This window comes from Mesorhizobium ciceri WSM4083 (assembly GCF_000519305.1).
Classification (GTDB): domain Bacteria; phylum Pseudomonadota; class Alphaproteobacteria; order Rhizobiales; family Rhizobiaceae; genus Mesorhizobium; species Mesorhizobium ciceri_B.
In genome coordinates this window covers 679783-735171 of record NZ_JAFG01000004.1, presented here as the reverse complement: position 1 = coordinate 735171, position 55389 = coordinate 679783, and the positions used below count along the sequence as shown (strand labels likewise).

Below are 55389 nucleotides of genomic sequence, written 5' to 3'. Positions count from 1 at the left end.
CGCCAGAAAGGCGCGCAGTCTCACCTCTTCGAGGCCGGTGTCACGGATGCCTTTCAGACCCTCCTGGGTATGCTCGGCCGGCTTTCCCGCAATGCCGCTCATTCGAGGCTTCCGAGATAGGTGACGACCGCGTTGAGATCGTCGGCGCTAAGGGCAATGCGCGGCATCTTGGCGCCGGGCTTTATCGACTGTGGATCGGCAATCCAGGCGGCGAGCGCGCCAGGGGTCATGGCCAGCGTATCCGCGGCCAGTGCATGTCGGCTGGCGAGATGCGTAAGATCAGGACCGACCGTTCCGCTGGCAGGCGTGCCTCTTATCGTGTGGCAGAGCGCACAGCCGGTGGAAAGAAATGCCTGTTGGCCGCGGCGTTCTTCCTCGCCGCTAGGCGCTGATGCGACGGCGTTTTGCCTGGATCGCCATGCGTCGAACGCTTCGCGGCTTTCCGCGATGACGGTGATGGCCATATGGGCGTGCTGATAGCCGCAGAATTCCGCACACTGGCCACGATAGATGCCGGGCTTATCGGCGATGAGGGTAAGCTGGCTTGGCCGGCCCGGAATGAGATCGCGCTTACCGGCAAGGTTCGGCACCCAGAAGCTATGAATGACATCGAGCGAATCGAGTTCGACCTTGACCGGTTCGCCAACCGGGACATGGATTTCATTTGCCGTGACGATCGATTGCGAGGGATCATTACCGGCATACCGGACCTCCCACCACCACTGGTGCCCTGTGACCCGCACGGCAAGCGTTTCCGTTCCGCTCAGCGAAGCAATGGATTTGCCTGCGAAAAAACTCGCTATCGTCAGCATGACGAGCACCAGAACGGTCAACCCAATGGCGCTGCCGACGGCGCGGGTAAATCGGCGTTCCTGATGTGAATCGATCTCGAGCGGCGAGCGCGTTGTCTCGGACAGGCGGCGACGCAAAAGCGCTGCCGCCAAGACCAGCATGACAAGCAGCCACGTGGCCACCGCGACTGCGCTGAAAGACCAGATCAGATCAAGGATTCTCCGGGCGTTCGCACCGTGTGCATGGAGGGCCGACTGCCGCTCGCCGCATCCTGCCAATACCAACATCGGCGCTGCGCTGACCCACCTCAAACGCTGTTGCGCGGCCTTTCCCGGAACAATGCCAGTCAGGATTTGCGTCGGACATGTAGAGGCAAGCGACATTCGCGGTCGTGTCCGCCTGCGAGGGCTGGCCAACGGACTCATGCACCTCGCCATGAAGGATACACCATCGTTGCCAAGGCCATAACGCAGCTGGCTGAAAAAGGATGCTTGGCAACACCGCCCGGCGAAAACCGACGTGAAGCGGTGCGGGTTAGACGATGCGCAATTCCTGGGGAGCCTGTTGCCGCCGACTGCTGGTTTGAATCCAGAAAGCGACCAGGAGCAGTGCGGCTCCGCCATAGATCAGGCCGGCGGGAATCCACATGATCAAGCCTGCAAGCTGCTGGTCCTCGAGCGGGTTGAGCCCCCACAGATCCGAGCCGACGGCGTTAGCCGGATACCACAGCTTTGGCGAGACGACGAGCAACACCCCGAGCAGCCCGGTGTGGAGCGAGGTGAAGAAGAGATGCATCACCGCATTGCCGCAAGCGTGCTCGCGGCCAGGGCGAGGCAGCAGCACCCACCAGAACAAAAGCCCGGTACCGAGGAAGCTCGCATGCTGGGCATAGTGCAGGAAACCCTGCTGGAGGGCAGCCTCAAACAGCGCCGGGACATGCCAGATCCATATCGCGGCTCCGTGCAGGACGGTCGCGACCACAGGACGGCTGATGAACGCCCAGATCGCCCGAAGCGCATTTGCATGTCCGGCCGCTCCGAATATCTGGCGCAGCTGTACCGGCAGTGCCCACATCATCGCCGCCGTCGGGCGGGAGGCAACCAGCAGAGGCGCTGCGACCGCCATCAGCAATTCATGCTCGATCATGTGCGCCGCAAACACGTGTTCGCCTAACGCATGGATCGGGCTTACAAGGGCGAACGCCAGGACGGCCCAGCCGGCAGCAAACAGCAAGGCCTGCCGTGATCGCAAGCGACGTCCGCGTCCGCTCCGCCGCCACAGCCGGCTGGCGCCGGCTGTATAGAGCGATACGACTGCGAGCAGCGGCAACGTGATGGGGAGCGCCAGTGTCCAACCGGCTTGCGGGGCGCCGTTGCCATAGCAGATCGAGGTCGAAAAGAGCGCGTCGAAGCTCATGATCCGCATCCGTCAGCCGGAAGAGCACCGGAACTCCGGTTCATCTGGAAAGATCCAGATTGAAGCCCACTGAGGCGCTGTTCTCACCTCCGTGCCTCTAGGCGTCCATCATCGATTTCGCCGGCTCCCGGGCGATATTTTCTTCTATGCGTTCGTGTCCCGGCGTCCGCGGCAGGGCCTGGCGGAAGTTCTTGGCGTAGTCTGCCGGCATTTTGGGCGGCATCAGCGGCTCATAGGCATCTACCAGCGCTTCGATCACGACTGGGCCTTGCGTGGCGAAAGCCTGGTCGAGAACCATCTCGATCTGATCGGCCCGCTCGATGCGAAAACCCTTTGCGCCCATTGCTTCCGCCGCCATGGCAAAATCGATCGGCTGCAATTCGCAACCGAATTGCGGGTTGCCCAGAAACATCATCTGCTCCCAGGCGATCTGATTGAGCATGTTGTTCTTGATCACCAGAACCTTCAGCGGGATCTTGTAGCGCACCGCCGTCGAGAATTCGCCGAGCTGCATGGCAAAGCCGCCATCGCCGACGATGGCGGCAATCGATCGACCGGGAAACGCTATGCCGGCAGCGATGGCGTAGGCCAGACCGCAAGCCATCGACGCCAGCGATCCGGACACCCCAAATGCTTGGCCGCTGCGAAGATCGACATGGCGGGCGGCCAGCTCCGTGTTCTGACCGGAATCCGTGGCCAGTACCGTGTCGTCGGCCAATCTTTGTCCGAACGCCCGGGCAATCGCTTGTGGCTTCAAGGGTTGCGCCTGCATGTCTTCCGACTGCCGCATCATCTCGCGCCATTTTCTCATGGTCTCTTGCGAACGGTGCAGGAACTCATCGGAGGGCTTCTGCGTCAGACGTTGGTTCAGCGCGCGCAATGTCTCGGCCGCGTCGCCGACAAGGCCGGCCTCGACCGGAAAGCGCAAGCCGATCCGCTGCGCATCGCAGTCGATCTGGACGCCACGGGCCTGCCCGGGCTGCGGGTAGTATTCGATATAGGGAAAGGTCGAACCGACAATCAGCACCGCGTCACAGCTCTCCATCGCCTCTTGCGAAGCCAGGGTTCCAAGAATGCCGATCCCGCCGGTGGTGTAGGGATGGTCGTCCGGCAGCACCGCCTTGCCCAGCAAGGCCTTCGCGACAGGAGCCTGCAGCAGGCGCGCCGTGTGTTCGAGTTCGGCGGCCGCGCCAATAGCGCCGCGCCCGGCCAGGATCGCAACCCGTGAAGCGTCATTGAGAATGGCGGCGGCTTTGTCGAGCTCAACGTCCAGCGGTACGCTGTGACCGGCGAACATATCCTTCGGCGTGTGCGCCGGGCGATTGCGCTTGGAGCGCTTCGACGGATCGCTCTCCTGCTCCTGGATGTCGCTGGCAATCGAAAGATGAGCGACGCCCTTGCGCGCCAGCGCGGTTCGGCAGGCAAGGCTGGCGACATTTTCCATATGCGCGGCATCGGCAACATGGGCGTTGTAAACGGAGACATCGTTGAACACGCGCGTCAGTTCGACATCCTGTTGCGTGAACGTCTCGATCAGATCGTGGAACTGCATGCCTGTAATCGCCAGCACTGGAGCCTGGTCGAGCTTGGCGTCATAGAGGCCGGTCAGAAGATGTGTTCCGCCGGGACCGGACGTCGCAAGGCACACGCCCAGCTTTCCTGTCCACTTGGCATACGCACATGCCATGAAGGCAGCCGACTCTTCATGCCGAACTTGAACGAAGGCAATCTTGTCGCGCCGCGTCCGCAATGCTTCCATGACGCCGTTTATGCCGTCTCCCGGCAAGCCGAACACCACCTCCACGTCCCAGGCGACGAGCGTATCGATGAGAATTTCTGCTGCATTTGGCATGTCAGGGTAGCTCCGGTGGATGGTGTTCGAACCGGTGAATCCCGAGTTGGTTCCTTCGTCACAATAAATCGTGACAGGTTTCTGGAAGCGATCTTCCTGGAGCGGTCTATTCGATCTGCTCGAACGTGCATTGCCGTGGCGCCTTGTCGGGGCGCCAGCGCAGCAGTTTGGTGCCGTGGCGAAACCGATTGCCGGTGACGTGGTCGAAGCGGACCTCCACCACCAGTTCAGGTTTCAAAGGCTCCCATTGTCCGCTGCGCTCCGTGCTCCAGCGGCTCGGGCCGCCGGGCGCCTTGCCAGTGAATCCGGGCTCTGACCGCAGCCCTTCCAGCCGGCGCGTGAGCGCTGCTCTGTCGGTCCTGGCGATGGTCGACGTGAAACCGACGTGATCGAGCTTGCCGTCGTCATTGTAGAGGCCGAGGAGCAGCGAGCCGACCTCACGACTGTCCGCGAGATAGCGGAAACCGCCGACAACGCAATCGGCGGTGCGCCTCGGCTTTACCTTCACCATCGCACGTTGCCCGCACAGATAATGCTCATCGAGCACTTTGGCCACGATGCCGTCGGTCGATGCATGGCCGGCGCCGTGCAGCCATCGAGCCGCCGTGGCTGCATCATAAGTGCACTTCGACAGGCGAAGGTCTGGACTGTTCGAGGAGGTCACGAAGTCCTCGATCGCTCGCCGCCGTTCCACAAGTGGCTTGCCCGTGATGACCTCGCCGCCCGGCTTGGCAAGCATGTCGAAGAGGATCAGACTGGCAGGCGTCTGCGAACTCAGTTTGCGGATTCTGCTTTGTGCCGGGTGAAGGCGCATCTGCAGCGCCTCGAAGGAAAGCTCACCGTCCACCTCGATGACAATCTCGCCGTCGATGACGAAATGCCCGCGCTTGAGGTCACGCAAGATCCCAGTGATTTCTGGAAAATAGCGGCCGAGCGGCTTGCCGGATTTGGCGCGCAGGTCAACGGTGTCGTCGCTCTTGAAAGCAAGACAGCGAAAGCCGTCCCATTTGGGCTCGTACTGCCAGCCGGTTCCATCCCTGGGGATTTCATCGGCGAGCCTGGCCTCCATCGGAGACGTATCCAGCGGAAGCGGGAAGGCGGTTATCGGTTCGTGCACTGGTCAGGCCTCCAAAACCGGTTCAGGAACGGCTCCGGCTTTCAACTTACGGGACCGGCACCGCGTTCCATCTGACGGTTCATGCCTGGCTCTCCGCGGTGGGGCATTTTCATTTGCCGCGGAACCCGGATGACGGCTGGCCGCTTTGATGTCATCGGCAACGCGAACGGAGATGTCCCATCGATCCCTCATTGTGGACAGCTTTTGTCGGAACCGTCATTCTCATGCAGGTGCCGCCAGGTCCCGACAGCATGCTGGTGATGGCCCGCGGCATCGGACAGGGGGCGCGGCGTGGCGTTGTTCACGGTACTCGGCATGACGCTGGGCGCCGGACTGGTGCAGCTTCCGCTGATTGCATTTGGCCTGTCCTCGCTTGTCCACGCCTCACCGCTGGCGTTCGATCTGCTTCGATGGGCCGGGGCGGCCTATATTGTGTGGCTGTGTGTCCGGCTGCTGCTTTCAGCCTCGGCAACCATTCCCACGGGTGACCTCAAGGCCCTGCGGCCGCTCGCCGCCGCCCGGGAAGGAATGATCGCCAATCTGAGCAATCCCTGGCCTTTGATGTTCATGGTTGCGTTCCTGCCGCAGTTTGTCGATCCGCACAGGGGCTCCGTCACGTTGCAGCTGGTGCTGCTTGGCGCAACACAGAAGATAACCGGTGTGCTGGTGCTGGGAGCCTACGCCTTGGCATCGGGCGCGGCCGGCGCATGGGTCGTGCGGCACCCTCGCGCAAGGCTTTGGCAGCAGCGGCTCGCCGGCTGTCTCATCATCGGTCTCGGCGTACGGATGGTGATCGGCGGCGGTACGAGCCGCTGACTTTGAAGGAATAGCTTTTGTGCCACGTCGCCTGAAGGACAGGCTTCGACACAGGCATTCTCTTCTTGAGCATTGGCCTGGATGTTCGACTCCGCCGCAAGAACCCGCATCGGATGAAACGCCGTCGCGGGCCGGGACTGTGTCCAGGAACAAAAAGACTGACCAGAGGTTCGAATTCGATCTCAATGCAGCTTGAAACGGCTGCTTCATCGGCATCCGATTGGAAGTTCGTCATGATTTGTTGCGTGGCCCCGGTAAAGACGCGCCTTCAATGAACAAGCCACCTGATGCGGGCCCAAGGGCAAGCGAGCAAAAAAAAGGCGGCGTCGTTCGGGCTCTCGGGCTTGGTCTGATCACCGGTGCGGCCGATGACGACTGCTCGGCCATCGGTACCTACGCGAGCGCCGGAGCGCGGTTCGGGCCCGACCTGCTGTGGACGGCACCTGTCACGCTGCCGATGATGTATGTCGTCGTCTATCTTTCATCCAAACTTGGCCAAGTTTCGGGGCGCGGGCTTTTCAAGGTCATATCGGACTTCTATCCGCGTTGGCTGCTATGGTCCGTGCTGGTGGGCGTGCTGATTGGCAACACGATCGAGGCAGCCGCCGATCTTGGCGCCATGTCGGCGGCCATCGTGCTGTTCGTTCCTCTGCCTGCTCCCTTGGTCGTCATTGCCGTTGCGGCCGTCATTTTTGCCCTGCAGGTGTTCGGATCGTATAAATTGATCCGAAATGTGTTCCGGTGGCTGGCTCTGGCTCTGCTCGCCTATGTGGTCTCCGCGGTGCTTGCCAAACCGGATGCAGCCTCCGTTCTGCGTGGCACGCTGTTGCCAAAAATCGAGTTCAGCCGAGAATACCTGTCCATCCTCGTCGCCATCGTCGGCACCACGCTGTCCGCATACCTTTACACATGGCAGTCCAATCAGGAGGTGGAGGAGGAGATCGCCAAGGGTCGAACGAGCCTCGAAGAGCGCAAAGGCGCCACCGAGGGCGAGCTTCGCCGATCCCGCCGCGATATCCTGATCGGCATGACGTTTTCCAATCTGATCATGTATTTCATCATCCTTTCGACAGGGTCGACGCTCTACAGGGCCGGGCAGACGCAGATCGAGACAGCGGCACAGGCGGCCGAAGCGCTGCGGCCGCTTGCTGGCGACGCTGCCGGCATTCTCTTTGCGGCCGGTGTAATTGGCGTCGGCTTTCTGGCCGTGCCGATCATGACCGCTGGCGCTGCTTTCGATTTCGCCCAGGCGATGGGATGGAAGAATAGCTTGCATGCCAAACCCCGGCAGGCTCCCAAATTCTACATCGTGATCGGGGTCATAACGCTGGTGGCGGTGGGCCTCAATTTCTTCGGCTTCAACCCGATGAAAGCCCTTGTCTGGTCTGGCATCGTGCAAGGATTTTCAACCCCGCCGCTGCTGCTTCTCATCCTCATCATGACCAACAATCGCAAGATCATGGGCGACAAGGTCAACAGCACAAGCACGAACATTCTGGGCGGCGTGACGACCCTGGCGATCTTTGCGGCGTCGGCGGGACTGGTGGCAAGCTGGTTCCTGTAGCTCGCCGGGCGGGAAGGATGTTCAGGCGCGGTGGAACATCGGCGGTCAATTGTCGTTGAGACGCTTGTGGGAGAAAGGAGGTTGTCCATGTCAAAGTTGCAGGCCGCCACTCCGGATCGTCTAAGACAACTCAGGCTAGAGGCGTCGGCCCATTTCGCTCCGTTGATGCTGCACGAGGCTTTGCTGCGCCTTTCCCATGCCTGCGGAGGCGACAGCCTCGACCGCTTCGAGAAAGCCATGGTCGATCAAATCGAGGCGGCAAAGGACGATCGGGCCGATTTCGAAACGATCAAGGAATTTGCGATCGAGCAGCTTTACGCCCTGGTCCGCAACGCCAACGATTCACCAAAAAAGAAACAAACGCTTGAGAAGATAGACACGCGCAGAACGCCCGGCCGTTCCGAAGAACCACGCACGCTCGAAGACCAACTGCAGGCGGGGTTGGAGGATTCCTTTCCGGCGAGCGATCCGCCCTCGGTGGTGTCCACGACCATTTCAGGCGGAGCAAAAAAGCTGGTCGGGACCGACGAGGTCCTGGAAAAGCAGCGGCAACAAGCGTCCAGCAAGGAAAGTCGCTCGTAGATCGCGGCGCCGGCTGAGGCCCGGTGGCAACCCAAGCCTGCGGACACGCCAACGGAACAGCGCATCAAAGCTTGACAGCCGCCTCCCGCGCCCAGAGCCGCAGTTTGCGGCATGACTGCACAAACGCAGTTACCGAAGCTGCTGAATCCAGCCGCGTCAGCCCCTCGTCGGCATCGGGAGCGACGCCTGCTTTGATCAGGAGCGGCTCGGCCCCCGGGGTGAAGCCGATGAACTTGCAATGCGCAAACGCATCAGACACGAAATCCTTCGCAGCGGCCTCCTTGACCAACAGCTCGGCGCCCGCCTCGGAGAGGAGGAGCACCACCGCGTCGAACAATACGGATGGGCCGCCATCTATCATGTGCCTTGCCTCGATGTGAGTGCCGTCGGCGGCTTCGACGCCGCCCACCTTGGGGGCAATCACTTCCATCACCGCGCCTTCTGCTTCGATGGCGGAACGAAGTTCCTCGAACAGCGCGACATCGGCTCCATCGCTGAGCATGACACCGACTTTGCGGCCTTCGAAACTGTCGGGCCCGTTTTGGATGATGCTGAGCGCCGGCGACGGCGGCAAGTCATCGCGGGGTGGAACGGCGGCCTCGGCAGGTTCGGGCATGTCACGGATACCGAGCTTGTCGGCGACCGTGGTTGCCAGCGTTTCATCGATGTTCAACAAATGCGAAACCATCCGCTCGCGGATCGCCGGTGCCTGGACCTTGCTCAGTTCAAACGTCAGCGCCATCGCGATGTGACGCTGCTCCGGTGGTGTCTGGCTGTTGAAGAATTGACGGGCCTGGCTGTAATGATCGGCGAAGCTCTCCGCGCGCAGACGTACTTTCTGCCCTTCTTCGGCATCGGCGAAAGAACGGAAGCCACGCTGCGGATCCTCGCGCGGTCCCAGTCCCCATGAGTTCGGCTCATAATTGGCGCGACCGGCCGGATTGCGCATGGCCATGTGTCCGTCCTGTTGAAAATGGGCGAACGGGCACTTCGGCGCATTGATCGGCAGATGGGTAAAGTTCGGGCTACCCAGTCGTTTCAATTGGGTATCGAGATAGGAAAAGTTGCGCCCCTGCAGAAGCGGATCGTTGGAGAAATCGATTCCGGGCGGCACATTCTGCGTCATGAACGCAACCTGCTCGGTCTCGGCGAAGAAATTGTCCGGCATCCGGTCGAGCACCAGCCTACCGACCGGAATGGGTTCGAGGATCTCTTCGGGAATTATCTTCGTTGCGTCCAGGATATCGAAGTCGAAACTGTCGGCGAACGCCTGATCGAACAGTTGCACCGTCAACTCCCATTCCGGGAAATTGCCGGCCTGTATGGCGTCCCACAGATCGCGGCGATGGAAGTCGGGATCGGCGCCATTGATCTTGACCGCCTCGTTCCAGACCACCGATTGCATGCCGAGCTTGGGTTTCCAGATGAACTTGACGAAGGTGGATTCGTCCTTTGCGTTGACGAGGCGGAACGTGTGCACACCAAAGCCTTGCATGAAGCGGAAGGAACGCGGGATCGCGCGATCCGACATGATCCACATCACCATGTGCATCGATTCCGGCATCAGGCTGATGAAGTCCCAGAAATTGTCGTGCGCCGTCTGTGCCTGCGGAAAGGCACGGTCGGGCTCCTGTTTGGCGGCGTGGATCAGATCGGGAAACTTGATGGCGTCCTGGATGAAGAAGACCGGGATGTTGTTGCCGATCAGGTCCCAATTGCCTTCCTTGGTATAGAGCTTGACCGCGAAGCCGCGCACGTCGCGGGCGAGATCGAACGAGCCCTTGTTGCCGGCAACCGTGGAGAAACGAACGAATGCCGGCGTCTTTTCACCAGCTCGCTGGAAAATGTCGGCACGTGTGTATTTGGCAAGTGACTCGTAGGTCTCGAAATACCCATGCGCGCCGTAGCCACGGGCATGAACGACCCTTTCCGGGATGCGTTCGTGGTCGAAGTGGAAAATCTTCTCGCGAAAGTGGAAGTCTTCGATCAGCGATGGTCCGCGCTCACCGATCCGCAATGTGTTTTGGTCGTCGGAGACAGGCGTTCCGAGCGCCGTCGTAAGGGCAGGCGTGTCGTCCCCCGCGATCTGGTGCAACTCGCCGCCATTTCCGCGCGCGCTATTCTGATCCAGTCCACTTGCCGATTGGCGAGCGGAGGGGCGAGCGGATTTGGCCATGACAGATCCTCGATCGATACCGGAAGGTTGAAGTGGTCAAGCCATCAAACTGCCGGTGAGCGGCTTTGTTCCCGTAAAAAATGGGCGCTTGAGAAACCGCTGTCGGAGGAGCGGTGACTGTTGCGGAGATGGTGAGCGGCGATCGGATGACAGATATCTCCGCCTGCGCACAATTTATGAAGAGTTGTCTCCAGCACGAGGAACGAACCAAACGTCCATGCATTTAGCTGGGGCTGCGTTCACACACTCTTTCTTCTGGGAGCTGGACCATTGTCATCCGGAGGCTGCCTTTTGGCCGACCAGGAAACCAATGAAGTTTCCATCGTTGACCTGATACCTGCCCTGCGGGCATTCGCGCGCACCTTCTGCCGCGTCCCCGACGACGCCGACGATCTCGTGCAGGAGACACTGACCAAGGGTCTCGCCAACATCGACAAGTTCGAACCCGGTACACGCATGAAGTCGTGGCTCTTCACCATCATGCGCAACACTTATTACACCCGGGTCAAGATCGCTGCCCGGGAGGCGCCCGGCCTGCTCGACTGCGCCTCTTCGAGGCCAATTTCGGAAGCCACCCAGGAATGGACTGTTCAGAGCAAGGAAGTTCACGGCGCCATTCAAAGGCTGCCTGAACACCAACGCGAGGTGCTCATGCTGATCGGCGTTTTGGGAGTGAGCTACGAGGAAACCGCCGACATATGCGGCTGCGCGGTAGGGACGGTCAAAAGCCGCCTGAATCGTGCGCGCGCCAATATCCTTGAATTCCTTGGAGAGAGTTCGCTCGAGACGTTAATGGAGAGAAGAAACCAGCTGTCGGATGGTCAGCTCGATGTCGAGGTCGACAGCCGCAGATAGTCAGTTCTTCACGTCGCGCCGACGTTTCTGGACGAGTGCGTCCTGCAGTTCCATCGCCAGCTTGGTCAGGCGGTCTGGAATCTTTTCCTGCTCTATGGCGGCCAGCAGGGAAGCAATCTCCTGATCCACTGTCATCTCGACATGCGGATCCGTGGTATCGTCGCTCGAACGAGACATCACATTCTCTTGATAGCGGTCCCTTGATGCTAGTGTGGTGATAAGCGCCTGGCTTTACAAGGCGGTGTCCACCGCCGAGAAGCTCACCAGCGGACCCTTGCACAGGTTTATTTCCTTGCTCCTCCTTTGTCGCCGCGGGCTATGGACGCGGCGCGGTGGCGTTCAGTCCTTCGGCAATCGATTAGTGGCGTGATCCTGATATTGATCGGATTTGATCCGCTTGCCGTCCAGCCCGCGCTCCTGGCCATGCTGCTTCTTGTCGCGATTCGACAAAACCGCGTTTTCTTCGATCTTGTCCTTCTCCAGGGAGGTCATTGCGCCGACGCCGGCACCCTTGCCATGACTGCCGCGGCCGAAATGTTTTTTACCGCCAGATGCCATGATAGCCTCCTTCGAAGCGAGGACACCCGTCGGTGCCCCTTGTTCGCAGTCCGAACTGGCATCGCGCTGTAATGTTCCGTCTCACCGAGCGAGCAAAAAGGCGCTGCCATCCCATGACCGAAACGGCTTCTCACCGTCAATGAGAACCCGCAATTGATGAGCTTGCGCCAGACGGCCGATATCATCTCGGTCTGAGAAAAGTGATCCGCGATAGGAATAGTTCAGCAAGGCGAGCCAGCCCGGCCGTTTCAGAACGCGTGCAATTTCTTCGAAATGCCGCTCTGCCATGCCGGCCAGAACCAGATAGGGAAAGCTGTCGACCGCCAGCACGCAATCGAAACTGGCATCGTCGAATTCGACCAGGTCGAGACCGGAGGTTTGTCGCAACTCGACATTGCCGAGCGGGGCGCATTGCTTGGACGCGATGGAGATCATCCGCGACGATATGTCGATGCCGACCATCCGTTTGAAGGATTTGCACAGCGCACGCTCGAAGCGGCCGATGCCGCAACCGATGTCGAGAATGCTCCGTTCCCTTCCGGTGAATTCTCGCGCTTCCAGCCATGCAACGATTTCGTTGGTCGTGGCTGTGAGCCTTTCCTCATCGCCGAGGGATGCCAGTTGGACACTCGCGGCTCCCGAAATCGCTGCCGCGGCATCGAAGCTGGAGGCCAGCCGCATGACGACAGCGACATTGGTCTCGTCCTCATCGCGCTCATGCCGAACGGCGCCGCCCGTCGCTCGCAACACGGCAAAGACGTCTGGTCTGCAGCGCAGCAGTCCGGCGACCTTTCGCAGCCTTGCTGCGTCGCCGGCATCCGCCGGCTGGACCTTCAGCACGACCTCCGCCAATTCCGCCGCTCCAATTGTGGGCGGCAGGTGGAGCGCCAGCCTGACGAGAACACTTTCGGCGCAAATGCCATCGGCCATGCAGTCTTCAACCGCCAGCCTGACCGATGTCGTGCGCCGGGCGGCTTTCGGTGCGGTTACACTCATGCATCAACTCCGCGTCCAGACCCTGCGCATCGTCCACCTGTCGACGGCGCCCCAGCCATATTTGTAGGCCTCCTGGCCGCGCAGGAAATCGAACTCGCGCGCATCTTCGCGGATCGCTTCCGCGATTGCGTGGCCAATCAGGATCGCGCCTGGGCTCTCCTCGGCATAGGCAGGGTCGAAGCCGCCGAGATAGGCATAGGCACGGCCGCGGTGGTGAAATCCGTAATAGGCGCCGACGGTTCCGCCATCGATCGCGAACAGCCAGCATCGCACCAGACCGTGAGCGTCGAGCAAGGGAAGTGAGAGCCGATGGAATTGCTCGACGGCGGCGTTGGCCAACACACCGCCTCCGTGTTCGGCCCAGCGCACATTGTGCAGGCGGATCAATTGATCGAGGAAGGTTTGCGGACTGCCGCTTGCCGACAACGCGATGCGGCCGCATCTTGATGCGGCCTGGCGCGCCCGACGCAACTGGCGTCTGCGTCTTGCGGGGACGCAGCTTGCAAGCGTTTCGTCGCCGACGAGGGCGAGCACGGGGCAGGCGGCATGGGCGGCCGGCCGATCCATCTCGGGATGTGTCATCGCTAGGGCGACGCTGTCCTGCGGCAAGTCCGACAAGATCCATTGCGCCCACCCGATCGAGAGGATCGACTCGACGACGATGGCGACAACCTCGGCTTCGATCCCAGGGACAGCCAGAATGTCCAGATAGTCGCTGAGCGAAATGCCGACCGGAAGCAGCTTCGAACCGGCCGTCCCATGCTCGAGGTAAAGCGGCGCCAGACCGACCAGATCGCCGCCGCGCCAGACCGCGACCGTCGCCAGTTCACCGGGTGCGAATGCGTGCCACCATGGCACCAGCCAGGCGGGAGATTGAAACGGCGTCGCCGAGGGACTCTGCTGCCACAGTTTCCACCAGTGCGGCGTCAAGGCGTCGAATTGTGCGAGGTCACCGATGATTTTGCTGCGCAGCACAGCTTGGCTCACAGCGTCGCTGCGAAGCGCCAGCGGCCAGTGCCAAGCTGTGCCAGCGCCTGATAGGAATCCATGTAAGACGAGATCATCCGTTCCAGCGAAAACCGCCGTCGCGCTTCGGCCCTGCATGCCTCGGCATCCAAGCTGGACGCCGCAAGAATGGCTTGGGCCATCTCGTCGACCGTATCGACGAGAAAGCCCGTTCTGCCGTGCTCTATGACATCGGGAAGCGCACCATTTGGAAAGGCGACCACCGGGGTGCCGCAGGCGAGGGCCTCCATGGCCACAAGCGAGCTGGTTTCGGCTGCGAGGCTCGGAATGACCAGGCAGCGCGCTGCGTTGAGAAAGCGTCGCTTGGCGGTGAAGCCGAGCGGGCCAAGGAAGCGGCGGCGGCCATCGAGGCGAGGTTGGACCTCGTCGCGAAAGTACCGCGTATGCGTTTCGTAGGGATAGACCTTGCCGCCGATGACCAGCGGAACGCCTGCCTGTTTGGCCGCATCGAGCGCCAGGTGAATGCCCTTTTCCGGGCAAACCCGGCTTAGAACAAGGGCAAAGTCGCGCTTCGGCTGCGGCAGGTTTAGTGCTTCGATGTCGACGCCGTTCGGAATCGGCGCCGCCAGCCTGGCGCCTGGTGGCGCGGTTTTCTGCTGGCTGGGCGAGACCGCATGAAGCCAGAGGTCACCGCGCGTCGGGCACAATGCCGCGGCCGGATACCAATCCAATGGCAGGTGGAGGCTCACCAGGGTCGGACCATCGTCGGGAAGATAAGCGTCGAAATCGATGCCGTGCAGATGAACCACGTCGATGGGCCATCGGGCGCGGGCAGCGGCGATTGCTTTGCGATGGGCCTGTTGCGCGCGGCGCTTCGCCGCCTCGTCGAGCATGCCGTTTTCGGCCGGTATTTCCACAAGCGTGCCGCTCGCGCTGGAGCCACGGCAACCAATGACGATAGATCGATGACCGGCGTGAACCAGTGCCCGATCGAGCATCGACAGAACCTGTTCGGCACCGCCGACAGCGTCAGGTCCGACGGGCGCGAGAGGGTAGGCGACATTGAGAACGGTGAGTGTCTCGCCCGGTCGCGTCCCGGTGCCTTGCGTCGCATCTCCATCTGTCAACGGCGTCGCGAAGTCCGGCATCTGATGCATGGGCAGCATGGCAATTCACGCGGCCGAGGCCCGCTGCGTGGGGAGCGAGGCGGATGTCATCCCGGACGCATAGCGGCGGATCATGGTTGAGCAGAATTCCGCGAACTCCTCCGGCACCAGCGGCGGGCTGGTGTGGTGGGGCATCATTCCGCGGTGCTGAGGTGTGAAGCAGAAGGTGACCGTCACGTCGAAATCGGCGAGTGCATCCATCTGCCGGTCGAACCAGTCCAGCGCATTCGGCCGAAAGCTGTCCGCCCAGGAAAGCCCGGTACGCATATTGGTGACACCCAGCCGCTTCATCCAGGCGACGGCATCGTCCAGCCGAGGATCTTCGAAATGAAACCACTGCACCAGTCCCATTGCGGGTGTATAGCGCAGGAATTCCTCCAGCGCGGGCTTTGGCGTGCCGTCCTGGCGCAGCAGCCCCATATGGAAATGCCGGTAATAAGAGGAGCCCTCGGCTTCGCGGTGACGCGTCGTTGCTTCCCATTCACGCGGAAGATCGTAGAGGCTGTACCACTGGATGCGTGGTGCGTTGCCGAGCAGCAATTCAGCTGTGCGCTTGAGCCCCCAGACCTGGATTTCCTCGGCGCCGAAGGTCGATACGCCGACTTCGCTGACCCAGATGGGAAGGTCGGTGACGGCAGCGATCTCGCCGATCTTCTGCGGCCATTCCTGGATCTGCCAAAGGTTCCAGTCGAGGGGAAAGCCGTGCACGGCGACGGCATCGACATGATCCAGCACGCCGAATTCCTTCATGCGGGTGATGAACCCCGGGTCTATCGGCGAGATGCCACCGAGCACTTTGGTCAAAGCCGGGTTTTCAGATGCGATTGCGTCCGCCGACAGTATCGCCATCCTGGCAAAGCGGCTCCAATCGGGGTCGAGCTCGGGATCCCAATGCGATTTGTTGTTGGGCTCGTTCCAGATCATCGCGGCTTCAATCATGGCGCTGTCCTTTCGAGGGGTAGACGGGACCGCCACTGGCCGCGTCGCCGGCGGCGCGGCAGAAATAGACCTCCTGCTCCGGATGCAGGACGATTTCAAATCCGGCGCTGCGCAGCATCGCTTCGGTGCAGGCGCGGTTGGGTATCCACCAGTTGGTCGGATCATCGGCATAGCGGTGCTCGATGAAATGGAGCTTGGGAAATTCCGGTCGGTCGAACAGGTCATGGGTCCAGAAATGATAGTTCTCTTCCATCTCGGGCAGATCTGTGCTGCCACGCTGCATCGACTGGAAGATCATCAAATCACCGGCGACATGCTCACGGATAAGGTCGAGCGCGAGCAAGGGGTGGCGCAAGTGATAAAGCACCCCCATGAACAGCACGATATCGAATGTTTCGCGCAGGGCGCCGACGTCGTAGACCGACAGTTTCTGGAATTCGATCTCGCAATTGGCGATCTCGGCGGCAAAGCGGGCCTGCGCCAGATAGGCTTCATCGAAATCGATGCCGAGGACACGGGCGGCACCTCGCCGTTTCATCTCGATGGAATAGAAACCGGCATTGCAGCCGATATCCAACACCGTCTTACCTGTCAGATCCGCGGGAATGGCCTCGGCGAATTTGCGCCATTTGATCAGCGGATAATTGCCGAGAAAATGGTTGGGAGCGGTTTCGACACCGGCCAGTTCCATGTTGTGGAACCACGGGCCGAGAGCATCGATACGGCGACGGATTTCGGCATGGGAATGCAGCATGATCAGGCTCCTTCGCCGGGAACGACGGGCACATGCGAACGGGCAACTGGCGTAACCGTGGCGGGTTGGTGATGGACGGGTGCCGCGCCGTCCTCGAGCAGCCGCAGAGCCGTGCGATAGCCGTTGAACGTGCCGACATCGACATAGGCGGACCCAGCCTTGACGCCATGGGCCTCACCGCCGGCTGCCAGATAGGCGTTAATCAGGGTGCCGATATATTCGTCGCGGCAGTCCCGCTCGCGCCACAGTGCCGCCAACTGGTGCAAGGTCCGGCCCGGCATCTTGAACGCCCCCCAGATCCAGTTCGTGGCAGCGTCTTGCCGCTTGACCTGGATTTCCTTCACCCGATCTCTCTCGTCGAGAACCACGGCATCGAAAAATTCCGGGCGGTCCACCGGAAAGAGCAGGAACGAGAGGGAACTGTCGGGCAGGCACGAGAAGCCGTCCTCGGGGAACCAGATCGTATCGGGCAAACCGATCAAAGCCGTCTCGTCGGGCGCGACGAGAGGCGCTGCCCGAAAAATCGCATCGCAAAGTCCAACGGGATTGGGCTGCACCACGAAGAGAGCCGCAGCGTCACCATAGCCGGCGGCGTAATATTCGAGAATGTCGGATTTGCCGGATCCGATGATGAAACAGATCTTGTCGACGCCGGCGCGCACCATCCGCCGCACCAGGTACTCGCTCACCGCGCAGGGACGCTCCGTCTGTCCATCGATCCGACTGCCGACCGGCAGCAGCTCTTTCGAGAAGCCGAGCGGTTGAATGCGGCTGCCGCGCCCGGCAGCGGGCACAATGCCCAACATCAGACTGCTTCCATCATCGGTTCGCCGGGGGATCTTTGAAAGGCGTCGTTTAGAATCTGGTCCAGCTCCGCCGCGCGCCGGGCAGAGGTGTGTTCGTCGAGGACCCGTTGGCGCGCACGGGTTTTGATGGCGTCGAGTTCTCCTGCGGGTAAGGCGAGCGCCGCGACCACGTCATCGGTGTCGTGGGCCAGCAGGATCTCGCGGCCGGGTTCGAAGAAGCTGCTTAGGCCCGGCCAGGTGTCGGTTACGATAGGCACCCCACATGCCGCTGCTTCGAACAACCGGCCTGAAGGGCACCAGCCCTTTTGTGCCATCGCCTCGCGGGTGACGTTCAGTGTCAGACGAGAGGATGAGAAAAACGCCGGGTGATCGGCCGGCGGAAGGTGCCTGACGAAGAAGATGTTGTCGCTCCACGGGAATTCCTGCGGATATTGTGCGCCGCCGATGATGAAGCGCTGGTCCGGCAAGCGCGCAGCTGGGCGAACCAGCAGATTCTCGACGGCCGCCTGGCGATCTGGCGCGTAGGTTCCGAGATAGGATAGATCGGCCTTGAACTCGGTCCGCGGCGTAGCCGGCCGGTGTTGATCCGGATCGACATGCCCATAGAGCGGCACCACGTGACGCGCGCCCAGAACCGTCTTCAGCGCGTCGACCGCCGAGCCGCCTGTGTAGCTCAGGACGAGGTCGAAATCGGCAAGACCCTCGGGGCCGAAATAGGGTGGACGCTCACCTTGTTCGATGCGGGCAAGCGTGATCGGCGTGTCCAGATCGTAGAAGACACGCAGTCCGCGGCCTGCCTGCAGCGCCAGCCGCGAGGCGTCCACGGCGTCGGGACAATAAGAGGTGACGATCACGACATCCGATTGCTTGATCGTTTGCTCCGCGACCCGGCGGATGTCCTCCCAGTCCGGGTAGAGCACGACGTTGCCGCCGTCCAGATGATCAAGATCGCGCGTTCCGGCATAGTAGGGTGTGTCGCGTTCGAAGAAGGTAATGGACCAGCCGCGCCGAGCGAGGGCTCGGATCAGTCCCCTCCACAAGGTGGCATGTCCGTTACCCCATGAAGACGTGACGGTAAGACCGAAAATGACCATCTGCATCCGGCAAATCCTCGTCAGGCAACTTCGTTCAATCGGATCAGCTTTGCCCCCCAGTCCCCCGACACGATCGTCGTGATCGAAGCGGGATCGATGTCGAAGCGAAAGCAGTCGCCGGCCGGCAAGCCAAGAACGTTGCAGACGGCGGCCTTGATCACATCGGCGTGGCTGACCAGGGCGACGTATTGATTCTGATGCCGCTCGCGGACCGCGGCCATCAGCGACACAATGCGTTGCTGGACATCCTGCATGGTCTCGCCACTCGGTGTCCTTGCCTCCTGCCGCTGGTCATTCCAGGCTCGCCAACTGGCGTCGCCATTCAGCTCATCGAAAGTCTTTCCCGACCAGTCGCCGAAGTCGATCTCGTCGAGTTCGGCGCAGATCGCGATTTCCCCGACATCGCAGGCGAGCGCGATTGGCAGCGCCGTCTCTCGCGTACGCTCACGCGGGCTGCACAGGATCGCGACGATAGGCTCCCGGGCCATGCGGCCGCCAAGCTGCGCAGCCTGTGCCTTGCCGGCGTCGCCGAGGCAAACGCCGTCCATCCGGCCTGCAAGATAGGAGCCGACATTGTCGTGTGCCGCATGGCGGATCAGAAAGAAGGTCGTCGTCATTCCGCAGCATCGAGCAAAGGCTCGTCCTTGCCTGCGATAAAAGCCAGCGTGCGCTGCCGCGCTTCGGCGTCGGTGAACTGTTCGGGAGGCGACTTCATGAAATAACTGCAGGGACCGGTCAGGGCACCGGCTATGCCGCGATCGAGCGCCAGCTTGGCGCAGCGTACCGCATCGATCACCACGCCGGCTGAATTTGGAGAATCCCAGACTTCCAGCTTGAGCTCGGCATTGAGCGGCACGCCGCCGAAGGTCGTGCCTTCGACCCTTATATAGGCCCACTTGCGATCGGTGAGCCAAGGCACATGGTCGCTCGGCCCGACATGGATGTTGCCCGGCTCCAGGGGAACATCGAACTGGCTGGCCACGGACTGCGTCTTCGAGATTTTCTTCGATTCCAGCCGCTCGCGTTCCAGCATGTTGAGAAAATCGGTGTTGCCGCCGAAATTCAGCTGATAGGTGCGGTCGATGCGCACGCCGCGTTCGCGGAAGAGATTGGCCAGCAACCGGTGCACGATGGTCGCGCCGACCTGGCTCTTGATATCGTCGCCGACCAGCGGCAGTCCCCGCTGCTCGAAGCGCCGGCGCCATTCCGGGCGTGAGGCGATGAAAACCGGTATGCAATTGACGAAGGCGCAGCCGGCCTCGAGTGCGCATTCGGCATAGAAGCAGGTCGCCTCCTCGGAACCCACCGGCAGGTAGGAAACCAGCACGTCAGCGCTGCTGTCGCGCAGGATCTCGGTGACATTGGCTACGGGCTCCGGAGCTTCTTCAATCTCGTCACGCAAATATTTGCCGATCCCGTCCAGCGTCGGTCCCCGCTCGACACGAACGCCGCTTGTCAACGCATCGGCAAAGCGGAACGTGTTGTTGGGGGCGGCATAGATCGCTTCCGCGACGTCGCGGCCAACCTTGCTCCTGGCGACATCGAATGCGCAGACAATCTCGATGTCGTCGACATGGTAGCCGCCGAGGTCGGCATGCATCAGCCCAGGGATTGGTTCGTTGCTTTTAGCGTGACGATAAAACGAGAGGCCCTGCACGAGGGAGGATGCGCAATTGCCGACCCCAACGATACCAACACGAACCTTTTTCGATCCCACGAAACCGCCACCCTATGTTGTTCAAAGGTAAGTTCCTGGCGCCGAACCATCAGCGTGCCGGAATGTTCCTCCGCCCATCGAAAAATTGCGCGAGACAGCATGGATCGAAGCCGCATTCGATGCGTTGCCGCACGGCAAGCATTGGAAAACCGATCGATGATCGTCTACGGCGACCACAAGCAGACCGAGAGCGCACAGCGGCTTCGCGAAGCAGCAGGCGAAATGGCCGAGAGCCTGGGTCGAATGTCCTATGGCGTCCAACGCCATGCTGCATTGGTCGGACTATTCATCAGCGTGTCGGAACTGGTTCAGGCGCTTGCCGATGTCGATTTCGAAACCAGCGGCATCGACATTTTTTCGCCGCGACAACAGCAAGGCGCCAGGTTGCTGGTCGGAGTTGCGGCAGAGGTGGCGAAGTCGTGGCGAAGCGGTTTCGCCGTCGGCGGTGGCATCGATCCGGGACTTCTCAAACTGCTGGCCGGGCTCGACTGCCAGGCCGAGGTTCTGACCGGCTCTGCCGAGGGTTATGCGCACTATGCGCTTTATCCCGAAAGCTATTTGGACGCAGCGCGGAAGTCGGGTCTCGATGCGAACACATGCGTGATCGGCGTCCGCAGCATTGGCCTCGGGCTGGCAGCTATGGTGGCGGCCTCGATTGATGCGCCCGCACCATTCAGCGTTCGCCCGATCGGCCATCCCTTCCGCAGGCATATCAACGCCGATCCGCGGTCGATCGCTCCCTGGAAGAACAATTCGTCGGCTCGCTTCGCCGTTGTCGACGAGGGTCCCGGCCTGTCCGGCAGTTCGATGCATGCCGTTGTCGTTTGGCTGCGTGAACTGGATATCGATAGGGATCGCATTCACCTGTTTCCCAGCCATTCAGGCGGCCCGGGCAGCGAAGCGTCGCGGGAGGCTCGGGAGACTTGGTCGCGCTGTCCGAAACATGTGGCGACGGCGTTTGAATGCACCTTCTCGGAAAGCTCGAAAATTCCCACGTTGCGCGATTGGGTGGCCGAGGCGGTCGGCAGGCCGGAATTAGGCCTGACCGAGCTATCTGGCGGCGAGTGGCGGGCCGCCCACTACGCCGACGAAGGGCGCTGGCCGCCGAGCCCACGCGTTACCGAGCGGCGTAAATTCCTGGCATCCGCCGGGCGTGACCGCTGGCTCGTCAAATTCGCCGGCCTCGGCGAAACCGGACTGCGCAAGAAACGAGCCGCGGCGATGTTGCACGAAGCCGGGTTCGGATCGCAAGTTGTCGCGCTTTGCCATGGCTTTCTGGTTGAACGGTGGATCGACGGCACCACGATGGATCAGGCGCCGCTGCCCAGGGAAAGACTGATCGCGGAACTCACGAATTACCTGGCCTGGCGTGCGCTCAATCTTCGAACTTGCGAACCGGGTGCATCATTGCTTGCGCTCGCGGAGATGGCTGTTTCCAATGCGTCGGAAGCCTTGGGCGAGAAACGCGCGGCGACCTTGCGCGGTTGGCTCGCGAAACAGACCCCCGCGAGCGGGCTGCAGCGGATTGAAATCGACGGAAAGCTCCAACCGTGGGAGTTTCTCGTTCGTGCCGACGGCAGGGTGCTCAAGACAGATGCTGTTGACCATTGCCGGGCACACGATTTGATCGGCTGCCAGCCAATAGAGTGGGACATTGCCGGCGCCCGTGTCGAACATGGACTATCCGACAGCGATGTGAGGACCTTGGTCGAGGGAATGAAGCTTGCCCTCGACAAAGGCCACATCGCCTTTTTCGAACCGTGCTACTTGGCATTCCAGATGGGGCTCTGGAGCACGGCTGCGCAATCCGAAAATGGCCGGGAAAAAGCAAGGCTGGCCGCGACGGCAGACCGATATAGGATGCGGCTGATACGGTTCCTGGACGAATGCCTGATATGATCGTTCCGATCAATCCAGCCTTCGCAGCATGTCTGCTTCCTGCTCGAGAATAGTGGCCACTTCCTCGCGCTGCAGATGCGTCATCATCAAGCTGACGCAGCACTCGAGATAGGTGATCGAGGCGCGCCGCAGATAGGCAGCCGTCTCGCGTTCGGCCATCTGGTCGATATCCCTCGCGGGTCGCTTGGGTTGCATGAGGATGATCCTCCGTATCGGGTCCTCCCGCCAAACCACAAGCTTGGGCGGATGTTCCGCGCGATCTCGGGAAAGATTCGGCGGCCGTCTCGCATCACGCCGGAAGGTTCTGCAGCCCGCCGGATGCCGGCCTCGCTCTTTTGGCGAAGCCTGTCATCTGATCGCCGATGCGACTGCCTTCGAGCGCCGCGAAATAATCGATCGTCAGCTTGAGCCCTTCGTTGAGGGGCACCTTCGGTGTCCAGCCGAGCAGCGCTTTTGCACGCGAAATATCGGGCTGCCTGCGCCGAGGATCGTCTTGCGGCAGCGGCAGAAATCTCAGATCGGATTTGGTGCCGGTCATCGCCTTCACCAGCGCCGCCAGTCGCACGATGGTGAATTCTCCGGGATTGCCCAGATTGACCGGCTTGCCCGGATTGGGGTCGATGTCCATCAGTCGCCTCAATCCATCGATCTGATCGGAAACATAGCAGAAGGACCGCGTTTGCAAGCCGTCGCCGAAGATCGTCAGAGGACGTTTTTCTAACGCCTGCATGATCAGGTTTGAGACGATGCGGCCGTCCGCCGGATCCATTCTCGGACCGTAGGTGTTGAAGATGCGCGCGACGCGCACGTCGGCCTTGCCGGCCCTCAGATAATCGAAGCAAAGCGTTTCGGCGGTGCGCTTGCCCTCGTCGTAGCAGGCGCGCGGGCCTGTGCAGTTCACATGGCCAACATAGTCCTCCCTCTGGGGATGTTGCTCCGGATCGCCATACACTTCGCTCGTCGAGGCCTGCAGCAGCCGCGCGTCATATCGGACAGCGAGTTCGAGCAGGTTGAGCGTGCCGATCACGCAGGTTCGCGTGGTGTGTATCGGGTCGGCCTGGTAACGCGGCGGCGAGGCAGCGCATGCCAGGTTGTAGATGCGATCCACGGGCTCGCCGAGATCCAATGGCCGGCAGATGTCCTGCTCGATCAACCGGAAACCCGGCTGGTCCATGATCGAGATGATGTTTTCCATGCGCCCAGTCAGGAAATTGTCGGCGCAGATCACGCGCCAGCCGTCGCGGAGCAATGCTTCGCAAAGATGCGAACCGAGGAATCCCGCACCGCCGGCGACAAGCACTGCCTTTGCCCTTTGCGCGTTTCTTTTTTGTCGCATCGTCGTTTTCTCCTGTATGCCGGTCATGCTGCGCTTCCGATGTCTAAATCGAGGGCCGCCGCCCTTGGCTGTGTCAACACCGCCACGAATTCACGGGCCCTGGCCGCACCGGTGTGGGATGCGAGGACGCATTCGCGGGCCCGGCGGGCCATCGCGAGGCGTGTGCGCTCGGACTCGCCGAAGAGGATTTCGACGACATGGTCCGTTTCCCCGGCGGTGTGGATCGCCGATGCAGGAAAGAAGCTGTCGAGCCCTGGCCAGTGATCGCTGATGATGGGCGTGCCGCAAGCAGCCGCTTCGAACAGGCGCACACTGGGCGACCATCCGGCAGCGATCATGGAACTGCGTGTGACGTTCAGCGTGTAGCGCTGACGGCTGTAGAACGCGGCATGATCGGCGGGCGGCAAATGTTCGATGCGTTCGACATTGTCCGGCCAGATGATATCGGATGGGTATTGCGAGCCGGCTACGACGAAACGGCGATCCGGCATATGCCGTGCGGGCTCGAGCAGCAGCGCGTTCAGCGTTGCCTGCCGGTCCGCGCTGTAGGTGCCGAGATAGCCGAGATCCCAGCGGATCGGATCGCCGGTCCGGTGATGCCGTTCTGGGTCGGCCGAGCAGTAGAGCGGTTCGGCTCGGCGCGCGCCGAAGTCCTCCATCAGACGGCCAAGCATCGGCCCGCCGGTGAACGAGAAGTAGACATCGAAATAAGGAATCTGCCGCCAGCTCAGATAATCGCAATCATCGGCCGAAAGCTGCGCCACGGTCACCGGCGTGTCGATGTCGTAGAAGCAGAAGCGCCCTTTGCAAAGTGATGCGACGATGTCGATGACCACGCGTCCTTCCGGGACGAAGGAGCCGATGACGACGATGTCCGCCTGCTCCAGGCACCGGGCGTAGTCGCGTCGCAATTCCGCAGTGGTTTCGTAGTAGCGCAAGGCGCAGAAATCCGGATCGCGCAGATCGCGGTGGTTGGCGTACCACGGTACGTCGCGCTCCAGAAAGGTCACGCGGTGGCCGAGTTCGTGCAGACCTTTCAGCAGGCCTCGAAACGTCGTGGCGTGGCCGTTTCCCCAGGACGAGGACAGCGACAGGCCGAGAAAGACGATGTCCAGTTGCTTGGTCATTCCGCTGCCTCCACGGTTCCCTGCTCGAAATGACGTTTGAAGACGGCATCGGCCACGTCCGCCCGCAGCGCGTAGGTATGGTCGGCCAGCACGCGGCGAAGTGCGGCCTGGCCGATTGCCTTTGCCCGACTGGAGGTCAGCGAGCGCATGATCTCGGCGACATCGCCGCCGTCGCGCGCTACCAGGATCTCCTCGCTTGGTTTCAGGAACAGTTCCACGCCCAGCCACGCATCGGTGATGAGGCAGGCACCGGCGCCGGCCGCCTCGAAGACACGCGTGGCCGGTGAAAACCCGTTTACGGCCATGCTGTCGCGGCTGATGTTCAGCACCGCCTTGGGTGTGACGTTGAAGGCATTATGATCGCGGGTGCCAACGTGACCAAGCCAGCCGACATTGGCGGGAAGCGGCTTGTCCCCCCAGCCAGATCCGCCGAGCAGAAAACGCTGGTTTGGAAGCTGGCTTGCGGGATCGAGGAAGAACGCTTCGACACGTGCCTCACGATCCGGCAGCCTGTTGCCGAGGAACGCCAGATCGCAAGCGAAACGCGCATCGCTGGCGACCGGGTGATGCGTTTGGGGATCGAGCGCATTGTAGATCGGCACGCATTCGTTCGCGCCCATGGCACGGTAGGCCCAGACGACGGGGTCGCCGCCGCCATAGGTCAGCACAAGGTCGATTTCCTGCAGGGCGCCATGGAGCGGATGGTCCGGTTCGTCGCGCAACTGGGCAAGGGTTGCTGGAGCGTCCACGTCCCAGAATACCACCAGCGCGTCGCTGCGGGCGTGATTGAGAACGGCGCGCAACAGCGCCTCGTCCTCGAAACCGACGCCACTCGCCTTGACGACGATGTCGGCGCTGGCGGCACGTGCCGCGACCTGCATCAGCGCGTGCTGGGTCGCTTCATAAACGACGACAGTGCACCAGTCCGGCGCCTCGATGTCGCGGTTCTTCTGCCGGTCGTAGACGTCGGGCTCATAGAAGGTGATTTCGTAGCCCAATTGGGCAAGCGCCTTCAGCAACCCGCGATAGTAAGTCGCGGCGCCGTTCCAGTAGGATGACAAGAGGCTCGATCCATAGAATGCCATCTTCATGCGGCGGCTTCCTTTGCGGTGGTCTCGTTGATGGTATGTTCGGTTGTGCATTCCGTGAGCACGCCGAACAACTCGTCGACGCGGTGCTGGCAGGTGTGCCGCGAGCGGATGGTCTCGAGACCTGAAGTCGCCAGGGAAGCCGCGAAATCCGCATCGGCCAACACCGCCTGAAGGTGCTGCCGCATTTGCGAGCCATTCTGGGCGAACAGAAAGTCCACGCCGGGCCTGAACAGCTGCTCGACATCGGACCATGGTGCTGAAATCAGCGGAATGCCGCAGGCGAGCGCCTCGAACATGCGGATCGTCGGAATTCCAGGCAACCCCTCACGATAGGGGCGCCGTGGGATATGGACGGTGACACGATGCGCGGCGAACGCCTTCGGCACGTCGGCATTGGCGATCCATCCGTCATAGCGCAGTCCGGCGGTGGCCAGATCCGCAAGTGCGGGCTTGGGATAGCGGACACCGTGGACAGTAGCCTCGAGACCGAGATCGTGTACCGGCTCGATCAGAAACTCCTTGAGTTCGGCAGTCCGCTCATCGTCGCCCCAGTTTCCAATCCAGACCAGATCGGACATGGGGTGAATCTCCGGGTGCGGCTTGAACAGGCGATCGTCCGCGGCTTCATGCCAAGTGAAGACGCGCTTGCCCCAGCCGGCGCGCAGATAGCTCTCGCGCAAGGCCTCGCCAAAGGCGAGAACGCCGTCATAGTGCTCCAACCGCAGCGCCGAGATTGCCTCGGTCGCCGATACCGCCCGGTGGTGGGTGTCATGAAACAGAAGGATGAAGTTGCCGCCAGCGGCCCGGGCACGCCCGATGCGTGCGACAAGCTCCGGATCCGTCCACTCATGAACGATCACAACGTCGGCCTCGGCGATCCAGGCCTCGTGATCGAACCCGGTATCGTAGGTCACCGGCATCAACTCTGGGAAATCCTTGCGGAAGCGTTCGATGGCGAAGGATCCCTTCTCAGCCAGCAGGTTCGAACGGCTCCAGCCGTCGGACGGCTCCAGCGCGACCGCCTGGTGCCGGCGTGCGACCAGCTCCCGCATGATACCGCGCAGGAAATGGGCATTGCCGTGGTTCCAGTCCGAAACGACCGAGTGGGTGTAGAACAGAAAGCGCATGGTCAGCGTCCAGCCATGGCCAGGGCCGCTTTGTCGTAGACGCCTCGCATGGCCGCCGCTTGCCTGGCCAGCGTAAACCGGCGGCTTCGTCGCATGGCTGCCTGGCCGAGCTCTCGCCTGAGTTCGGCATCGCTGGAGAGACGATTGAGGCAGGCGGCGAGGTCGTGCGGATTGCGCGCGTCAAAGAACATCGCGGCCCCGTCCCATAGTTCGCGATAGGTTGCGATGTCGGAAAGCACCAGGGGCGTCGCGGACATGGCAGCTTCCAGCGCGGCCAGACCGAATGGCTCATAGATTGATGGCGACACGAAAATGCCGGCGCGCGCCATCAAGGAGCGCACCTCGTGAGACGGCAGTGCTCCCAGAGGAACGGCGTAGCTGAAGCCAGCATGCCCGCCGTTCGGACCGTGCATCGAACCGGCGGCAAAGACGGGCCATTGCGTCAGCGACGCGGCCTGGTCGATCACCGCCGCATTCTTGCCCTCGTCCCACCAGCGGGCAGCGGCGAAGACGAGCGGTTGGCGCTTTTCGGCTCTCGGGACGGGGCGGGCGCTATTCGCCACGACGTGCAGGCGCGCGATCGGGCCATAGCAGGTCTCAAGCATGTCGGCGTGGCTGCGGCTCGGCACGATGACTGCGTCGGCCCGATCCAAGCCGCGCCTGTTGCGCTCCTGCTGCCAGGCCCATGCGCGATCCACCGCCTGTTTCCTGACGGCGTGGAACCATGTCGTCACGCAGGAATGGGAGACCACCACGGCCGGGCATGGCGCATCGAATCCCGCCGCCTGCGTCGGCGCGTTGAAATGGACTAGGTCGATGGCGTGGTCGCGCATGGGCGCAAGCAATTCTCGCGGTAGCGCATCCAGGTCGCAGCCGTCGCGGGTCATCCAATCCGGCGGCGTGTTCAACCAGATCAGCGTCGTGAAAGCCTCCGCTTCCTCGGCCTGCTGCCTCGACGGTTGCGGACCGAGGCCGGCAAGCACCACGCTGTCGCCGCCGTTCACAAGTTCCCGTGCCAGATCAAGGGCATAGCGCCATACGCCGCCCACGGCATCGACGGTCATCAGGATGCGCCGCGAGCGCGGCGTCAGTGTCCGCAACATGTCGCCTCCAGTTCCACCAGCGGCCGCGGCCGTCTCTCCTGGATGTCACTGAATTTCTGGAAGGATGCGAGGTAGTGGTCATGGGCCCGCTCCCAGGCAAGGTCGTCGGGTTCGCCCCACAGCTCCCGGTAGCTGGGCGAACTCGGATACGGGTAAAGCGGCACAGGTTCATTGGCCCATACGCCGTTGTCGATCAGGTGGGTTCGCCAGTGCTCGACCAGGGCAGGATCGTCCTCGACGACGCCGATCAGATTGGCTTGAACGAATGGAACGTGACGTCTGGCATCGACGAGCAGCGCGGCGAGTTCCTCGGTGCCCAGCCGGCAGCGCTTGGCCAGCATCGCCCGGCCTTCAACGGTCAGGCTTTCGAGCCCTGCTTCAATGGAGACGCAGCCCGCGGCGCCCAGCAATTCCAGCAGCTCGGGCTTCCACAGATCGATGCGGGTCTGCACGCCGAATTTCACATTGCGATCGACCAAGGCTTCCAGCAACGCTTTTTGCGGCAGGAAGATTTCGTCGATGAAGTAGATGTAGCCGACACCTTGGGCAATCAGCCGATCGATCTCCGCGACCACCGCTTCGTGGTTTCGACGGCGATAGGCATCACGGAAATCGATCTTGGCGCAGAAGCTGCAATTGTAGGGACAGCCGCGCGATGCCTCGACTTCCGCACCGAACCCGACCTGATTGTCATCGAACCTGTGATGGTGATGCGAATGGGCTGCGATCCAGTCCGCTGGCCATTCGAGTGGCGGATGATCGGCAAACGAGCTGGCGTGGACGCCGCCGTTCGAAACCACCTTGGCATCCCGAAGATAGGCGGTTGAGGGCACTGCGCTCCAATCGTCGCGCCGGGCAAGTTGCTCGACGACTTCTTCGCATTCGCCGCGCACGACGATGTCGACGCCGAGCTTGCGCAAGGTCGGCGCCGGCGTTGCCGAGCCGTGCGGCCCTACGGCGACCGTGCGTCCACCGCGCCCGGCGAGGCGGTTGAGGAAATCGGCCGGCACACGCAATTCCGGCGGTGCGCAGCGCCAGAACAGATAGGTCGGGGCGGTACTGACGACGGTCATAGCCGGGGCGAAATCAGCCACCCGCTCGCAGAGACCGGAATTGTCGAGCTTCTGCAACTGCCCATCCAGCATCAGCACCTGATGTCCTGCGGCTTCGAGCAGGGCCTTCGAATAGCCGAGTTCCAGCGGCAGATGCGGTTGGCGGCAGCCAAAATAGATGCTGTCGTCGTAGGTCCAGAATGGATTTACCAAAGCGATTTTCATGCGACGTACCTCACGGCTTCCGGGCGAGCCTCGAGCCGGTGGCGCTGCAGCCAGTCGGCTAGGTCGCGGATGCCTTCGCGCCATGAAACATGGGCCATCCAGCCAAGCGCGATTTTGATCTTGCGGGTGTCGGCGACGAAGAAGGGCTGGTCGCCGGTGCGTTCCCCGTCATGGCGGATTGAAAGGTCATGGCCGGTCAGGCTACGGATCTCGCTCAACAGCCTGCGCAGGCTGACCGCATTTTCCGGGCCGCCGCCAAGATTGAATGCCTGGCCTTTGGTGGTCTCGATGCGATCGAGCACGGCCCTGTAGGCGGCGACGGCATCGGAGACATGCAGGATATCGCGCACTTGCCTGCCGTCGCCGTAAATGGTGATCGGGCGTCCCGTCAGCGCGCTGAGCAGGAAGTGTGCGACCCAGCCCTGATCCTCGGTTCCGAACTGGCGCGGTCCATAGATGCAGCTCATCCGCAGCACCGCCGTCGGCATGCCGTAGGATTTGGCATAGTCGAGCACATACTGATCCGCTGCGCCTTTGGAGCAACCGTAGGGCGTGCAGAAGTCCAGGCCCCGAGCCTCATCGATGCCGTTCGCCTGGATGACGCTGTCGCAAGGCACATAGCGATCGCCGTCCTCGCGGACCGCGACGTCGGGCAGGCTGCCATAGACTTTGTTGGTGCTGGCGAAGATCACCGGGATACGCTCACCGCTCAGTCGCGCCGCCTCCAGAACGTTGAACGTTCCCCGAAGGTTGATGTCGAAATCCTCGCCCGGCTGGACCAGGCTTGTGGTGACGGCGGTTTGCGCGGCTAGATGGAAAATTGCCTTCGAACTCATCAGAGCCGGCGCCAGGGCGTTGGCGTCCCGCACGTCGATGGTTTCAATCGTGAGGCGACTGCCGTGTTTTTGCGCCAGCCATTCAAGGTTCTGCTGGACGCCCGGACGGCTGAGATTGTCGATCACCAATACCGGCTCGCCATCCGACAACAGGCTGTCGGCGAGGTTCGATCCTATGAAGCCGCTGCCGCCGATGATGGCGACCGGCGCGTCGCGTCGATTGCGTGTGTTCATGAGACCAACCCACGTTCTTCGAGCTCGCGCTTCATGTCGGCGCCGCGGTCGACGGCGGACGTGTTACGCACCCAGGAAACGAACTCGCCGAGCGAATTCTCCAGTTGCCGCACCGGCTCGAAACCGAGCAGCTCACGGGCCTTGGAAATATCGGCGAAGCAGTTGCGGATATCGCCGGAGCGGGCTTTGCCGAGCAGTTCCGGCGAGCGGTTCGGTGTCCCCATGGCCTCGGCCAGCAATCGCGCGACTTCGCTGATCGCATAGGCGCGGCCGCTGCCGATGTTGATGACATGACCCTTTGCCTGGCGTTGCTGCAGAGCAAGGCGAAAGGCGCGGGCGACGTCCTGCACATGGACGAAATCGCGCTTCTGTTCGCCATCCTCGAAGATCATTGGCCGTTGGCCGTTGGCGAGACGCGAAGCGAAGTTGGCCAGCACGCCGGTATAGGGGTTCGACAATGCCTGGCCGGCGCCGAAGACATTGAACAGGCGCAGCGCGACCGTATCGATGCCATAGGCTTCGCCGAAGATCAGCGCGGCGCGTTCCTGGGCGTATTTTGTCAGCGCATAGACCGAAGCGAGATCGACCGGCTTTTCTTCGTCCGTCGGCAGCGGCGAGAGGGCGTCTCCCTCAGGCGATAGCGGGTTCCATTGCCCGCTCCTGATGTCGCTCGCCTTGCGCCGAGCATTGTCGACACGCCGGCCGTCTGGCGTTGCATAGAGCCCTTCGCCATAGACGCTCATCGACGAGGCGACGACGATCCGTTCGACCGGGTGCTTGATCAATGCTTCAAGTAGCGTTGCGGTGCCGAGATCATTGGCGCCGACATAGCGCGCGATCTCATACATCGATTGTCCGACGCCGACTTCCGCCGCCAGATGAATGACCGCGTCAACGCCTTCCAGCGCATTGGCGACCGCCTCCCGGTCGCGGACATCGCCCTTGATCAGCTCGGTACCGGCGGGAAGCGCGACGGCTTCGCCCGCATGCACCTGCTCCAGCAGCGCATCGAGGATGCGAACCGAATAATCCTGCTCGACGAGTTCCTGTGCGACATGCCGGCCGATGAAGCCGCAGCCTCCTGTAACCAATATGCGTTTCACGACGACTCCTCAGACAAGTAACCTCGGCGCCCCGAACTTTTCGGCAAAAGGTTTGTTCCCTTGCTTCAACAAAGTTCCTTTGGCCGGTTTCGTTGAGAGCTGGCGCATCGCGATCACGGCGCGGTGCTGGAACATTGACGCCCTTGTGCTGTTAGGACGCCCGACAGCCCTCATGTCCTATGGGGCAACGCCGATCAAAGGAGATTTCAATGTCTCAGTCGCAAACGACCACCAACCACGACGAAATCCGCAAATGGGCCGAGGAGCGGGATGGCCGGCCGGCAGTGGTGCGCACCAAAGGCGAGGGCGGCATCCTGCGGATCGACTTCGGCGAGCCCGAGGAAGCATTCGAACCCATCGAATGGGACGAATTCTTCCGGATATTCGACGAGAATGATTTGGCTTTTCTGTATCAGGCCAAGACCGGGGAGGGGAAAGCCAGCCGTTTCAACAAATTCGTCGAGCGCAGTCAGAAGGGCTGATGACGCGGCCAAGCGGCCGATCTGTACGGCCAAGTTTTCGAGATGTGGTGAACAATGACGGCCCCGCGGCTTGGCACTTCAGCCCGAGAGGCTTTGAAGGTAAAACTAATGCATCAGTTTTGCGCCGCGGCTTTTCGCCATCTCTCGCATGATGCCGTTGAGCCAGTTTTCAGTGGATTGACCAAGCTGTCTGCGGTCGACATCCCGGATCGCTTGCTCGAGCGTCCTCTCGACGAGCCGATCCGATGCGTCGACGTCTCCCAGCAAAAGGCGCGCCGCAAGTCGCAGTTTGGGCAAAAGCGCGAAGACGTCGTCGGACGGGTCCGGCACGGGGATCGCCCGCCCCGATGCCTGCGAGGGAAAGAGTGCGTTGAACACCGCCTGGCTGCCCGAGGATTTCCGCAAATTGCTGGCGTAGCGGAGATGATCGGGAATGGCGATGTCGTCATCGCCACTGAAGAACACGAAGGGGACACCCCGGCGCATCAGCTCATCGGCGATTGGAAACACGCGTCGGCCATTGAGGTTGACGTCCAGGATTGCAGCTTCGGCCGTCTCGGTGTGTCTGGATGCCTGTTCGACGGTAGCAGCGGGACCAAGGATGATGGCGCCCATATTGCTGAAGAACCGCGCAAGATCTCCCGCCATCGTCCATTCGTCTTCGACTATCAGAATATGCAGCCCCCGCAGGTCGCGCACGTCGTCATCCTTTCCTGGAACCGAGTTTAGGATGCATCCGATTTTCTTCCAGAGTTCGGTCGTCCAAAGCGGCCTGCAATCGTTTCGCAAGCACCAGAATGCGATCCGGGACGGGCCGTGCGTCGGAGCAGCCGAGTGGCCCTGACGCTCCCGACGCCGACGGCGCAAGGAGCCTTATATCGGAAGAGCGTTTTGTCATTGAGCCCACCATGGATATCGGGCTCAACGTTATCTGGGGTGACTTGTTCCATCCTCCTCGCGCGCTATATGGTTGTGTCCTGTCTGATCCGACCTTTGACGATGCCGGACCAGGCGAAAAGGGGGCATGACGTGACAGCTCAGCCGAAAAGGTTTCCCATCGTGGGCATCGGCGCGTCCGCGGGTGGTATTCCCGCGATGGAGGGCCTTTTCAAGGGCGTGACCGGTCAGCCTGGTATGGCTTTCGTCATCATCACGCATCTCAGCCCCAAGCGCGAAAGCCTGTTGCACGAGGTCATCAGCCGCTACACCGACATGCCTGTCATTGTGATCGAGGACGGCATGGTGGTTCAACCTGACCACGTCTATGTGATGCCGCAAAACGTAACATTGGCGATCGAATCGGGGATGCTGCACCTGCGACGGCCTGATGGGCTCACCCAGGAGCGCAAGCCTATCGATATCTTCTTCAGCGCATTGGGCGAAGACCAGGGTGAATATGCCGTCGGCGTCATCCTGTCGGGCGGCGACTCCGATGGAACCCTGGGTGCCAAGGCCATCAAGGAGCGGGGCGGGTTTACCGTCGCGCAAGCGCCGGACGGCTACGGGCCGCGCAATCCCGACATGCCGCAGAGCGCCATTGCCAGCGGGCTCGTCGATGTCGCTGTGCCCGCCGAGGAGATCGGGGCGAAGCTGGAGGCTTTCGCCCGCGGCTTCGACACGCTGGAAGGGCTGGCGGAAGAGGATGGTGACCATACGGCCGACATCGACAAGGTGCGAGAACAGATATACGCCATTCTGCGCAGCCACTCCGGCCATGATTTCTCGGGCTACAAGACCAAGACGTTTCTGCGCCGCGTGAAGCGGCGCATGCAGATCGCCCAGGTCCATTCCATCAGCGCCTATATAGACTGGCTGAAGAAGGATGCTCGCGAGGTGATGAACCTTTTTCGCGATCTGCTGATCAACGTCACCAACTTCTTTCGCGACCCCGATGCCTTCGAGTTGCTGGAGCGAAAGATCATACCGCAGTTGTTCGACGGCAAGACCGCCAGCGACACCGTCAGGGTCTGGGTTCCCGGATGCGCCACGGGCGAGGAGGTGTTCTCCATCGGCATGCTGCTGCGCGAACACATGGAGAAGCTTACGGTCGTTCCGCGCGTCCAGATATTCGCCACCGACATAGACGAGCCGGCGCTGGCGGTGGCGCGGGCGGCACGCTATCCGGAAGCCTTGCTGCAAGGTCTTTCTCCCGAACGCAAACAGCGGTTTTTCAACGGCGATGGCGAAAGCTATGTCCTCAGCAATGAGATACGCGAACTGTGCATCTTCTCGCCGCACAGCGTCATTCGCGATCCGCCCTTCTCGCGCATGGACCTGGTCTCCTGCCGCAATCTGCTGATCTATTTCGGCCCGATCATCCAAAACCGCGTCATCCCTGTCTTCCATTATGCGCTGAAGCCCGGCGGTTATCTTTTCCTCGGCACCTCTGAAAGCGTCGGGCAGCACGACGATCTGTTCGCTACCGTCGACAAGAAACATCGCATCTTCCAGGCGCGGGAGCATGCCTCACCGCACATCAGACTGCCGGCCCTGATCGGGGAAAGCCATTCCAGCGTCTTCCCATCCGAAAGCGCCGGCTCGAAGAAGGGACTTGTCGGCTATCCCCTGCGGCAGGCAGTGGAGGCGCAGGTTCTGGAACGGTTCGCGCCGCCGCATGTCCTGGTCAACGCCGAGGGTGATGTCGTCTACTATTCGGCCAGGACCGGCAGATATCTCGAAGCGCCGCAAGGGATTCCCAGCCGGCAGTTGCTGACGATGGCTAGGCGTGGGCTGCGGCTGGATCTCCGCGCCGCGCTGCGCGAAGCGACGACAACGCGCCGCACAGTGGTGCGGGAAAACCTGACCGTGGAGGAAGACGACGAACGGGTCCAGCCGATCAGGCTGACGATCGAACCGCTCGTCGAACGTGGCAATGGCGAGCCGCTTTATCTCGTCCTGTTCGAACCGTCGGGGCCGACCCAGGCCCGCTCAGAGGAAGACGGCGGCGGCCGTGACAGTGACAGCACCGTCGATCTCGAGCGGGAACTGCGCGACACCAGGGAGCGCCTGCAATCGACGATCGAGGAGTACGAGACCGCGCTGGAGGAGGTGAAATCGTCGAACGAGGAACTCGTCTCCGTCAATGAGGAGGCGCAATCCACCAACGAGGAACTGGAAGCCTCGAAGGAGGAGATGCAGTCGCTCAACGAGGAGCTCAACACGATCAACGCCGAGTTGACGGCCAAGATAGATGAGCTCGACCACGCCAACGGCGATCTGCGCAACCTGTTCGAAAGCACCGACATCGCGACCATCTTCCTCGACCGCAGCCTTGTGGTGCGAACCTTCACGCCGGCGGCGTCATCCTTCTTCAGCCTGCGTCCCTCCGATGTCGGCCGGCCGCTGACGGATCTGTCGAGCCAGCTCGACTACCCCGAGTTGAAGCAGCACATCGACAAGGTTTTCGAGACAGGTGAGATCCTGAATCACCATCTGGCGCGCGATGATAGGGGCCTGTTCCACATGGTCCGCATCAATCCCTATCGGGACAAGGGCAACAGGATCCAGGGCGTGGTGGTGACACTTGTCGACGTCACCACGCTGGCAGAAGCGGAAGAGCATCAGCAGGTGCTCATCTCGGAACTCAACCATCGGGTCAAGAACATGCTTGCGGTGATCGCCAGCATTGCAAGCCGCACGCGGGAAAGTTCTGATACGAAGGAGGAGTTCGCGGATGCGCTGATCGGTCGCCTGCATGCCATGTCGCGGACATACGGCCTGCTGACCCGGGAGAGATGGAAAGAAGCCTCGGTCAGGGAATTGCTCCAGCAGGAACTCGAACCATTCGGCATCGAACGGATCGAACTCGATGGAGAGGACGTGAAACTAGGTCCGCAACAGGGGCTTTCCCTCAGTATGGCCATTCATGAACTGGCTACCAACGCCGCCAAATACGGCGCTTTGTCAAAGACCGACGGCAAGGTCAGTGTGCAATGGTCGATCGAGGATGACAGTTTCACATTTGGCTGGCGAGAGAAGGACGGCCCTCCTGTCAAGGCGCCGTTGGACAACGGCTTTGGCCTGACCCTGTTGCAGGGAGAAATCGGTTACAGGCTCGGCGGCCACGTCGAAACCGCGTTCCACAAGGACGGCCTCAGCGTCCAGATTGCGTTTCCAGCAAACCCGAAGGAGGCGCCGTGAGCGACGACAGGCCGCGTGTTCTGGTGGTAGAGGACGAATGGCTGATCGCCGAAGACGTCGCGTCTCGCCTGCGCGCGGCGGGTTACCCGGTGATCGGCCCGGTCTCGTCGGTCGCCGCGGCTCATCGGCTTATCGATGCAGGCAAAGTCGACGTGGCGCTGCTGGACATTCAATTGAATGGCGAAACAAGTCTGCCCGTGGCCGAAACATTGCTGGCTTGCGGCATCCCCTTCGCCTTCATGACCGGATTTGGGCCGCGCGACGTTCCCACGCCCTTCCGAAACTGCAAATTCGTGCCGAAGCCGGCAGGCGACGCTGCCCTTCTCAACACCCTGACCGACCTGGCAGCGCTTCGTCCCGACACGCATTCGTCGTGATTTCAACAGGCGGTTTCGATCAGTCCAAGGGCTTGTCCGTCGGCCGAGGCGTGGTGCTCGCCTGACGCGGCCGCCCGGCGTTTCGATTGGCAACCGGATTGTCCAGCAGCGCGGTCGACGGCCGGGATGTGCCTGCGGTTTTCGGAGTCAGCGGCTTGCCACCGGCATCGGTGTCATTGGCATCCCGTCTCGGGTGCGGCAGACCATCGGCGTTCGGAGACCGGAGGCTGGGTTTCGATGTGGAATTCTCATTGCTCATGGCAGCACCTTCCTTTGCATCGGGTGGGGCACGGCAGTCTCGCCGCCGTGAAGTCTGCAGGTCAACCGCCGCCGCGATCGAAGGTTCCAGATGCCAATGGCTCCGCTGCGACCCACGGCCGCGGACTTGCCCAGGGCAGACCTGGTGCGAGATCCCGACGTCTCAGCCATGCGGTCGCATCACCACCTTGATGCAGCCATCCTGCTTGTCGCGGAACGTCTTGTAGAGATCCGGCCCGGCTTCGAGATCCGCCCGGTGCGTGATCACGAAGGAGGGATCGATGTCGCCCTTCTGGACCATGGCCAGGAGCGGTTCAAGATAGCGTTGAGTGTGCGTCTGACCCATTCGGAAGGTCAGGCCCTTGTTCATGGCGGCGCCGAACGGAATGTGATCGACGAGGCCGATATAGACGCCGGGCACCGAGATGGTGCCGCCTTTGCGGCAGGAGTAGATTGCTTCGCGCAGTACATGCGGCCTGTCGGTGCCGAGATAGACGGCAGCCTTGACCTTGTCGAGCATGGCGTCGGCACTGGCGCCGGGATCGGACTCCGTCCCGACACAGTCGATGCAGCGATCCGGGCCGCGGCCATCGGTCATCGCCATCAATGCGTCGTAGATGTCGGAGTTGCTGAAGTCGAGCGTCTCGGCCTTGCCGTGCTCGCGAGCCATCGCCAGCCGCTCCGGCACCTTGTCTATGGCAATGACGCGGCCGGCGCCGAGCATCCATGCGCTCTGGATGGCGAACTGGCCGACCGGACCGCAGCCCCATATAGCGACGGTATCGCCTGGCTCGATGCCGGCGTTTTCAGCCGCCATGTAGCCGGTCGGGAAGATATCAGAGAGGAACAGCACCTGTTCATCGTCCATTCCATCGGGCACCTTTATCGGACCGACATCGGCGAAGGGCACGCGCAGATATTCTGCCTGTCCGCCCCAATAGCCGCCGACCAGATGCGAATAGCCGAACAGGCCAGCCGGGGATTGTCCCATCACTTCGGCGGCCTGTTTGGCATTGGGATTGGACCTGTCGCAAAGCGAGAACAGCCCCTTCTGGCAAAACCAGCATTCACCACATGAGATGTTGAAAGGCACCACGATGCGGTCGCCCTTTCTAAATTTCGAATGGCCGCGGCCGACTTCGACGACCTCGCCCATGGTCTCGTGTCCGAGCACATCGCCAGATTCCATGGTCGGCATATATCCGTTCATCAGATGCAGGTCCGAGCCGCATATGGCGCAACAGGTGACTTTGATGATGACGTCGCGATCATCCTCAATGCCGGGATCAGCCACCTGATCGCATCGAATGTCGCCTTTGCCGTGCCACGTGAGCGCTTTCATGATGGTGCTCCTTTGTTGGAAGAAGGTTGAAGGGGCAGGTCGGATCAAAGGCGCCTCTGAACCTCTGCCGTGATGCCAGATTGATCAGTCTTTGGACGCGGAACCGGGCTCGGCCATCTTGCGGTGCTGTTCGGCCAGAGTGCCTGCCGGCATCAGATGCGCCGCGGCGACCTGCAGCTTGTTCTTCCAACCGCTGATGACTTGTTCCTCGCCGGCCATCATCGCCTCGTAACCGGCTTTGGCGACATCGGCGGGATTGTCCTTCTCATCGCTGCCGACCTTGGTATCCATCATTTCGGCGCGTTCGAAGAACCGGGTCTGTGTGGCCCCGGGCATCAGCACGGTGACTGTGACGCCGGTGTTCTGCAACTCATGACGCAGCGCGATCGAGAAGGAATCGATGAAGGCCTTGGTGCCGTTGTAGACGGCCTGGAAAGTGCCGGGCATGAAACCAGCGATCGATCCTGTGAAGAGAATGCGGCCTCGTCCGCGGCTTGCCATCCTGGCTCCGAGTTGATGCGCGAGATAGACGGTCCCGGTGACGTTGGTGTCGATGATGCGGCGGACTTTTTGCCAATCCTGGTTGACGAAACCACGGCCGAGCCCACGTCCGGCATTCAGGAACAACAGATCGACATCGCGATCGCCTATCCCGGCGATCAAACGATCGACACCTTCCTCGGTCGCCAGATCGGCCTCGATGGCTTCGACAGTCACACCACGCGAACCCAGCGCCTCGGCGGCCTGCCGGACCGCGGGTTCGTCGGCGGCTATGATCAGGTGGTAGCCGTCCTTGGCGCACAGTTTGGCGAGTTCCTTCCCAATGCCGCTTGAGGCGCCCGTCACCACGGCCAACTTTTCATTCGTCATCACATCCTCCGAACCTCGCTTGGGCCGAACCGCTATAGGGGCTGATTGTTCCGTGCGGAGAGGTTGAATGCGTGACCTATGCAGGCCGTGACAACGATTTGTTCTTGAGTTCATCCAAGCCACGCACAACGCGGCGTGGAGAGGTGGAACAACTCAGGTCTATAAGAGTTCGATATCCGTGCAGCGTCTTTGCTCCCCTTGTTTGATGCTGCACGATCGGGTCCCCCTCAGCCTGATCCAGCCCGCGCGTCCCTGCTAGGGGAGCGCGGGCTTTCCCGTGAAGTCGGCGGTCATGTTTTTAAGTCGGGTGGGAACAACGTACCCCTTCCGTAGTTCGGCGCGAGGAGGAACAAAATGCAATACGCCGAAGAAATCGCGCTCAGGCGCGTGAAGATGCTGGTCGAACAATACGTTGTCGCCAGGAGCAGGAGATATGATTTCGTCTCGACCGAACTTGCCTGCAAGGCCATTCGCCAGGTCGTGCGAAGCCCGATCGAAGACGCCGAGCTGGACCATCTGCTGGCTAGAAGCGCGGTCAAACAAGGGCTCTCGGTGCGGTTCGACCGAATAGGCCATTGGCAGGCGGCTTCGCCCGGACTCAGCCAGGAGAAATCAGCATGAGAGCAGTGTTTTTGATGTTGGCGGCATTGCTCGCCTTGACGGGGTGCAACGACAATGCCGATCCAGCCAAGTCCAAGACGGATACCACGAACAGCCAGCCGGTCGACAAGAATCCCACGACGGACACCAACCCGACACCGCAGACCAGCACCGGCGGCGACCAGCAAGGTACGCAGCCAACCCAGCCGGCGTCTCCAAAACCAAGTGGCGGCTAGGCCTATGGAGCGACGCAACGCAATAATCTCGCTGGTGATAGCGGCGGTCATCATTGTCGGTTTCGTCGTCGGCTTTTTCTACGTTGATATGGGCTGGCAGACATCCCCGCTGAAACGCGCGCCGGAGCAGAACCAGGGCGGCAATGCCCCGGCGGATACCGCCCCGGCTGCGGGCGTCCAGAAAAATCCGAGGGAAAACACGGAAATGCCGGGGCAACAGTGATCGACGGCCGGCAGCAACGGGAGAGGGCGGCCTCGCGGTGCCGCTGCCGAACTGAGATCAACACAGCACCGATCTGGAGTGTGGATGATGGGCATCCTTTCCGACCTCGACAAGAAGCTGACGGACAATATGTACGAGCATGGCAGCGAACACACCGACGCGGTTTCGGATCTGCCGGAAACAGTCGTCGAAGCGGTCGAAGGGCTGATGTTTTTCATCCAGCCCGACGCGCGCGACACAGTCAGGAGTCAGATTCTCGGCCTCATTCACGAATACAGAATCCAAGACGCTTCGAGTGGGGATCGCCCCGATTGACCTTCAGCACCACACTGACGCTGACGCTGCAATCGAAACCCGATTGAGACCGCCTCGTGCTCCGGATCGGGAGCCGCGGTTGTTGACGGACTCATCCAGAGCTCTAGATCAGATTTACGCCGGCCGCGGTTTGTTGGGTCGGGGAGACTATTCTGTGGCGCATCAAACGCCGGATTTGATCGTTAGACGCCGCTATCTCAGGCTCGACTGCCTATGCCTGCTTTTGCTGATGTTGTCGGCATGCTCATCTTCCGATCAGATCGAGCAGCAATCACGAACTGCGGCCTCCGCATCGCAGACCGTGTTGATGGCGCTGGACGCCTGGGCGGCAGGGGCGGCGCCGACTGCATACACGGTGGATACGCTGCAATCGATCGGCAAGACGCTTGCCGATGTCGGGGAACAAATCCGGTCCGCCGAAACCAGTGCACCCGCCGAGCAAGCTTCCCTTACAAAAGCAGTCAACGATTTGTCGGCCGCGGTGGCGCGTGCCGAGGCCGGATTGCAGGCAGATGACCGGCCGGGAGTCCAGAACGCGCAACAGGATCTACGGCTGGCGTCGCGTTCGCTCGTTACCGCGTACGCCAAGTATGTCGCGCCGAAGCCATGAAGAAGCTCATGGAAATATCCCTCGGCGTGGTCACCAGCGTCGGCGGCTTCCTCGAAGTTGGGTCCATGGCGACGGCGGCGCAGGCAGGCGCGATGTTTGGCTTCCAGTTGATCTGGGCGGTGGTGCTCGGCACCATCTGCATCATCTTCCTTGTCGAAATGTCCGGCCGGTTCGCGGCTGTGAGCCATCACACGATCTCCGACGGCATCCGCGAAAGGTTCGGCTTCAACGTCTTTCTATGGCCGTTGCTTGCCGCCCTGCTGGTCAATTTCCTGGTGCTGTCCGCCGAGATCGGCGGCGTTGCCATTGCGCTCGAATTTGCGACCGGCATCGGCTTCCAGTGGTGGGCGCTACCGGTGGCTTTGCTGGCATGGCTGCTGCTCTGGAAGGGCACGTTCGGCTTCATCGAGAAGGGCGTTTCGATCCTCGGTCTGGTAACGCTGTGTTTCGTCGTCGGAGCGGTGATGCTGAGACCTGACTGGACGGCAGTCGCAAGGAGCGCCTTGCCTTCGATGCCGGTCCACGATGTCGCCAATTACTGGTTCATGGCGGTCAGCATTCTCGGCGCCTCGATATCGCCCTACCTCTTCATGTTCTATTCCTCGGGGGCCATCGAGGACCGGTGGGACAAAAGCTATCTCGGAGCCAATCGGGCCATCGCGGGGTTGGGCATGACCTTCGGGGGCACCATCTCGATCGGCGTGTTGATCGTGGCCGCTCTCGTACTCGCCACGCATGGCGTCACCCAGGTGGACGACTATCACCAGTTGCCGTTGATGCTGATCCCCATATTCGGCTTCTGGGGCTTCGTGCTGTTTGTTGCTTCTCTCGCCATCGCCTGCTTCGGCGCCGCACTAGAGGTCGGGTTGCAACAGGCCTATCTTGTGGCCCAAGGGTTCGGCTGGAATTGGGGCGAGGATCGCAAGCCGCGCGACGATCCGGGTTTCAGCGCCACCTACACGATATCATTGGTGTTGGCGGCTATTCCCATCGCGCTTGGTCTTGACCCGCTAAGGATCACCATCTTTTCCATGGCGCTGACGGCAGCCAGCCTGCCGCTGACGGTCGTCCCGTTCCTGTTTCTGCTGAACGACAAACGTTATGTCGGCGAGCATCGCAATGGAATTTTGTCAAATGCCGCCGTCATCTTCATCATCGCGCTTGGCTTCGTGCTGGCCGTGGTGACCATCCCGCTGCAGATATTCGGAGGCACATGATGAAGTTACTGCGTGATCTCCTGGACAAGCAGGTGGTCGATCGCGAGCAGGTCAAGATCGGCAAGGTCGACGGGTTGGTGGCGGAGTTGCGGTCTGGCAAGCCGCCCCGGATCATTGCGATCGAGCTCGGCTCCATCACCCTGGCGCGTCGCCTCGGCGCACGGCCCGGGCGCTGGATGGCGCGGCTCGCGGTCAAGCTGGGCGGCAGGCAACATGGCGAGCCTCATCGGATCGCCTGGCACAAGGTGAAAGATATCGGCATCGATCTCGAGTTCGACATCGATGTGCGAGAAACGTCGATCTTCGCCTGGCAGGACTGGTTGCGCGACCATGTCATCGGGCGCATTCCCGGAGCTTGATGATGATCACGGTCAATCTCGAGCATCTGGCAGGGCGACGCGTACTCTCGCAACGCGGCAAGAATGTCGGCTATATCGAGGAGATCCGCGCCGAACGGGACGGTGACGATTTCGTCGTCACCGAATTCCATGTCGGGGTCTACGCTGCTTTCGTGCGTCTTTCGGCCTCGGCCATAGGCGTGGCGGTGCTCGATCTTTTCCGATTGCGCCGCCGCGACGGTCTATACCGTATCCCTTGGGACAAGCTCGACATCTCCGATCCCGCGCGACCGCGGCTGCTGTGCCCAATGACTGAACTCTCGGGCATGAAGGGCGAGCCGGACCTCCAGGAGTAGGTCGTGGGTACTGCATCGTCGGGATCGTTCTCAGCGCAGCATGCTCGCTGCCAGGAAAACCACGGCTGCTACCAAAACGACAGCTGCAATCACCAACACCGGCCAGTTGCCGCCAGGCCGCAGCTCCGGCTCGCCTTCGACAGGGCGCATGGCATCGGCAAAGCTGGCATCGTTTTCGAATTTTGGGCGAGCGCGAGGCTGACTTGTCCCAGCGACAGGATTTTCTGTGTCCGCAGCCTCTGCATCTGTCTCAAGCGGGGCAATGGCGGGGTCGAACCCTGGCGTTTTATCCTGCGTTGCTCCTGCCTGAACTTCGCCTCTGGCTGCGGCAGGCGCGGGACTTGAAACCTTAGCCATGATCTCTCCCCTTCGAACCAATCTCGGCAGAGTCGCACTTGCAGGCACCGGTGAGGCGACCCACCACGGTCAGACTTGCTCGCTCAGCAGAATCCTGGCGTCCTTGGCCGCAACGATGAACGCCTGTCGTGCGGCCCTTGTCGGCTTTTCGCCTCGCATGACGGCAAGGCACGCTCTGATCGCGGCAAGACGCCTCTCGGATGTCGGCTTTGGCCAGTCCCGCAGCAGCACTTCGGCTGCGTCCGACACCGAAACCACAACCCTGTCGCGGTCTATCCGGCCAGGTTGAATGATAATCGGCTTTCTGAAATGTCCAGTACGCACATGCCTCTCCAGCGGGATGCACTCTATTCGACACGTCGCTGCAAGACTGCGCGTCGCGACGCGTTTAACTCCGCACTCGTCGATTTGTTCCAGAGCACCTGGCGTTTGAAACAACTAGCCGATGGCCATCCGTGCGCGCCCTGTCCCAAGACTTACAGCAGATCTTTCCGAAGGAAGATTCGGGCATGTCCAGGGATCCCGAATTCGACTTTGCCGAATTCCTCGAACCCATGCTGCATGTAGAATAGCGGCGCCTGGAAACTGCTCGTCTCCACGACGGCCTTCTTGCAGCCCCGGCGGATGGCTTCTTCCTCGATCGTCGTGAGAAGTTGGGAGCCAAAGGATTGGCCACGCATCTGCTCAGGCAGGAAAAACATGTCGAGAAACAGGAGCCCGAGTTCCGTTCTGCCCCAAAGCCCGCCCCAGATCTTTCCTGACTGGTCGCGAAGCTCCGCTCCGATATCAGCTCGGTCGGCGATCCCGGTCTGTGCGATGTTGTATTGATAGAGCGCTGCGGCGGCCTGCGCTCTGGCATCATGAGTTCCACTCCTGGCTGGGTAGGGCGCGAGATTAACCGACAAGGGCGCTGGTTCATGGTTCCAGCGTTCCTGTCACTTCTCCACATTTTACGTCGATGTGGCAGATCTCGCGCGAGATAATCCGGCAGCATCATGCACGGATCGCGGTGCTGCCGGACCTGCGGGCATGTCGTCTGGGTATCGGAACAAAGCGCATCTTGGCTTGTTAGGGCGCACCCTAGGCAAGGACAAAGCCGATGAAAACACGACACCTTTCAGTATTGCTCGCCGCTGCTTCCATTCTTCTCGCCGTGCCTGCTTTTGCTGCCGACAGCGCCCAGGAATTCGTCGACAAGGCTGCCATCGGCGGCAAGTTCGAAGTCGACTCGAGCCAGATTGCCTTGGGCAAGATTCAGGACCAGAGCATCAAGGGCTTCGCCCAGATGATGATCCGCGATCACGGCGCGGCCAATGCCAAGCTGGCAACGGTGGCCGGCGAACAGAAATTGAAAGTGCCGCCGGCGCTTGATGCCCAGCACCAGGGCGATCTCGACAAGCTCAAGAATGCGCAGGCGCCGATCGATCCAGCCTATGTCGACATGCAGCGCAAGGCGCACGCCGACGCCGTCAAGCTGTTTGAAACCTATGCCAGCGGCGGTGACAACGCGGCGCTCAAGACATTCGTCCAGCAAACGGTCGATACGCTGAAGACGCACCAGCGGATGATCGAAAAGATCGCAGCCGGGCAGGACGCCAACACGGGAGCGACAACACCGGCGGTGAAGACCGACAATACCCCCAATGCCGCCGCTCTCGTCCCTGGCGCAAACAGCTTCACCGAAGCCCAGGCCAAGAGCCGCATCGAGGGTGCGGGCTATACCAACGTGTCGAAGCTTACCAAGGACGACCAGGGCATCTGGCGGGGCGATGCAACCAAGGCAGGCGAGAGCCTCGCCGTCGGCCTGGACTATCAGGGCAACGTCGTTGCCGCCAGCAAGTGAGCACGGATCAGGAGAAATCAGATGAAAACGGTAACTGGATTGTTCGACAACTATGACGACGCGGCCGACGCGGTCCGCGAACTGGAAGCCACGGGCGTCCCGCATGCGAACATCAGCATCGTCGCCAATAATTCGGACGACTGGTACGATGCCGACCGTTCGGAGGCTGCCGAGGATGCGGGGGCTGGCGCGGGGATTGGAGCCGTGATCGGCGGTGCCGGCGGATTGCTGACAGGGCTGGGGATCATGGCCATCCCGGGCATCGGACCTGTGGTCGCGGCGGGGTGGCTCGCCGCCACCGCGACCGGCGCCGTTGCCGGGGCGGTGGCCGGCGGTGCGGTCGGAGGCATTGTTGGCGGTCTGACGGAGTCCGGCGTGCCCGAGAACGATGCGCACGTGTATGCGGAGGGCGTACGTCGCGGCGGCACGTTGGTCACGGCCAAGGTGGACGATGAACTCATTGCAAACGCCGAGGAAATTCTGGGGCAATCCAGATCGGTCGACCTTGCCGAACGCCGCGGGGCTTACGAGGCTGGCGGCTGGACCGGCTTCGATGCCAATGCCGGCGAATATATCCCTGACGAGATCGATCGCGACAGCGCTCGGGCGATCAATCGGCCTTGAACGAGGAGGTGTGGTCGCACTTACCGAACGACGAGGTTTCACGAAGTGTTACGGTTGGGAACATACCCGCAATTTTCCTAGCCTCTCGAGACGGTTGGCCGGCTTCAAGACGCAGGAAGTCAACTGCCCCTTCGAGGCGGTGGCGGGACTAGGCGAAACGAGATAAGACGGCTTCCGATCCTGACCCACGGAAACCTGGTCAAATCAATGGTTCCTGCGCCTCCAGACGTGGCCTGGCAGCTTGGCGTGACGGGCCATCGGCATACTGCCCGCTCAAAGGACCGTTACGGCCAATGAGGCTCGTGAGCGTGCATTTTTTGCTTTAAGATATTGAATGTAAAGTAATTCTCCGCGAAGAGCTCTCGTAGCGCGGCGGCCCGCTAGCAAGGCCTCCTTTTCAAGTCGCCAGATCGCACATCCCTCAAAGCCACAGGCTCAGGGCAAAGGATGGGCAAGACTTACGATGTCCTCGACGTCCTGGCGGGTGCGCGCGAAGCGCTTGAGAACCAGCGGGTCATGACCTGGCACTATGTGAGCCGGGGAACTGGCGAGTTGTTGCATTCGCTCCACGCCGAAGATGACATCGCTTAGCCGGTCGAAGACGGGAAACGGCGTCTGGCGTTCCATATTGGCGTAAAAATGGGCTGCATCGGACGCGATCACGACCGCGCCGTTGTCGGTTTCCACCCGCACCACCTGCAATCCGCGCGAGTGGCCGCCAACCCTGTGGAGCGTGATGCCTGGCGCGATCTGCGACTCCGGGTCGTGGAAGCAAACTTTTCCGGCAAAGACGCGCCGCACCATGGTGGTGACGTCTTCGGCCTCGAAGGGATGGCGCATGGCATGGTGGCACATGCAGCGGCCGGTTGCGAACTCCATCTCCGCATCCTGCAGGTGGAAGGTCGCGTTCGGAAACAGATGATGGTTCCCGCAATGGTCGTAATGCATGTGGGAGATGATGACGTCGCTGACATCCACATGGTTGATGCCGATTGCCGCCAAGCCGTCGTCGACGGGCCTGACGACACTGCGTCCGCGTTTGTCGCCGGTCGGCTTGTCGAAGCCGGTGTCGACGATGAAAGTGCGCTTCTGCCCGACGATCGCCCAGACGAAGTAGTCCAGCGGCATGGGAACGTCATGCGTATCGCCGCCGAGGAAATTCTCGCCCGAGCGGCGCTCGAAATGACCGTAGCGAACGGCATGGATTTCATAGCGTTCGGATTGACCCATGATCAGCTCGCTTTGGCGACATCTGGGGTCTGGGCTGAGCCGACCTCCACATGCGCCCATGTCTCAACCGTCTTGACCATACAGGTGAAATCGGAGTCCGGCCCGTAGAGCTGGTTCGTTACGCTCAGCAACTGGCGCACGGCACTGCCCACCACCATCGGCACGCCCATTGCCTCCGCCTCATCCACGCACAGCCGGACATCCTTGAAGGACAGGCCTGTGGCGAAACCGAAATCGAAGGTGCGCGGCAGGACGGATTTTGGGAACTTGTCCTCGGTGGCGCTATTGCGGCCGCTCGAGGCATTAATGACGTCGATCATCACCTTGGGATCGAGGCCTGCCTTGACGCCCATTACGACCGCTTCGGAAGAGATCGCAAGTGCTGCCGCCGCAAGCAGGTTGTTGGCAAGCTTCATGGTCTGGGCGGAGCCCTGAACCTCGCCCATGAAGAATATCCGGCCGAAATTCTCGATCACCGGCCTTGCCGTTTCGAACGCAGCCTTCGGCCCCGAGACCATGACGGCGAGCGTGCCGTTGCGCGCGCCCTTCAATCCTCCGCTGACCGGCGCGTCGATCATGGCGACGTTCCTTGCTGAAAGGCCTTCGGCAACCTTGGCGGCCATTCGCGGACCCGTCGTCGAGATGTCGACGAAGATGCGAACCGCCTTGCCTTCGGCGATGCCGCCTTCGCCGAGCACGACCTTTTCCAGGATCTGCGGGCTGGGCAGGCTGGCAAAGACGATCTCAGCAATATCAGCAACATCGCGCGCACCGGCGGCGGCTTTCGCGCCAGCATTGGTCAACTCCATAACGGCTTTGCTGTCGACGTCGTAGACAGTCACTTCGTATCCGGCCTTGATGAGACGGGTCGCCATCGGCGTGCCCATTTTTCCGATGCCAACAAAGCCGATTTTCAGGGTCGACATGATCGCTCTCTCCTCTTTCAGGGCCGATGCCCATACATGGTGTTTGGTTTCGATCTCCTGGATCGCATTCCGTCAGGTCGTTTCCACCGTGGGTATTTCGAGCGCCTGGCTTGTAAGCGGCACGAGAAGTTCCGCTATGTCCACGGCCTTCAATCTGTCGGCGACGCCGAGCGCATCGATCGCGGCGGTGTACATCACCTTGTCCTTTGGGCAGGCGACGACGAAGTATGCGACGTCGCCCAGGCTCAGCGCTTCACGGATACGATTCTCGCTCGGCCGCTCGGTCACGCCGTCGTCGCCTTGCCAGATGCGGCCGCCGCCGGCGCCGCAACAAAAGGAGTTCTCGCGGCAGCGCGGCATGTCATGAAGCGTGTAGCCGGCGGCGCGGATCAGCTCGCGCGGCGCATCGAAGCCGCCATTGTAGCGGCCAAGATAGCAGGGATCGTGATAGGTGACCCTGGCGCCGTCGGCGACATGCAGGTCGAGTTTTCCCGCCGCGATGAGTTCCGCCAGCAGCGCCGTATAGTGCAGCACCTCGAACGTCGCGCCGAAATGCTGGTAGTCGTTCTTCAGCGCATTCAGGCTATGCGGATCGGTGGTCATGATCCGGTTGAAGCTGCACGCCTTGATCTCATCGATGTTGGACTGCGCGAGCGTTTCGAACAGACCTTCCTCGCCGGCACGCCGCACATCATTGCCGCTGTTGCGCTCGGCATCGAAGAGAATGCCGAAGTCGACACCGGCTGCGGTCAGCAGTTCGGCAACCTTGCGGGTGATTTCCTGAACGCGTGGATCGTAGGAGGCGTAGTCCCCGACGAACCACAGCACGTCGACGGGTTCCTCGCGCGCGTCCTTGACCGGAAAGCCGAGCTCCCTGGTCCAGCGGGCCCGCATCTTGGAAGGCTTGCCCATGGAATTGCCGAGACGGGTCAGGTTCGATAACGCCTCCTGCAGACCGGGGCTGACACGGCCTTCGTCGACCAGATGACGGCGCATGTCGATGATCTTGGGTAGATGCTCGATCTCGACCGGGCATGCCTCCATGCAGGCACGGCAGGTGGTGCAAGCCCACAGCGTCTCCTCGGAAATCACGCCGCCGACCAGCGGGGCCGCCGAAGGTCCCGCGGCAAGCGCGTCGCGCATGTCGGTGATCAGCAACTTCGGGCTGAGCGGCAGACCGGCCGCATAGGCTGGACAGACCGCCTGGCAACGGCCGCATTCGGTGCAGGACAGAAGGTCGAGCTGCTGTTTCCAGTCGAACTGTCCAAGGCTGTCGATGCCCGGAGCCTCGCGCGCTTCCGGGACCGCGGGCGCCAGGCCGCGCGGTTCGAGGCTGCGGAAGTAGATGTTGGGCGCGGCAAGAAACATGTGCCGGTGTTTCGAACCGGGGATATAGACAAGGAACGCCAGAATGGCGCCGACGTGAGCCCAGTAGAACAGCTCTTCGCCCTGATGTGCCGGTATGCCGGCACGATCGAGCAATCCAGCCAGCGCCGATGCGACCGGCCGCCACGAGCCGTCTGCGCCACCGGCTATGCGTGCCGCCGCCTCAAGCAACAGGGACGCCACGATCAGGACGATCAACACATAGATGATTGCCGCATCACTGCCGCTCGAGCCGTCGAAGCGGGCAGGCCGCAGCACGTAACGCTGATAGAGTGCAAGTCCGACGCCGACCAGCATCAGCACCGAAAAGATATCCTGCAGGGCGGCAATCCAGGTTTCGCCACCGATGGGCGCAAGTGAGAAGCCGGGAAACAGCCGCGAGCCGAAGGCATCGATCGTGGCGGTGAACAGCACGAAGAACGAAATGAAGATGATAGCGTGAAGCACGCCGGAAAGCGGCTTGCGGAGCATTTTCCGATGCATGCCGATGGCGACCATCACGCCCTGGAGACGCAGCATCGGGCGGTCGAAGCGAGCCGCTGCCGGTGCATTGGCAAGAGCAAACGCGTAACGGCGCGAGCGCCAGGCCGTCAACGCGAGTGCTGTGATGACCAGGATCCAGAGTGGCAGGGTCGATGCCATCTCAACGGCCAGAGCCGGCCCGCAGCCTGTCGCTCAGATTGGCGACGAGATCGAACAGGTCACAGGTCGCACCGTAATGCGCGACATTGAAGATAGGGGCCTTCGGATCAGTGTTGACGGCAATAATGAGGTCGGCCTGCGACATGCCCTCGAGATGTTCGGGCGCACCGGACACGCCGAGCGCCAGATAGAGCTTCGGCTTCACCTTCTGGCCGGATTTGCCCACCTGGCGCAGCTTCGGCAGCCAGCCATTGTCGACGACAGGACGGCTGCCGGCGATCTCCGCCCCCAGCATCGTCGCCAGATTGCGCGCAAGGTCGATGCTTGCCTCGTCGCCGATGCCGCGGCCCACGCACACGATCCTCTCGGCTGTCGTCAGATCGACGTCGGCATAATCCGGCACGTCGATGGCCACCATTCTTACCTTGCCGCTGGCGAGCGTGGGTTCGGCATCGATCGTCTGCACGCTCGCGGCGGCGATCGGGCCTGGCGCTGCCTCCGCGAAGGCCCCTGGGTTGATCATCAAAATGGCGGGCAGTTGCACTTCGCAGTCGGCGAGTACCTTGCCGCCATACATCTGCGCGACAATCGTCAGGCTTTCACCGTGCCGCTTGATTTCATTGACATAGGAGATGAGCGGCCAGCCGGTTCGCGCCGCGATGTCGGCTGCCACGTCCAGCCCGTTTGCCGAATAGGGAACCAGGACCAGGCCGGGGCTCTCGGCGGTGACGACATCGCGCAGAAGCACCGCATAGGTCTCGGCGGGAATGACATCTAATTTTGTCGCGCGGGCCACGATCAGGCGATCGGCGGCACCGAAGGAAGCGGACGCGCCTTCCGCGTCACGACCGGCGAAAAAGGCGACAACCTCGTCGCCGGCCTGGGCGATCGAACGCGCCGCGGCGATCATTTCGAGGGAGAAGGCTTCGATCTTGCTGGAGTGGCCTTCGGTACAGGCAATCAATTTCATGGCTCAGTTCCTCGCCAGGCCCTTGGCTGCCAGGATGCTGACCAGCCGATCCGCGACTGTCTCGGCATCGCCGCCGAGATTCTCGCCGGAGCCGCCCTGGACTGGCAGGCGCAATGTGATGATCTCGGCGGAACGCTCGAAGCCTGACGATTCGGGCGCGGCGCGGCCAATGGGCGTCTTGGATGCTTCGCGAAGCTTGCTGCCGGAGACATAGCGTGGCGCCTTCGACGCTGTCTGAACGCCCAGCACCGCCGGCGTGGCCAACTCATAGGTGACGGCGACACCGGCGCCGCGCTCTTGCGTGACCCGAAGCACGGCGCCGTTCGCAACGATACGGTTGGTTCCCGACACATGCGGCCAGTCGAGCAGCGCGCCGACATAGGGCGCGAGCTGGCCGAAGACATCCTCGCTCGATTGAACGCCGCACAGAACCAGGTCGGCCGACTTTGCCCGCGCCATCGCCGCGATGGAAGCCGCGATCTCACGTGAGGAGATCATGGCGTCCTCCTCGGCCTGAAGCGCCACGACTTCGTCGGCGCCGCGTGCGGCAGCCATCTGCAGGACACGGTTGGTGCCTTCGCCAACGGCCACCGCCGTTACCTTCGCGCCGCCGGCTTCCTTGAGCAGGATTGCTTCCTCCAGCGCATGATCGTCGAAATCGTTGAGCTGAAAATCCAGCCATTCCCGATCGATGCTGCGGCCGTCCTCGGCGAGCTGCAGCTCGCCCGCGGAATCCGGGATCATGCGCAAGACAACAAGAATATTCACGGCCTCTCCTCCGACGGAACGCACCTCAAGCGCCCGGCACCGGCTGCTAGATAAGTCGTATTCCTTGCCGCCCCCAATGGCGAAAAAGGTAATAGCAGCTATTACAAGACGGCAGATTGACGATCGTGGGTAAACGACTGCTAATTTGCGTCAAATCGCTTTCAGTCGAATTTTTCTGAATTGGAGGTTGTCAGGAAAATAGTCGTGCGATTTGCCCGGGATAAAAACATCTATTGTTTGTTTATACTGTCTCGTGTGCGCGAATATCTGAGGAGAATTTTAGGCGCTCTGTCGAGCGTTCAGGAGGAGGAACCAATGTCAATAAAGAGCATACTAGACCACAAGATCTCGCGTAAGAGCTTCATCCGCGGCATGCCGGCCGTGGCGGCAGCCATGGCCGCCGCACCGGCCATCCAGCTCGCCCAGACCAGCGCAGCCGTCGCTTCAGAGCCGGAAACGAGGCCCGGCTACTATGGCGCGCCGCGCACCTGGATGTGGAACCCTAATGCCAACACCATGGTCGACACCTCAAAATGGAAGAAGGCGGGTCCGTATACGATCGGGTTCTCCAATGCTTCGATTTCCAATGCTTGGCGCGTCGCCTTCCAGCATGGCGTCCTCTGGTCCGCCGGCCAGCATCGCGACGAGATCGCCCATCTTCTCGTCACCGACGCCAACGACGACCCCTCCAAGCAGATCGCGGATATCCAGGATCTGATCAGCCAGGGCGTCGACATTTTGCTCATTGCGGCCTCGACCGAGGACGCGCTCGATTCCGTCGTCGGACGCGCAACCGAACAAGGCATCCCTGTTGTCATGGTCGATCGCAAGGTGAAGACGCCGGCCAACTACATCACCTACGTCACGGCATCCGACTGGGCACTGGGCCGTCTCGAGGCGCAGTGGTTGTGCGAGACACTGGGCGGCAAGGGCAACATCGTGATGCTGCCCGGCATCGCCGGGTCGAGCGTCGCGGAAATCCGCATCAAGGCGAACGAGGAAGTGTTCTCGAAATTTCCCGACATCAAGGTGCTGGAGAAGCAGTATTGCGACTGGAACCCGGCAACCGGCAAGTCGGTGATGGCAGCGCTGATCCAGAAGCACGGCAAGGCCATCGACGGCGTCCTGGCCGACAGTGCGCTTCAGGGCTACGGCGCGATCGAAGCGTTTCTTGACGCCGGCTACAAGGACGGCGAATTTCCACCGATGACCGGCGGCGACGTTGCCCGGATGTATCAGCTGGCCAACCAGCACAACATCAAGATGGTCGGCATCGATTATCCGACGTCGATGGGCATCACCGGCATCGAGACCGCGCTCGACGTGCTCAAGGGCATCTCGGTCCCGGACAAGGTCGAGGTGAGCTTCCAGGTCGTCACGTCGCCGGGTGCGGATACGATCTCGGTCAAGGGCGACAGGCATCTGCTCGACCATGTCAGCATGAGCGATCCGGGTGATCTGTCGCCAAGCAACGGGCTGCCCGCCGGCTATAATCCGAGCACATTCAATCCCGACTATCCGAAGTAAGCTTCCCAGGCGACCCGGTGTGCGCCCATCCTGGGCGTGCACCGGACGTGCATTGAACAGTTCGAGCACCGGATATGTCAGCGTCTGTTATTGAGCTCAGCCAGATCGAGAAGGACTATCCTGGAGTCAAACCCCTGGACAAGGTCGATTTCGCCGTGCAGCCAGGCGAAATTCACGCCCTTCTCGGCGAAAATGGCGCAGGCAAGTCGACGCTGATCCGCGTTATGGGCGGCGTGACCAAACCGAATTCCGGGACCATGACCTATCTAGGCAAGCCGGTTTCCTGGCAGTCGCCGAAGGAAGCACGCGCTGCCGGCATCCACGTGATCCATCAAGAGCTTGCGCTTTTTCCCGAACTTTCGGTCGCCGAGAACATTTTGGTCGATACACAGCCCCGCGGCAGGTTTGGTCTCATTTCGAACCGCGCCCGCCACGTCCGCGCCGCTGAAATCCTCGCGCAACTCGGCGTGGATATTCCAACCCACGCCAGGATTGACGAATTGCCGCTTGCCGATCAGCAAATGGTCGAGATCGCGAAAGCCCTGGTCGGCAGGGTACGGCTTCTCATCCTGGACGAACCGACGGCGGTCATCGCTGGCCGCGAGGTCGATCTTTTGTTCGAGAACATGCGCAGGCTGCGCAACGAAGGCGTCGGCATCGTCTACGTCTCCCACAGGCTTGAGGAGATATTCGAAATCGCCGACATGGTGACCATACTCAAGGACGGCCAGCTCGTCGGCACCAGCCCGGTAAGCGCGCTCACGCGTGAAGAGATGATCACTCGAATGGTTGGTCGCCGGCTCAGCCAGATCTATCCGCCGCGGCGTACGGCACCGGCGGGCGGCCCGGATGTGCTCACAGTTCGCAATCTCAAGGCCGGTCCGCGCGTCCGCGACGTCAGCCTCAACGTCAAGGTTGGCGAAATCGTCGGCGTGGCCGGCATGGTCGGTTCGGGGCGCACGGAGGTTGCCGAGGCTATCTTCGGCACGCGCGCCGTCGAGAGCGGGGTGATCGAATTTGATGGCAAGCCATTCGAGACAATGCTTCCGAAGGGTTCGATAGGGCGTGGGCTCGGTTTTCTAACCGAGAGCCGCAAGGACGACGGCCTGTTTCTCGGTCTGCCGATTTCCGCAAACATCGTGGCGCCCGACCTCGACAGCATAACGAAACATGGCCTGATCGACAGGAAGCAGGAACGTGCTGTGGCGATGCAGCAGATCCAGGATTTTTCGGTCGCGACGCCGTCGCCTGACGTAAAGATCGGCAATCTCTCTGGGGGAAACCAGCAGAAGGTGCTGTTCAGCCGCTGGTCGCGGATCGCCAGCAGGCTGCTTATCCTCGACGAACCGACGCGCGGGGTTGATATCGGGGCCAAGGTGGAGATTTACCGTATCGTGCGCCGGCTGGCGGATTCTGGCGTCGGTGTGCTGATGATCAGTTCAGAGCTGCCCGAAATCGTCGGTCTCTCCGACAGGGTCTTCGTCATGGCGCAAGGCCACGTCGTCGGCGAAATCAAAGGCGATGCACTCGGCGAGGAGGCGATCATGGATCTCGCCGTGCGATCTGTCGGGCACCGCGAGGCGGAAACGGATCAGCGAGCGGAGCCGGTCGGATGAGCGCGATCACGGTGGATCTTCGCCGCAACCGGCTGTTGCTTTCCTATCTGATCGTGGCAGTGCTGCTGGTACTGCTTGCCGTCGCCGGCGGCTTGTTGTCCGATCGGTTCCTGACCTGGCGCAACATCGGCAATCTGTTCCAGCAGCTCATCGTGCTGGGCATGGTCAGCCTGGGTCAGACGTTCGTCGTGCTGATGGGCGGCATCGATCTGGCGATCGGCTCGCTGGTCGGTGCGATCACCGTCTTTCTGGCAAACTTCCTCGAATGGCGTCCGGATCTGGTCTGGCTTGCACTCCCGCTGGCATTGCTCGCCGCGACCGCTGTCGGCGCGCTCAACGGATTGCTGACGGTCGTGTTGCGCGTCCATCCCCTGATCGTCACGCTCGGCATGTCCTCGATCATCTTCGGCGCAACGCTGATGTACCGCAAGGAGCCCGGCGGCTCCGTACCGCGCGCCTTCGCGGATATTGCCTATGCAAAGGTCGGCGGTATTCCGCTCAGTGCAATCGTGCTCGTGGTGATTTTCGCGCTCGCCGGACTTTGGCTGCAGCGCACGCGTACGGGCCGCAGCATCTACTTCGTCGGCGGCGATCGGGAAGCGGCGCGGCTGAACGGGTTGCCGGTCGATCGTATCGTGGTGCTTGCCTACGCGCTGTCGGGCCTGTGCGCCGGCATAGCGGCGATTTTCCTGACCGCCCGCACCGGCGTTGGCGACCCGCGCATCGGCGCCGCGCTGACGCTGCAGTCGGTCATGCCAGTCGTGGTCGGAGGCACTATTCTGGCCGGCGGCAGAGGCGGCGTGCTCGGTACTTTCCTCGGCGTGCTGCTCGTCACCA

At 61.6% G+C, this 55389-nt stretch carries 59 protein-coding genes (2 of these 59 cut by a window edge); 21 read left to right on the top strand and 38 right to left on the bottom strand.

Annotated elements, in window-relative coordinates; genetic code table 11:
* The 5 genes from ctaD to MESCI2_RS0109340 form a co-directional block, all read right to left on the bottom strand.
* Positions 1-102: the 5' end (the start) of a cytochrome c oxidase subunit I gene (gene ctaD / locus MESCI2_RS0109360; RefSeq protein WP_050596518.1), read on the bottom strand. It extends 1839 nt beyond the left edge of the window; the window shows 102 of its 1941 coding nt (coding positions 1-102); it begins with the start codon at positions 100-102; its stop codon lies off the left edge, out of view.
* Positions 99-1175 carry a cytochrome c oxidase subunit II gene (gene coxB, locus MESCI2_RS0109355; RefSeq protein WP_346558001.1) on the bottom strand — a complete coding sequence of 359 codons (1077 nt, stop codon included), beginning with the start codon at positions 1173-1175 and terminating at the stop codon, positions 99-101. Before coxB ends, ctaD begins: the two co-directional genes overlap by 4 nt.
* Positions 1176-1326: 151 nt before the next feature.
* Positions 1327-2208, bottom strand: a complete 882-nt coding sequence (locus tag MESCI2_RS0109350) for a cytochrome c oxidase assembly protein (protein WP_027036355.1) — start codon at positions 2206-2208, stop codon at positions 1327-1329.
* A 97-nt stretch (positions 2209-2305) separates the two neighbouring features.
* The gene (locus tag MESCI2_RS0109345; protein WP_027036354.1) at positions 2306-4060 is read right to left on the bottom strand and encodes a thiamine pyrophosphate-dependent enzyme; all 1755 of its coding nucleotides are present in this window, start codon (positions 4058-4060) and stop codon (positions 2306-2308) included.
* A gap of 106 nt (positions 4061-4166) precedes the next feature.
* Positions 4167-5177, bottom strand: a complete 1011-nt coding sequence (locus tag MESCI2_RS0109340; protein WP_027036353.1) for an ATP-dependent DNA ligase — start codon at positions 5175-5177, stop codon at positions 4167-4169.
* A gap of 291 nt (positions 5178-5468) precedes the next feature.
* On the opposite strand from MESCI2_RS0109340, the gene MESCI2_RS01000000134535 reads away from it, so the two are divergent.
* From MESCI2_RS01000000134535 to MESCI2_RS0109325, 3 genes are all read left to right on the top strand, one after another.
* Positions 5469-5993 (top strand): LysE family translocator, encoded by a 525-nt coding sequence (locus tag MESCI2_RS01000000134535; protein ID WP_245270272.1) that lies wholly within the window; start codon positions 5469-5471, stop codon positions 5991-5993.
* Between the two features lie 271 nt (positions 5994-6264).
* The gene (locus tag MESCI2_RS0109330) at positions 6265-7557 is read left to right on the top strand and encodes an Nramp family divalent metal transporter (protein ID WP_027036352.1); all 1293 of its coding nucleotides are present in this window, start codon (positions 6265-6267) and stop codon (positions 7555-7557) included.
* Positions 7558-7644: 87 nt separating this feature from the next.
* A complete protein-coding gene (locus MESCI2_RS0109325; RefSeq protein WP_027036351.1) occupies positions 7645-8139 on the top strand; it encodes a hypothetical protein in 495 nt (164 codons plus the stop codon).
* A 64-nt stretch (positions 8140-8203) separates the two neighbouring features.
* Here MESCI2_RS0109325 and MESCI2_RS0109320 read toward each other — a convergent pair whose 3' ends face one another.
* Positions 8204-10315 (bottom strand): catalase, encoded by a 2112-nt coding sequence (locus tag MESCI2_RS0109320; RefSeq protein WP_027036350.1) that lies wholly within the window; start codon positions 10313-10315, stop codon positions 8204-8206.
* A gap of 291 nt (positions 10316-10606) precedes the next feature.
* Here MESCI2_RS0109320 and MESCI2_RS0109315 point away from each other — a divergent pair, with 291 nt between their 5' ends.
* Complete coding sequence (locus tag MESCI2_RS0109315; protein WP_027036349.1) at positions 10607-11170, top strand: sigma-70 family RNA polymerase sigma factor; 564 nt, start codon at positions 10607-10609, stop codon at positions 11168-11170.
* Here the strand turns inward: MESCI2_RS0109315 and MESCI2_RS1000000136610 are convergent, their stop codons facing one another.
* From MESCI2_RS1000000136610 to MESCI2_RS0109260, 11 genes are all read right to left on the bottom strand, one after another.
* Positions 11171-11347, bottom strand: a complete 177-nt coding sequence (locus tag MESCI2_RS1000000136610) for a hypothetical protein (RefSeq protein WP_081738644.1) — start codon at positions 11345-11347, stop codon at positions 11171-11173. It abuts the gene before it with no gap.
* A 162-nt stretch (positions 11348-11509) separates the two neighbouring features.
* Positions 11510-11728 carry a hypothetical protein gene (locus tag MESCI2_RS0109305; protein ID WP_027036348.1) on the bottom strand — a complete coding sequence of 73 codons (219 nt, stop codon included), beginning with the start codon at positions 11726-11728 and terminating at the stop codon, positions 11510-11512.
* Between the two features lie 81 nt (positions 11729-11809).
* Positions 11810-12724: a class I SAM-dependent methyltransferase gene (locus tag MESCI2_RS0109300; RefSeq protein WP_027036347.1), complete on the bottom strand. Its 915-nt coding sequence runs from the start codon at positions 12722-12724 to the stop codon at positions 11810-11812.
* Positions 12725-12727: 3 nt separating this feature from the next.
* Positions 12728-13699 carry a GNAT family N-acetyltransferase gene (locus tag MESCI2_RS0109295; protein ID WP_245270270.1) on the bottom strand — a complete coding sequence of 324 codons (972 nt, stop codon included), beginning with the start codon at positions 13697-13699 and terminating at the stop codon, positions 12728-12730.
* Between the two features lie 8 nt (positions 13700-13707).
* Positions 13708-14856 (bottom strand): glycosyltransferase family 4 protein, encoded by a 1149-nt coding sequence (locus MESCI2_RS01000000134530; RefSeq protein WP_032900518.1) that lies wholly within the window; start codon positions 14854-14856, stop codon positions 13708-13710.
* A gap of 6 nt (positions 14857-14862) precedes the next feature.
* Positions 14863-15795 (bottom strand): beta-xylosidase, encoded by a 933-nt coding sequence (locus tag MESCI2_RS0109285; RefSeq protein WP_027036345.1) that lies wholly within the window; start codon positions 15793-15795, stop codon positions 14863-14865.
* A complete protein-coding gene (locus tag MESCI2_RS0109280) occupies positions 15788-16549 on the bottom strand; it encodes a TIGR04290 family methyltransferase (RefSeq protein ID WP_027036344.1) in 762 nt (253 codons plus the stop codon). The genes MESCI2_RS0109285 and MESCI2_RS0109280 overlap by 8 nt, the downstream gene beginning before the upstream one ends.
* A 2-nt stretch (positions 16550-16551) precedes the next feature.
* Positions 16552-17355 (bottom strand): sugar phosphate nucleotidyltransferase, encoded by an 804-nt coding sequence (locus tag MESCI2_RS0109275; RefSeq protein WP_027036343.1) that lies wholly within the window; start codon positions 17353-17355, stop codon positions 16552-16554.
* Positions 17355-18455: a CgeB family protein gene (locus MESCI2_RS0109270; protein WP_027036342.1), complete on the bottom strand. Its 1101-nt coding sequence runs from the start codon at positions 18453-18455 to the stop codon at positions 17355-17357. Before MESCI2_RS0109270 ends, MESCI2_RS0109275 begins: the two co-directional genes overlap by 1 nt.
* A 14-nt stretch (positions 18456-18469) precedes the next feature.
* Positions 18470-19066 carry a histidine phosphatase family protein gene (locus tag MESCI2_RS0109265; RefSeq protein ID WP_027036341.1) on the bottom strand — a complete coding sequence of 199 codons (597 nt, stop codon included), beginning with the start codon at positions 19064-19066 and terminating at the stop codon, positions 18470-18472.
* Entirely contained in the window at positions 19063-20166 is a 1104-nt protein-coding gene (locus MESCI2_RS0109260; RefSeq protein WP_027036340.1) for an inositol-3-phosphate synthase, read from the bottom strand. Before MESCI2_RS0109260 ends, MESCI2_RS0109265 begins: the two co-directional genes overlap by 4 nt.
* Before the next feature lie 156 nt (positions 20167-20322).
* Here MESCI2_RS0109260 and MESCI2_RS0109255 point away from each other — a divergent pair, with 156 nt between their 5' ends.
* Positions 20323-22065, top strand: a complete 1743-nt coding sequence (locus MESCI2_RS0109255) for a hypothetical protein (protein ID WP_027036339.1) — start codon at positions 20323-20325, stop codon at positions 22063-22065.
* A 9-nt stretch (positions 22066-22074) separates the two neighbouring features.
* On the opposite strand, the gene MESCI2_RS01000000134525 is transcribed toward MESCI2_RS0109255, so the two are convergent.
* The 9 genes from MESCI2_RS01000000134525 to MESCI2_RS0109210 form a co-directional block, all read right to left on the bottom strand.
* Complete coding sequence (locus tag MESCI2_RS01000000134525; RefSeq protein ID WP_032900517.1) at positions 22075-22260, bottom strand: hypothetical protein; 186 nt, start codon at positions 22258-22260, stop codon at positions 22075-22077.
* A gap of 94 nt (positions 22261-22354) precedes the next feature.
* Positions 22355-23401, bottom strand: coding sequence for a UDP-glucuronic acid decarboxylase family protein (locus MESCI2_RS0109245; protein ID WP_027036338.1), 1047 nt, complete (start codon positions 23399-23401; stop codon positions 22355-22357).
* A gap of 23 nt (positions 23402-23424) precedes the next feature.
* On the bottom strand, positions 23425-24528 hold the full coding sequence (locus tag MESCI2_RS0109240) for a CgeB family protein (RefSeq protein ID WP_027036337.1): 1104 nt from the start codon (positions 24526-24528) through the stop codon (positions 23425-23427).
* Complete coding sequence (locus MESCI2_RS0109235; RefSeq protein WP_027036336.1) at positions 24525-25619, bottom strand: CgeB family protein; 1095 nt, start codon at positions 25617-25619, stop codon at positions 24525-24527. The genes MESCI2_RS0109240 and MESCI2_RS0109235 overlap by 4 nt, the downstream gene beginning before the upstream one ends.
* Positions 25616-26746, bottom strand: coding sequence for a CgeB family protein (locus MESCI2_RS0109230; RefSeq protein ID WP_027036335.1), 1131 nt, complete (start codon positions 26744-26746; stop codon positions 25616-25618). Before MESCI2_RS0109230 ends, MESCI2_RS0109235 begins: the two co-directional genes overlap by 4 nt.
* A 2-nt stretch (positions 26747-26748) precedes the next feature.
* The gene (locus MESCI2_RS0109225) at positions 26749-27849 is read right to left on the bottom strand and encodes a glycosyltransferase family 4 protein (RefSeq protein ID WP_027036334.1); all 1101 of its coding nucleotides are present in this window, start codon (positions 27847-27849) and stop codon (positions 26749-26751) included.
* Complete coding sequence (locus MESCI2_RS0109220) at positions 27834-29126, bottom strand: TIGR04295 family B12-binding domain-containing radical SAM protein (RefSeq protein WP_027036333.1); 1293 nt, start codon at positions 29124-29126, stop codon at positions 27834-27836. The genes MESCI2_RS0109225 and MESCI2_RS0109220 overlap by 16 nt, the downstream gene beginning before the upstream one ends.
* On the bottom strand, positions 29123-30196 hold the full coding sequence (locus MESCI2_RS0109215) for an NAD-dependent epimerase/dehydratase family protein (protein ID WP_027036332.1): 1074 nt from the start codon (positions 30194-30196) through the stop codon (positions 29123-29125). Before MESCI2_RS0109215 ends, MESCI2_RS0109220 begins: the two co-directional genes overlap by 4 nt.
* A complete protein-coding gene (locus MESCI2_RS0109210; RefSeq protein WP_027036331.1) occupies positions 30193-31299 on the bottom strand; it encodes an NAD-dependent epimerase/dehydratase family protein in 1107 nt (368 codons plus the stop codon). The genes MESCI2_RS0109215 and MESCI2_RS0109210 overlap by 4 nt, the downstream gene beginning before the upstream one ends.
* A gap of 209 nt (positions 31300-31508) precedes the next feature.
* On the opposite strand from MESCI2_RS0109210, the gene MESCI2_RS0109200 reads away from it, so the two are divergent.
* Positions 31509-31781, top strand: coding sequence for a hypothetical protein (locus MESCI2_RS0109200; RefSeq protein WP_027036330.1), 273 nt, complete (start codon positions 31509-31511; stop codon positions 31779-31781).
* Positions 31782-31886: 105 nt separating this feature from the next.
* Here MESCI2_RS0109200 and MESCI2_RS0109195 read toward each other — a convergent pair whose 3' ends face one another.
* Entirely contained in the window at positions 31887-32648 is a 762-nt protein-coding gene (locus MESCI2_RS0109195) for a response regulator (RefSeq protein WP_245270268.1), read from the bottom strand.
* Positions 32649-32780: 132 nt separating this feature from the next.
* Here MESCI2_RS0109195 and MESCI2_RS0109190 point away from each other — a divergent pair, with 132 nt between their 5' ends.
* Together MESCI2_RS0109190 and MESCI2_RS0109185 are read left to right on the top strand one after the other, a co-directional pair.
* Positions 32781-35921 carry a CheR family methyltransferase gene (locus tag MESCI2_RS0109190; protein WP_050596515.1) on the top strand — a complete coding sequence of 1047 codons (3141 nt, stop codon included), beginning with the start codon at positions 32781-32783 and terminating at the stop codon, positions 35919-35921.
* On the top strand, positions 35918-36298 hold the full coding sequence (locus MESCI2_RS0109185) for a response regulator (protein ID WP_027036327.1): 381 nt from the start codon (positions 35918-35920) through the stop codon (positions 36296-36298). The genes MESCI2_RS0109190 and MESCI2_RS0109185 overlap by 4 nt, the downstream gene beginning before the upstream one ends.
* Positions 36299-36317: 19 nt before the next feature.
* Here the strand turns inward: MESCI2_RS0109185 and MESCI2_RS0109180 are convergent, their stop codons facing one another.
* From MESCI2_RS0109180 to MESCI2_RS0109170, 3 genes are all read right to left on the bottom strand, one after another.
* The gene (locus tag MESCI2_RS0109180; protein ID WP_027036326.1) at positions 36318-36557 is read right to left on the bottom strand and encodes a hypothetical protein; all 240 of its coding nucleotides are present in this window, start codon (positions 36555-36557) and stop codon (positions 36318-36320) included.
* A gap of 162 nt (positions 36558-36719) precedes the next feature.
* Positions 36720-37898, bottom strand: a complete 1179-nt coding sequence (locus MESCI2_RS0109175; RefSeq protein ID WP_027036325.1) for a zinc-dependent alcohol dehydrogenase — start codon at positions 37896-37898, stop codon at positions 36720-36722.
* 84 nt (positions 37899-37982) lie between these two features.
* Positions 37983-38768 carry an SDR family NAD(P)-dependent oxidoreductase gene (locus tag MESCI2_RS0109170; protein WP_027036324.1) on the bottom strand — a complete coding sequence of 262 codons (786 nt, stop codon included), beginning with the start codon at positions 38766-38768 and terminating at the stop codon, positions 37983-37985.
* 354 nt (positions 38769-39122) lie between these two features.
* Here MESCI2_RS0109170 and MESCI2_RS0109165 point away from each other — a divergent pair, with 354 nt between their 5' ends.
* The 8 genes from MESCI2_RS0109165 to MESCI2_RS0109130 all read left to right on the top strand — a co-directional run bounded on the left by MESCI2_RS0109165 (position 39123) and on the right by MESCI2_RS0109130 (position 42663).
* A complete protein-coding gene (locus tag MESCI2_RS0109165) occupies positions 39123-39389 on the top strand; it encodes a hypothetical protein (protein ID WP_027036323.1) in 267 nt (88 codons plus the stop codon).
* The gene (locus tag MESCI2_RS0109160) at positions 39386-39604 is read left to right on the top strand and encodes a hypothetical protein (protein WP_027036322.1); all 219 of its coding nucleotides are present in this window, start codon (positions 39386-39388) and stop codon (positions 39602-39604) included. The genes MESCI2_RS0109165 and MESCI2_RS0109160 overlap by 4 nt, the downstream gene beginning before the upstream one ends.
* A gap of 4 nt (positions 39605-39608) precedes the next feature.
* Positions 39609-39827, top strand: coding sequence for a hypothetical protein (locus tag MESCI2_RS0109155; RefSeq protein ID WP_013533184.1), 219 nt, complete (start codon positions 39609-39611; stop codon positions 39825-39827).
* Positions 39828-39911: 84 nt separating this feature from the next.
* The gene (locus MESCI2_RS0109150) at positions 39912-40142 is read left to right on the top strand and encodes a hypothetical protein (RefSeq protein WP_027036321.1); all 231 of its coding nucleotides are present in this window, start codon (positions 39912-39914) and stop codon (positions 40140-40142) included.
* A 154-nt stretch (positions 40143-40296) separates the two neighbouring features.
* Positions 40297-40752, top strand: coding sequence for a hypothetical protein (locus tag MESCI2_RS0109145; RefSeq protein WP_027036320.1), 456 nt, complete (start codon positions 40297-40299; stop codon positions 40750-40752).
* On the top strand, positions 40749-41969 hold the full coding sequence (locus tag MESCI2_RS0109140) for a divalent metal cation transporter (RefSeq protein WP_027036319.1): 1221 nt from the start codon (positions 40749-40751) through the stop codon (positions 41967-41969). The genes MESCI2_RS0109145 and MESCI2_RS0109140 overlap by 4 nt, the downstream gene beginning before the upstream one ends.
* A complete protein-coding gene (locus tag MESCI2_RS0109135; RefSeq protein ID WP_027036318.1) occupies positions 41969-42328 on the top strand; it encodes a hypothetical protein in 360 nt (119 codons plus the stop codon). The genes MESCI2_RS0109140 and MESCI2_RS0109135 overlap by 1 nt, the downstream gene beginning before the upstream one ends.
* Positions 42328-42663 (top strand): hypothetical protein, encoded by a 336-nt coding sequence (locus MESCI2_RS0109130; protein WP_245270265.1) that lies wholly within the window; start codon positions 42328-42330, stop codon positions 42661-42663. The genes MESCI2_RS0109135 and MESCI2_RS0109130 overlap by 1 nt, the downstream gene beginning before the upstream one ends.
* A 30-nt stretch (positions 42664-42693) precedes the next feature.
* Here MESCI2_RS0109130 and MESCI2_RS0109125 read toward each other — a convergent pair whose 3' ends face one another.
* The 3 genes from MESCI2_RS0109125 to MESCI2_RS01000000134520 form a co-directional block, all read right to left on the bottom strand.
* The gene (locus MESCI2_RS0109125) at positions 42694-43020 is read right to left on the bottom strand and encodes a hypothetical protein (RefSeq protein ID WP_027036316.1); all 327 of its coding nucleotides are present in this window, start codon (positions 43018-43020) and stop codon (positions 42694-42696) included.
* A 69-nt stretch (positions 43021-43089) separates the two neighbouring features.
* Positions 43090-43344, bottom strand: a complete 255-nt coding sequence (locus MESCI2_RS0109120) for a DUF982 domain-containing protein (protein ID WP_027036315.1) — start codon at positions 43342-43344, stop codon at positions 43090-43092.
* A 152-nt stretch (positions 43345-43496) separates the two neighbouring features.
* Complete coding sequence (locus MESCI2_RS01000000134520; RefSeq protein WP_032900515.1) at positions 43497-43925, bottom strand: GNAT family N-acetyltransferase; 429 nt, start codon at positions 43923-43925, stop codon at positions 43497-43499.
* Between the two features lie 194 nt (positions 43926-44119).
* Between MESCI2_RS01000000134520 and MESCI2_RS0109110 the strand changes: the two genes are divergently transcribed.
* Together MESCI2_RS0109110 and MESCI2_RS0109105 are read left to right on the top strand one after the other, a co-directional pair.
* Positions 44120-44863, top strand: coding sequence for a DUF4142 domain-containing protein (locus tag MESCI2_RS0109110; RefSeq protein ID WP_027036314.1), 744 nt, complete (start codon positions 44120-44122; stop codon positions 44861-44863).
* Between the two features lie 21 nt (positions 44864-44884).
* The gene (locus MESCI2_RS0109105; RefSeq protein WP_027036313.1) at positions 44885-45487 is read left to right on the top strand and encodes a general stress protein; all 603 of its coding nucleotides are present in this window, start codon (positions 44885-44887) and stop codon (positions 45485-45487) included.
* Between the two features lie 435 nt (positions 45488-45922).
* On the opposite strand, the gene MESCI2_RS0109100 is transcribed toward MESCI2_RS0109105, so the two are convergent.
* From MESCI2_RS0109100 to MESCI2_RS0109080, 5 genes are all read right to left on the bottom strand, one after another.
* Positions 45923-46717, bottom strand: a complete 795-nt coding sequence (locus tag MESCI2_RS0109100) for an N-acyl homoserine lactonase family protein (RefSeq protein ID WP_027036312.1) — start codon at positions 46715-46717, stop codon at positions 45923-45925.
* Between the two features lie 2 nt (positions 46718-46719).
* Complete coding sequence (locus tag MESCI2_RS01000000134515) at positions 46720-47643, bottom strand: NAD(P)-dependent oxidoreductase (RefSeq protein WP_032900514.1); 924 nt, start codon at positions 47641-47643, stop codon at positions 46720-46722.
* A gap of 72 nt (positions 47644-47715) precedes the next feature.
* On the bottom strand, positions 47716-49671 hold the full coding sequence (locus MESCI2_RS01000000134510; RefSeq protein WP_050596514.1) for a (Fe-S)-binding protein: 1956 nt from the start codon (positions 49669-49671) through the stop codon (positions 47716-47718).
* Between the two features lies 1 nt (position 49672).
* On the bottom strand, positions 49673-50641 hold the full coding sequence (locus tag MESCI2_RS0109085) for an electron transfer flavoprotein subunit alpha/FixB family protein (protein ID WP_027036311.1): 969 nt from the start codon (positions 50639-50641) through the stop codon (positions 49673-49675).
* Positions 50642-50644: 3 nt separating this feature from the next.
* Positions 50645-51409 (bottom strand): electron transfer flavoprotein subunit beta/FixA family protein, encoded by a 765-nt coding sequence (locus MESCI2_RS0109080; protein WP_027036310.1) that lies wholly within the window; start codon positions 51407-51409, stop codon positions 50645-50647.
* A gap of 315 nt (positions 51410-51724) precedes the next feature.
* On the opposite strand from MESCI2_RS0109080, the gene MESCI2_RS01000000134505 reads away from it, so the two are divergent.
* From MESCI2_RS01000000134505 to MESCI2_RS0109065, 3 genes are all read left to right on the top strand, one after another.
* On the top strand, positions 51725-52936 hold the full coding sequence (locus MESCI2_RS01000000134505) for a substrate-binding domain-containing protein (protein WP_050596512.1): 1212 nt from the start codon (positions 51725-51727) through the stop codon (positions 52934-52936).
* Between the two features lie 74 nt (positions 52937-53010).
* Positions 53011-54552 (top strand): sugar ABC transporter ATP-binding protein, encoded by a 1542-nt coding sequence (locus MESCI2_RS01000000134500; RefSeq protein WP_050596511.1) that lies wholly within the window; start codon positions 53011-53013, stop codon positions 54550-54552.
* Positions 54549-55389 carry the 5' portion of an ABC transporter permease gene (locus MESCI2_RS0109065; protein WP_027036309.1) on the top strand. The gene runs 113 nt beyond the window's last position, so the window shows 841 of its 954 coding nt (coding positions 1-841); it begins with the start codon at positions 54549-54551; the stop codon falls past the right edge of the window. The genes MESCI2_RS01000000134500 and MESCI2_RS0109065 overlap by 4 nt, the downstream gene beginning before the upstream one ends.

What these genes read in the sequence shown, in the direction of transcription:
- coxB (WP_346558001.1), bottom strand. Translation starts at nt 1,175, where the DNA reads ATGTCGCTTGCCTCTACATGTCCGACGCAAATCCTGACTGGCATTGTT.
- MESCI2_RS0109350 (WP_027036355.1), bottom strand. Translation starts at nt 2,208, where the DNA reads ATGAGCTTCGACGCGCTCTTTTCGACCTCGATCTGCTATGGCAACGGC.
- MESCI2_RS0109345 (WP_027036354.1), bottom strand. Translation starts at nt 4,060, where the DNA reads ATGCCAAATGCAGCAGAAATTCTCATCGATACGCTCGTCGCCTGGGAC.
- MESCI2_RS0109330 (WP_027036352.1), top strand. Translation starts at nt 6,265, where the DNA reads ATGAACAAGCCACCTGATGCGGGCCCAAGGGCAAGCGAGCAAAAAAAA.
- MESCI2_RS0109325 (WP_027036351.1), top strand. Translation starts at nt 7,645, where the DNA reads ATGTCAAAGTTGCAGGCCGCCACTCCGGATCGTCTAAGACAACTCAGG.
- MESCI2_RS0109320 (WP_027036350.1), bottom strand. Translation starts at nt 10,315, where the DNA reads ATGGCCAAATCCGCTCGCCCCTCCGCTCGCCAATCGGCAAGTGGACTG.
- MESCI2_RS1000000136610 (WP_081738644.1), bottom strand. Translation starts at nt 11,347, where the DNA reads ATGTCTCGTTCGAGCGACGATACCACGGATCCGCATGTCGAGATGACA.
- MESCI2_RS0109305 (WP_027036348.1), bottom strand. Translation starts at nt 11,728, where the DNA reads ATGGCATCTGGCGGTAAAAAACATTTCGGCCGCGGCAGTCATGGCAAG.
- MESCI2_RS0109300 (WP_027036347.1), bottom strand. Translation starts at nt 12,724, where the DNA reads ATGAGTGTAACCGCACCGAAAGCCGCCCGGCGCACGACATCGGTCAGG.
- MESCI2_RS01000000134530 (WP_032900518.1), bottom strand. Translation starts at nt 14,856, where the DNA reads ATGCTGCCCATGCATCAGATGCCGGACTTCGCGACGCCGTTGACAGAT.
- MESCI2_RS0109285 (WP_027036345.1), bottom strand. Translation starts at nt 15,795, where the DNA reads ATGATTGAAGCCGCGATGATCTGGAACGAGCCCAACAACAAATCGCAT.
- MESCI2_RS0109280 (WP_027036344.1), bottom strand. Translation starts at nt 16,549, where the DNA reads ATGCTGCATTCCCATGCCGAAATCCGTCGCCGTATCGATGCTCTCGGC.
- MESCI2_RS0109275 (WP_027036343.1), bottom strand. Translation starts at nt 17,355, where the DNA reads ATGTTGGGCATTGTGCCCGCTGCCGGGCGCGGCAGCCGCATTCAACCG.
- MESCI2_RS0109270 (WP_027036342.1), bottom strand. Translation starts at nt 18,455, where the DNA reads ATGCAGATGGTCATTTTCGGTCTTACCGTCACGTCTTCATGGGGTAAC.
- MESCI2_RS0109265 (WP_027036341.1), bottom strand. Translation starts at nt 19,066, where the DNA reads ATGACGACGACCTTCTTTCTGATCCGCCATGCGGCACACGACAATGTC.
- MESCI2_RS0109255 (WP_027036339.1), top strand. Translation starts at nt 20,323, where the DNA reads ATGATCGTCTACGGCGACCACAAGCAGACCGAGAGCGCACAGCGGCTT.
- MESCI2_RS01000000134525 (WP_032900517.1), bottom strand. Translation starts at nt 22,260, where the DNA reads ATGCAACCCAAGCGACCCGCGAGGGATATCGACCAGATGGCCGAACGC.
- MESCI2_RS0109245 (WP_027036338.1), bottom strand. Translation starts at nt 23,401, where the DNA reads ATGCGACAAAAAAGAAACGCGCAAAGGGCAAAGGCAGTGCTTGTCGCC.
- MESCI2_RS0109240 (WP_027036337.1), bottom strand. Translation starts at nt 24,528, where the DNA reads ATGACCAAGCAACTGGACATCGTCTTTCTCGGCCTGTCGCTGTCCTCG.
- MESCI2_RS0109235 (WP_027036336.1), bottom strand. Translation starts at nt 25,619, where the DNA reads ATGAAGATGGCATTCTATGGATCGAGCCTCTTGTCATCCTACTGGAAC.
- MESCI2_RS0109230 (WP_027036335.1), bottom strand. Translation starts at nt 26,746, where the DNA reads ATGCGCTTTCTGTTCTACACCCACTCGGTCGTTTCGGACTGGAACCAC.
- MESCI2_RS0109225 (WP_027036334.1), bottom strand. Translation starts at nt 27,849, where the DNA reads ATGTTGCGGACACTGACGCCGCGCTCGCGGCGCATCCTGATGACCGTC.
- MESCI2_RS0109220 (WP_027036333.1), bottom strand. Translation starts at nt 29,126, where the DNA reads ATGAAAATCGCTTTGGTAAATCCATTCTGGACCTACGACGACAGCATC.
- MESCI2_RS0109215 (WP_027036332.1), bottom strand. Translation starts at nt 30,196, where the DNA reads ATGAACACACGCAATCGACGCGACGCGCCGGTCGCCATCATCGGCGGC.
- MESCI2_RS0109200 (WP_027036330.1), top strand. Translation starts at nt 31,509, where the DNA reads ATGTCTCAGTCGCAAACGACCACCAACCACGACGAAATCCGCAAATGG.
- MESCI2_RS0109190 (WP_050596515.1), top strand. Translation starts at nt 32,781, where the DNA reads ATGCCGGACCAGGCGAAAAGGGGGCATGACGTGACAGCTCAGCCGAAA.
- MESCI2_RS0109180 (WP_027036326.1), bottom strand. Translation starts at nt 36,557, where the DNA reads ATGAGCAATGAGAATTCCACATCGAAACCCAGCCTCCGGTCTCCGAAC.
- MESCI2_RS0109175 (WP_027036325.1), bottom strand. Translation starts at nt 37,898, where the DNA reads ATGAAAGCGCTCACGTGGCACGGCAAAGGCGACATTCGATGCGATCAG.
- MESCI2_RS0109170 (WP_027036324.1), bottom strand. Translation starts at nt 38,768, where the DNA reads ATGACGAATGAAAAGTTGGCCGTGGTGACGGGCGCCTCAAGCGGCATT.
- MESCI2_RS0109165 (WP_027036323.1), top strand. Translation starts at nt 39,123, where the DNA reads ATGCAATACGCCGAAGAAATCGCGCTCAGGCGCGTGAAGATGCTGGTC.
- MESCI2_RS0109160 (WP_027036322.1), top strand. Translation starts at nt 39,386, where the DNA reads ATGAGAGCAGTGTTTTTGATGTTGGCGGCATTGCTCGCCTTGACGGGG.
- MESCI2_RS0109155 (WP_013533184.1), top strand. Translation starts at nt 39,609, where the DNA reads ATGGAGCGACGCAACGCAATAATCTCGCTGGTGATAGCGGCGGTCATC.
- MESCI2_RS0109150 (WP_027036321.1), top strand. Translation starts at nt 39,912, where the DNA reads ATGATGGGCATCCTTTCCGACCTCGACAAGAAGCTGACGGACAATATG.
- MESCI2_RS0109140 (WP_027036319.1), top strand. Translation starts at nt 40,749, where the DNA reads ATGAAGAAGCTCATGGAAATATCCCTCGGCGTGGTCACCAGCGTCGGC.
- MESCI2_RS0109135 (WP_027036318.1), top strand. Translation starts at nt 41,969, where the DNA reads ATGAAGTTACTGCGTGATCTCCTGGACAAGCAGGTGGTCGATCGCGAG.
- MESCI2_RS0109130 (WP_245270265.1), top strand. Translation starts at nt 42,328, where the DNA reads ATGATGATCACGGTCAATCTCGAGCATCTGGCAGGGCGACGCGTACTC.
- MESCI2_RS0109125 (WP_027036316.1), bottom strand. Translation starts at nt 43,020, where the DNA reads ATGGCTAAGGTTTCAAGTCCCGCGCCTGCCGCAGCCAGAGGCGAAGTT.
- MESCI2_RS0109110 (WP_027036314.1), top strand. Translation starts at nt 44,120, where the DNA reads ATGAAAACACGACACCTTTCAGTATTGCTCGCCGCTGCTTCCATTCTT.
- MESCI2_RS0109105 (WP_027036313.1), top strand. Translation starts at nt 44,885, where the DNA reads ATGAAAACGGTAACTGGATTGTTCGACAACTATGACGACGCGGCCGAC.
- MESCI2_RS0109100 (WP_027036312.1), bottom strand. Translation starts at nt 46,717, where the DNA reads ATGGGTCAATCCGAACGCTATGAAATCCATGCCGTTCGCTACGGTCAT.
- MESCI2_RS01000000134515 (WP_032900514.1), bottom strand. Translation starts at nt 47,643, where the DNA reads ATGTCGACCCTGAAAATCGGCTTTGTTGGCATCGGAAAAATGGGCACG.
- MESCI2_RS01000000134510 (WP_050596514.1), bottom strand. Translation starts at nt 49,671, where the DNA reads ATGGCATCGACCCTGCCACTCTGGATCCTGGTCATCACAGCACTCGCG.
- MESCI2_RS0109085 (WP_027036311.1), bottom strand. Translation starts at nt 50,641, where the DNA reads ATGAAATTGATTGCCTGTACCGAAGGCCACTCCAGCAAGATCGAAGCC.
- MESCI2_RS01000000134505 (WP_050596512.1), top strand. Translation starts at nt 51,725, where the DNA reads ATGTCAATAAAGAGCATACTAGACCACAAGATCTCGCGTAAGAGCTTC.
- MESCI2_RS01000000134500 (WP_050596511.1), top strand. Translation starts at nt 53,011, where the DNA reads ATGTCAGCGTCTGTTATTGAGCTCAGCCAGATCGAGAAGGACTATCCT.